The following is a 56,863-nucleotide window of genomic DNA, read 5'->3' on the forward strand; positions in this document are numbered from 1 at the left end:
GTGGTGAAGTTGAAGTCGTCCACCGTGTAGCTGCCCGAGCGAAGCTCCTCGCTGGGCTGCCAATCGCGGATGACTTCCAGGTCTTCGCTGATCGCGCGGTCGGCCGCGAAGTAGTCGATGGTCGCGTAGCCGGGCATCGGCTCGTGCGCTGCGATGTCGTCGGCCAGCACCAGCGTGTGCTGGCCCTTCTCGTGCTTGAAGAAGTAGTAGATGCCTTCCAGCTCCATCAGCCGGCTCACGAAGGCGAAGTCGCTCTCGTTGTACTGCACGCAGTACTCCCACTGCCGGTAGCTGCCGCTGAGTTTCTTCTCGAACGCAAAACCGTAGTCGCCGAACACCTCTTCCAGAATGTCCACCACCGTCTTGTTCTGGAAGATCTTGTTGTCGCTCGATCGCGTGAGGTACCACAGCCACGGCCGCACGGTGGCCCGGTACACGGTGTGGCGCACGGTATCGCCTTCGCGCCCCACCATCGAGAAGCGAATCACCTGCCCGTTCAGGAACCTCGGGGCGCCCATCGTCGCCGTCTGGATCTCCAGCGTCAGCGGCTTGCCCAGCACCGACTTCAGGTCGATCGACGCACTCGGGCTCAGCAGATCGACCTCGAACTCGAACAGCTGCGACAGCGCCTCGCTGCCGCGCATCGAGCGAAACTTCAGCGCCTCATCGCCCAGCGGGGTATGGGCCCGCACGACTCTGGTGGCCATAGACTTTGTCTCCTTCTATTTTTTTCATTCGGCAAACTCGTACTGGAAGTCGTCGCCAGCGGCCGAGAGCCGCACACCGGTCAACTTGCGCGCACTGACCGTGGCGCCGATGACTTCTTCGCTCAGCCGCGGCAGGATGGTGTGCGTGAGGATCGCATCGATCATCCGGCCGCCGGACTCGATGGCGGTACAGCGCCGCGCCACCAGTTCGACGGCGCTGTCGTCGTAGTGCAATGCAATGCCGTGGTTCGCTGTGAGCCGCGCGGCAATGCGGTCAAGCTGAAGGCGGATGATGCGGTGCAATGCATCGGCGTGCAACGGGTAATAAGGCACTACAACCAGCCGTCCGAGCAGCGCGGGCGCGAACACCTTGAGCAGCGGTTCGCGCAACGCGGCGGCCAGCGGCTCGGGGTCGGGGAGCAGCGTGGGGTCTTCGCACAGCTGCATGACCAAGTCGGTGCCGACGTTGGAGGTCATGATGATCACGGTGTTGCGAAAGTCGATGTGCCGGCCTTCGCCGTCTTCCATCCAGCCCTTGTCGAACACCTGGAAAAAGATCTCGTGCACGTCGGTGTGCGCCTTCTCGATCTCGTCGAGCAGCACCACGCTGTAGGGCCGGCGGCGCACGGCCTCGGTGAGCACGCCGCCTTCGCCGTAGCCCACGTAGCCGGGCGGCGCGCCCTTGAGCGTGGAGACGGTGTGCGACTCCTGGAACTCGCTCATGTTGATGGTCACGAGGTTCTGTTCGCCGCCGTACAAGGCCTCTGAAAGCGCCAGCGCGGTTTCGGTCTTGCCGACGCCCGAGGGACCGCACAGCAAGAACACGCCCACGGGCTTGTTGGGGTTGTCCAGCCGTGCACGCGCGGTGCGGATGCGCCGCGAAATGGTCTCCAGCGCATCGGGCTGGGCCACCACGCGGGCCGAGAGGATCTCGCCCAGGCGCAGCACCGACTGCGCATCGTCGCGCACCATGCGGCCAATGGGAATGCCGGTCCAGTCGGCCACCACCGTGGCAATGGCCTGTGCATCGACGGCAGCAAGGATCAGCGGCGATTCGCCCTGCAGCTGCACCAGCTTGTCCTGCGCCTCGTTGAGTTCGGCGCGAATTTCTTCGGGCGTGCGTTCGGGTTCGGCGGGTTCCGCAGATTCGGCAGGGAGTTGCGGTGCTTCACCGACCGGATCGGCGTCCTCTTCGGTTGCAACTTCGGCCTCTGCCTCTGCCTGCACCGGCACCGCCGCGGGCGACAGCAGCTTGCGCAGCGCCACGATGCGCTCGACCAGCGCGCTCTCTTCCAGCCGGCGCTGTTCCAGCAGATCGAGTTCGGCCTGCGCGGCGGCGACCTGGGCTGCGATGTCTTCCACGCGCTGGTGCTCGCCCACGCCGATCGCCGCTTCGCGCCCCGCAATGCCCGACTCGATGCCCAGCACCTCGATGCGCCGTTTCAGGTCTTCCAGCGCGGCCGGCAGCGCATGCTGGCTCAGCGCGACGCGCGCGCATGCCGTGTCGAGCAGGCTCACCGCCTTGTCGGGCAACTGGCGCGCGGGAATGTAGCGGTGCGACAGGCTCACGGCCGCTTCGAGCGCGGCATCGAGGATCAGCACGCCGTGGTGCTTTTCGAGCTCGGCCGAGATGCCGCGCAGCATGATCACCGCCTTGGGCTCGGTGGGCTCGTGCACCTGGATGGTCTGGAAGCGCCGCGTGAGCGCCGGGTCTTTCTCGATGTACTTCTTGTACTCCGACCAGGTGGTCGCGCCGATGGTGCGCAAGCGCCCGCGTGCGAGCGCGGGTTTGAGCAGGTTGGCCGCATCGCCGGTGCCGGCCGTGCCGCCCGCGCCCACCAGCGTGTGCACCTCGTCGACGAACAGCACGATGGGCTTGGGGCTCTTCTCGACCTCGTCGATCACCTGGCGCAGGCGCTGTTCGAACTCGCCCTTCACGCCCGCGCCGGCCTGCAGCAGCGTGGGGTCCAGCACCCACAGCGACACGTCCTTGAGCGACGGCGGCACGTCGCCCGAGGCCAGCCGCGAAGCGAGCCCCTCGACCACCGCCGTCTTGCCCACGCCGGCCTCGCCGGTGAGCAGCGGGTTGTTCTGGCGGCGGCGCATCAGGATGTCGATGATCTGGCGGATCTCGTCGTCGCGGCCGAACACCGGATCGAGTTCGCCGGCGCGCGCCTTGGCGGTGAGGTCGCTCGCGTACTTGGCAAGCGCCGAGCCGCCGGCGGCGGGCGCATCGCCCTGGTGTGCGACGGCCGGCCCGCTGCCCGCGCCTGCGCCGGTGTCGGCATCGAAGTCGTCTTCGGGCGAGCCTTCGGTCCACGCGGCCAGCTGGGCCACCAGCACGTCGGGCACGATCTTGTCGAACTCGCGCGAGATGCCCGAGAGCACCTGGCGCAGCCCCGGCGTCTTGATGATGCCCGCCAGCAGGTAGGCGCCGCGGATCGAGGTGGCCTCGAAGCGCAGGCTCGCATACACCCACGCGCGTTCGACGGCGTTGTCGACGTGCTCGGAGATGTCGCTGATCGAGGTGGCGCCGTGCGGCAGCCGGTCGAGCGCGCGCACCAGGTCCTGCTCGACCGCGTCGAGGTTGAGCCCGGCGCGCTTGATGATGCGCAGCATGTCGCTGTCCTGCAGCTGCAGGATCTGATGCAGCCAGTGCACCAGCTCGACATAGGCGTTGCCGCGCAGCTTGGCGAAGGCGGTGGCGGTTTCCAATGCCTTGTAGAGCATCGGATTGAGTTTGGAGAAAAGAGAGACGCGGCGGATGTCGGTCATAAGGCCATGGAAGATGCGGATGCGGCGGACATGCCTGCCGCATCGGTCGCGTTACGGGAAAACAATGCTTCGGGTTGGAACACCATGTCGCCGGCGTCGGTGTCCGAGAGCCGCGTGCCGACCCAGCTGCCCCAGCCCAGGCGCTGGTCGCTGCCCAGCTGCATGCCGCGGGCCTCTTCTTTCTTGAGCACGAGCCGCAGCTCCCAGGCGAATTCGATGCCGACGTACTGGCGCACCCAATCGACCACCTGCTGCAGCCGGCGCGAGCCCGGCAGCAGATCGCGGAACTCCTGCTGCGAGAGCGGGCCCAGCTCCAGGCGGAACTTGCTTTGCGCATCGCGCACCGCCAGGCCGATGGTGGCGCCGCCGCCCAGCCGGTGGTTGCGGCCGAAGCGGCCCAGGCGGCTGACCTCGCGCTCGTCGATCATCACCCAGTCGCTCACGAACTCCACGATCTGCACCGGCACGTCGAAGTAGAGCCTGAGGATCTGGATCAGCCCCTCGGGGTTGCGCGTCTGGCGCACCAGGTGGCCGGCCATGAAGGTGCGCGCATGGTCGGCGATGCGGTCGCGTCCCTTCAGGCCCGGCTGCCCCATGTTCACCAGGCTCGCGACGTAGTCGACGAAACGGTGGCCGTCGGGGCGGTCCAGGCTGTTGACCGACTGCGCGTCGGCCCACGCCCGGTAGAACAGCAGGATCAGCCGGTGATGGAACAGGTCGGCAAACGCGCTGATGGTGTCGTCGTTGTGGTGGCGCTTGCGCTCGCGTGCGTACTCGGTCAGGTGCAGCGGCAGCGGCCCGTTGGGGCCGAACAGCCCGAAACCCAGGATCGAAATGCGCGGCGGCCCGTCGCCGTCGACGTCCACGCCCGACACGTTCGAGGGCGCGAAGGCCATCGAGGGCTCTTGCCCAAGGCGCAGCGGCTCGTCCACCGGCCGCGGCGCACGGCCCAGCAGCGGGTGGTTGCCCTGCGCATCGAGGCGGCGCAGCAGCATGAAGAGATCGTGCTCGTAGGGATGCTCGACCAGCCCGGCCCACAGCGTGGGGTCGGCCTGCGGCATGCCTCGGGCGGGCACGGGCGGCGCGAACGCCGCAGACTGGGTCGGCGCCTCGGCGGCCTCGGCCTCCGTCGGCGCGAACACCTGCGCGCCCTCGCCTTCCCCGTCACCCGGCGCGGCCTGCTCCATCCCGTGGGAGACGCCGGTGTCGTTCATACGGCCGGGCGGCGTCCGACCCGTGGGGTCCATCGCGCGATTTCGCCGCGCTGCAGGCTGGAGAGCGCGAACTCGGTGAAGGCGTTGAGCGACACATGCCGGCTGAAGAACTGCTCCAGCACCGCGCCGAAAAGATAGGGGCTCGACCCCGAGAACGCGACCTCGTCGATCTTCAGCGCAATCTCCACGCCGCGGCCGAAGACGATGGGCCCGGGCTCGGGCAGGCGGCGGAACACCGGCGCCAGCGCCATCGAACGCACGCCCTGGATCTGCCGGCGCACCGACGGGTCGGCCAGGTTGCCGTACAGGTCGAGCATTTCGCGCAGCGCGGCCGCGCCCTGCTCGGCGTCGATGTCGGTGAGGCTCAGGTAGTTGAGGCCCAGGTGGCTGATGAGCCGCCAGGTGAGCGCGCCTTCGGCCAGCGCCGGGTACGGCCGCGACGGGCCGCGCAGGATGCGGATGGCGCGCACCGGCGCCGACACGCGCAGCGTGAAATCGGATTCGAGCCCCGTGGGCAGCAAAAGCGGCAGGTCGCGGTTGGTGCACAGCGCATCGAGCGTGATGTGCCGCATGCTGTGCGGAAAGGGCGCATCGTGCTGGTCGACCAGCGACACATACACCTCGCTGCCGGTGTAACTGGTGCGGGTGCCCTGCGCGCGCGCGCGGTCGGACACCAGGCGCGGTTCGCGCCGCAGCGAGAAGTAGGCGCCGAAGTCGCCGTCGTCGGCCGCGAAAGAGCCGAGGAAGGGGCGGAACTCACGCTCCTCCGAGCCGTTGGCCATGTGGCCGGTGACGCGCTCGACGGTGAAGATCTCGAAGTCGCGCGGTCGCGTGCGGTCGATCACCGCGTGGTGCTCGTGCTGGCCGGGCCCGACAGGAATGCGGTCGCTGCGGCGCGGCACGAGGTTGATGATGGGCGTGCAGAACAACGAGAAGTGCTTGGCATCGACCAGCCGCTCCAGGTCGGCGTCGGCGCGGTCCAGCAGGATCACGATCTCCATCGTGCTGCCGCTCATGGCCGCCGCCGCGGCGCGCAGGTTCTTCACGCTGAAGAAGAAGTAGCGCTCGGGAAACGCAAAGTACTCGTGCAGCAGCCGGTAGCCCTGGAACGAGCGTGCGTCGTAGGGCAGCAGCGCCTGGTCGGGGTCGAAGCCCTCGTGGCGGATGACCTCGTCGCCCAGCGGCACGATGCGCGCGGTGGAACCCGGCCCGCTGCGGCAGACCACGCCCACGCTGTGGTGCGCCACCAGTTCGAGCACGCGCAGCGCATGCAGCTCGGCGCCCGACAGGAAGAACTCGAGCCGGTCCAGCGGCATCTCCGAGAACCTGGCACCGCCCACCGCTTCCAGCTTGATGGTGATCGCGCTCTTGGCCTGGCGCGCCACCTGCGGCATGGCATGCCCGATTTCCGCGGGCACCGGTCCGATGGCGGCATCGGCGATCTTCAGCGGCCACAGCGTGACCGCGTGGCCGGTGCGGAACTCGCAGGCCGTCTGCTCGCCCTTGATCATGCGGCCGCGCAGGATGGTGTGGCGCGGCAGTTCGTAGCCCGCCTTCAGCGAGCCTTCGTTGAGGTTGCCGTCGATCTGCACCACGGCCATGGCCGGCAGCGGCGCAAGGAAGTTGGGGTACACCACCTCCAGCAGGCGCTGCGAGAAGCGCGGAAACTCCGCGTCCATCTTGAGCTGCACGCGCGCGGTGAGAAAGCTGAAGCCTTCGAGCAGGCGCTCCACATAGGGGTCGCTGACCTCGATGCCGCGCATGCCCAGGCGGCCCGCGATCTTGGGGTAGCGCTGCGCGAACTCGGCCCCGAGCTCGTGCATGTAGGTGAGTTCGCGGTTGTAGTAGTCCAGCAGGCGCGCGTCCATCAGAGCCCTCCCGTGGGCCGCAGGACCATGTGGCCGCTTTCCAGGTCCAGCTCGGAACGCAGGATGAATTCGATGGGGTACGGGACCGACCACAGCGTGCCGCGGATCTCGAGCGCGAGCAGGTTGTGGTGTTCCAGGTCGTTCACCTCGGTCACGCAGCGCACGTCGATGCTGTCCTTCATGATGCGCGGCTCGAAGTCGATGATCGCGGCGCGGATGGCGGCCTCGACGTCCGCGAAGTCGACCTCCGACATGCGCCCGCCGGCCCAGCCGCGCACACCGTAGTTCACGACAGAGCGCCGCGCGCGCGGCATGGTGTTGATGTCGTGGTCGGCGCCGAAATTGGTGGTGTTGAGCAGCCACTGCAGATCGCGCAGCACCGAGTCGCGCAGGAGCTTGCCGCTCATGAGGAAGGAGCCCGCGCGCTCCTTGCGGGTCTGCGGCTGCTTGTCGGTCAGGCGGTCGAGCAGCACGGGCTGCAGGCGGTCGCGGGCGACGCTCTCCTGCTGGTCGCCGTCGACATCCTTGGCCGGGCGGCTGACAGGCAGCGCGGTGCTCACGAGGCGGCGTCCTCCGCGAACTCGACCAGCCGCACATCGAGCAGCGAATGGTCGCCGGCTTCGCTGATCAGCGTGCGCTGGCCCACGCCTGCGTACTGCTCTTCGCCCGCCAGCGGCAGCCAGTCGGTGCGGCGGCCCAGCGTGGTTTCGTCGTCCAGCCCGTCGAGCTGGCCCGGGTAGCGCACCGGCACCAGGCCGTTGAGCCCGCGGCCGTCGTGCAGCACGATCTCGGCCGGCGTCCACAGCAGGTCGACCAGGTGCTGCGGGCGTTGGAATTTCAGACGGCGCACCGCATGCAGCGGCAGCCAGGCATAGCCCGAAGGCGTGAGCAGCTCCAGCACGGCGCCGATGCGCACATCGCCGTCGCAGAGCCAGGCGAATTCAGCGGTTTCCACCGGTTCGCCGTCCAGGGCCTCCGCGGCGCGGGAATCGGAGCGGTCCACGCAACTGAGCGTGCCCTGCAATGCAGGCGCGGCCTGGCGCGCGGTTTCCCGCAGCTCGGCGGCTTCGGCCGCCTTGTCGGGCGGCAGCGCGACGGCGGCGATCAGGCCGTCGACCCAATCGGCGGGGCCGGCCACGATGGCGGGCGCGGGTCCGCCGTTCCAGAATTCGGTTCGGAGTTTTTCGGCCCGGAGCGCCATCGCACAGGTGGCACTGGCCGGCGCAAAGGAAGGATCGATCTTGGCGGCCAGCTTGAGCTGGTCTTCAGCACGCTGCCATTCGCCGCGCAAGGCGAGGAAGTGGCACAGCGCGAGCCGCAGGCCCGCGTTCTGCGGACTGGCGCGGATCTGCCGCTGTATCCATTCGGTGTGCTCGGCCACGGACCGCTCGCCCAACACTGCAAACCCATTGCCCATGGCACTTCCCCGTTGACTCGCACACGACGAGACGTCGTTTGGTGGTGATCCTCCGCCGAAGGGCAGGCCGCCGGCCGGCGCGCGAACTGCTCGCGCGTCCGGCCCGGGCTGCCCCCGGCATGACGACAGGAAGTCAGACTTCCTTGTTTTCCTTGATGTTCCAGGCCAGCACGGTCTCGGCGCCCTTGCCGCCCTTTTCCGTCTGTTCCCAGTACTGCTGCTTGACCTTGGCGGCCTGGAAGGCGTACTGCACGAACACCGCATCGCTGCCCTGCTCGGCCGTGTACTGCACCGAGGTGACCAGCACTTCCTCGAGCGTGACGCGGGTGTATTCGATCTGGCCGCCGCCGGCCTTGCAGACCGACACTTCGATCTTGGACAGGTGCTTGCCGCTGGCGCAGTTCTTCAGCACGGCAGGCGCCGCCTTGTCGATGCGCGCGAGCACTTGCAGGTCGTTGAAGCTGGCCTTGCCCACGCCGCCGCCACCGCCGCTGACCATGTTGCCCGGCTGCGTCGCGCCCCAGGCGAACGACTTGATATCCGTCCACTCCTTGTGGTTCGAGTCCTTGGATTCGCCGTTCGCGCCCTCGACGCGCATGAACATGTCTACTGCCATGAGTAACCCCCAAAGTTATATGTGCCCGACTACGGGACACCGTTGAATTAGCTGCTGTCCTTCTTGTTGGATGGCAGCTTCGAAACCAGCCGCAACGACACCGTCAGCCCTTCGAGCTGATAGTGCGGCCGGAGGAAAAACTTGGCGGCGTAGTAGCCGGGGTTGTCCTCGATGGACTCCACCTGGACTTCCGCTGCCGCCAGCGGCTTCATTGCCTTGGTGTCTTGCGACGACGTGCCGGGGCTGCCGTCCACGTAATTCATGATCCAGTCGTTGAGCCAGCGCTCCATGTCCTCGCGCTCGCGGAACGAACCGATCTTGTCCCGCACGATGCACTTGAGGTAATGCGCAAAGCGGCAGCATGCGAACAGGTACGGCAGGCGCGCCGCCAGGTTGGCGTTGGCCGTGGCATCGGCGTCGTAGTACTCGGCCGGCTGCTGCAGCGACTGCGCGCCGATGAAGGCCGCGAAGTCGGAGTTCTTGCGGTGCACCAGCGGCATGAAGCCGTTCTTGGCGAGCTCGGCCTCGCGGCGGTCGCTGATGGCGATTTCGGTGGGGCACTTCATGTCCACGCCGCCGTCGTCGGTCGGGAAGGTGTGGGTGGGCAGGTTCTCCACCGCGCCGCCCGATTCCACGCCGCGGATCGAGGTGCACCAGCCGTACTGCTTGAACGAGCGGTTGATGTTCACGCCCATCGCATAGGCCGAGTTGGCCCAGGTGTAGCGGGTGTGCGCGGCCGAATCGGTTTCTTCCTCGAACTCGAACTCGTCGACCGGGTTGGTGCGTGCACCGTAGGGCAGGCGCGCGAGGAAGCGCGGCATGGCCAGGCCGATGTAGCGCGCGTCTTCCGATTCGCGCAGCGACCGCCAGGCGGTGTGCTCGGTGTTCTGGAAGATCTTGGTCAGGTCGCGCGGGTTCGACAGCTCCTGCCATGAGTCCATCTGCATCACGGTGGGCGAGGCGCCTGCGATGAAGGGGCAGTGCGCGGCGGCCGCGATCTTGGCCATTTCGCCGAGCATCTCGACGTCGGGCGGGCTGTGGTCGAAGTGGAAGTCGCCGATCAGCGCGCCGAAGGGCTCGCCGCCGAACTGGCCGTACTCGGCTTCGTAGATCTTCTTGAACAGCGGGCTCTGGTCCCAGCCGATGCCCTTGTGGCGCTTGAGCGAGCGCGCCACTTCGCGCTTGGACGCGCACATCACGCGGATCTTGAGCTGCTCGTCGGTCTCGGTGTTGTTCACCAGGTAGTGCAGGCCGCGCCATGCGCCTTCGAGCTGCTGGAACTCCTCGTGGTGCAGGATCTGGTTGATCTGCTCGGAGAGCTTGCGATCGATCTCCGTGATGATGCTCTGCACAGTGCGATAGGCATCGTTGGAGATGGTGACCGTGTTTTCCAGCGCCTGCACGGCGAGCGTCTTGACGGCGTTCTGCACCGCCTCGCGCGCCTGGTCGGTCTTGGGTTTGAACTCGCGCTGCAGGAGGTCGGAGAACTCGTTGGGCTCAAGCGCCTCGACCGTGGTGGTCTGCGCGCGCGCTGTCTGTTTGGGTGCGGTGCTCATGATGGAGATCCTGTCGGCTTGCGTTGCTGCTGGCGCTTACTCGGAAGGGGTGCCGGGGTTGCCGGCCTTTTCGTTCGCCGCTTCCACCGCCTTGGCCACCGCGGGGTTCGGGGCCGAGGCCAGCGACTTGAGCAGCGCCGGGTTCTGCAGTGCCTGCGTGATCAGCTGCTCCGCGCCGTTCTTGCCGTCCATGTAGGACAGCAGGTTCGACAGCTCGGTGCGGGCCGCCAGCAGTTGCTTGAGCGAGTCCACCTGGCTGGCGATGCGCGCGGGCGAGAAGTCGTCCATGGTGTCGAAGGTGATGTCCACGTTCATCTGGCCTTCGCCGGTGAGCGTGTTGGGCACCTGGAACGCCACGCGCGGCTTGATGGCCTTCATGCGGTCGTCGAAGTTGTCGATGTCCACTTCCATGAATTCGCGGTCGACCAGGTCGGGCATCGGATCGACCTGCTTGCCCGCGAGGTCGGCGATGACGCCCATCACGAAGGGCAGCTGGATCTTGCGTTCGCTGCCGTAGATCTCGACGTCGTACTCGATCTGCACGCGGGGCGCACGGTTGCGCGCGATGAACTTCTGACCACTGTTTCTGACACGGTTGTCTGCCATAAGCTTCCTCTTGAAACTGAATGCGTGAGTCGGACCTGACTGCCTGCAAGCCTGCGTACTCGGCGGCCAGCGCCGCTACTGCGACGAGGCGCCGCCGCCCACCGGTCGCCCGGCCAGGCTTTCTATCTTCTGCAATCCCTCCGGCACGAGCTCTTCGATGATCTGGAAGAAATTGAGGTCCAGCAATCTTTGCGCTCGTCGGATCAACATGGGCGCCGGATGACTGGGCTCCGCGCGCTCCAGGTACTCGCAAGCTTTTTCCAACAACACTTGCACATCATCACGGCTCGATATTTCAAACTCTTTAATACTCGGCGGACGTAGGCCTGCGCCGCCAGTTGCGGCACCAGCGCCAGCGCTGTGCACGGCCGTGGCAGGCGGTTGCGACGTGCCGTTTCCGGCCGCTCCCGCACCCGCGGCACCCGCATCGGTTGCGGCCTTCGGGCTCGCGGTGTCGGCCTCGGCCGGCTGCTCGGGCAGCATGTGGACCACGGTGCGCATCGACCGCTCGAGCCGCGAAAAATCGGGCGCCCAGCTCTGGCCCAGCGCCCGCTCGGAGGTCTCGCGGATGCGCTGCAACAGCTCGAGCGCAGCGCGCAAGGCCACCACCGGCGGCGTCGCTTTTTCATGCGCGCGGCGCGCCACTTCACGCAGCCGGCCGATGCCGCCCGGGTAATCGATCTGATCGGCCTTGCTCGAATCGAGCAGGGCCTCGACCTGCCTGAGGCTCACCGACGTGCCGCCGTCGTCGAGCAGGCGGGCATCGCGCACGCTGCGTCCGAGCCCTTCGGCCTCGGCCAGCGCGGCCAGTGCGTTCATGCGCGGCAGCGGGTCTTCGAAGCCGTCATCGACGACCTGCGGATGCACGCCGTCCCAGAATTTTTGCAATACCGCATCGACCAGCCGGAGACCGTCGACATAACCGGGCAGGCCGCGCGTTTCGGTCCAGGCCAGGGTCAGGGGCACCAGCACCCGCAGGTCGCGCGTGCGTTCGCACAACTGCCTGGCGATGCGCTCCACGCGCGCCCAGTCGGGAGGCTCGGCCGGAATGATGGTGGAGCCGAACTGCTGCTCCCGCTTTCCGGTCGTCGCCTGTTGCAACGCCATGAAATCGGGGTCGTATTCCAGGTCTTCTCCGCACGGAAGCGGGCCGTCCACAGGCGACTGCAATAGATCGATTTCACTCGGCGACAACCGGCTCTCCCTTTTTTGTTAACCAACATCAACAATGGTTATCTTGAGGGGAACAGGAGTTGCGGTCAACAGCAACAGAATGCAACACGCGGGCAATGAAGCCCAAAGGACTACATCTTCCTGAAACGCGACACCAATTGATTACAGCAACCCACGCCCGCCAAGATTGCGCATCAGCGCACTCAGGCCAAAAGTCCACCGCGGTGCCTGGTCGGCGTGAACCACGCGGTTGAACAGCGCGCCGAGTTCCGGTGCGCCGATGCGCACGTGGTCGCCGACGACGTGCGTGAATCCTTGCCCAGGCCCGTGACGGTCTTGTGTAGGCGCGAACATCGTGCCGAGAAACAACATGAAACCGTCCGGGTAGTCATGGTGGATGCCCACCGCCTGCGACACGATGTCCAGCGGATCGCGGCTGATCCTGGCAAGCGAGCTGGAGCCTTCGAGCGTGAAGCCTTCGGGCCCCGTCACCTGCAGCGCCACCGTGATGCGGCGCACCTCGGCGATGCCGAAGTGCTCGTCGAACAGGCGGATGAACGGGCCGATGGCGCAGGACGCGTTGTTGTCCTTGGCCTTGCCCAGCAGCAAGGCGCTGCGGCCTTCGAAGTCGCGCAGGTTGACGTCGTTGCCGAGCGCCGCGCCCAGCGTCTGGCCGCGGCTGTTGACGGCCAGCACCACCTCGGGCTCCGGGTTGTTCCAGACCGAACCCGAATGGATGCCCACGTCGGCGCCGGTGCCCACGGCGGCGAGCACCGGAGCCTTGGTGAAGATCTCGGCGTCGGGGCCGATGCCCACCTCGAGGTATTGCGACCACATGCCCTGTTCGAGCAGCACCTCCTTGACCTTCGCGGCCTCAGGGGAGCCGGGCACGATGTTCGCGAGGTTGTCGCCCAGCACATCGCCGATGGCCGCGCGCGCGGCCTCGGCCCTGGAGGCGTCGCCGCGCGCCTGCTCTTCGATCACGCGTTCGAGCAGGCTGGCCACGAAGGTGACGCCGCTGGCCTTGATGACCTGCAGGTCGCAGGGTGCGAGCAGCCAGGGCTGGCTGTTGTCGCGCGCGGTCTCGTCGCTGTTGGCCAGCACCGCATCGAGCGCGGCGATGCGCGGCGCCTTGCCGCCCCGCAGCGCGGCATGCACGGCCTCTGACGGCGAGCCCTGCGCTTCGAGCAGGTCGCTCATGGTGGGCGCGAGCGTCGACAGGTCGTGCAGACCGCCTTCGTGCACGGCCACCAGCACCGGCCCCACGCCGGGTTGCCAGATGCGGCCGACCAGGGTGGCGCGCGCGGCGTCGGCGGGAAGGCTGGTCGAGGGCGAGAGGTTCAGGGCCATGGTGCGGTGTGTCTCCGTTTGAATGTGTTCGATGCGGCGCGGCCATGGCGAGCAAGGCGCGCGACGCAGCATCGTAGCCCCGGCGGTGCGCACGCACAGGCAGTGCGCCCGGACACTCGGCGCGGCCTCGCCCGGCTCAGCGGCCTGCGCCGTGCGCCTTCGCCGCGCGGACACGCGCCACCTGCGCGGGCAGGTCGGTCCATGCCGGCTCCTGCGGCGCGAAGCGCGCGCGCATGTAGCCGGCCAGCTCGGCGATCTGCCGGTCGTCCAGGGCCTCGCGGAACGCCGGCATGAAGCCGATGTCGCGGTTCGCCGGCTCGCGCACGCCGTCGAGGATGGTGCGCAGCAGGTTGTCGGGACGCGCGCTCGTGAGGTTGCTGTTGAGCGCAAGCGGCGTGTTCACGCCCAGCAGCGTGGGGCCGTTGCCGTCGTGGTGGCAGGAGGCGCAGGCGCTGTCGAACATGCGTTGCGCAGGGCCGAGCAGCTGGCCTTGGGTGCGTGCCGCGTTGTCGATGGCCTGCTGCGCGAGCGCCTGCGGCTCGGCGGCCGGCGCGGGATTGAACGAGCCCAGGTAGGTGGCCATCGCGCGCACATCGGCATCGGACACCTCGCCCAGTTCGCGCACCACCTCGGCCATCGGGCCGCCGGCGATGCCATGGCGCTGCGTGTGGCCGTGGCGCAGGTACCGGTAGAGCTCTTCGGCATCCCATGGCACGGCGGACTTCGACAGATGCGTGAGCGCCGGCGCCTCCCAGCCGTCGATCATCGCGCCCGAAAGGAATGCGCTGCCGCCCTGCTCCGCGCCCAGCGCATTGCGCGGCGTGTGGCAGGCGCCGCAGTGGCCCAGGCCGTTGACCAGGTAGGCGCCGCGGTTCCATTCGGCGCTTTGCGTCGCCACGGGTTGCAGCGGTGCCGGGTCGTGGAAGAGCGCGTTCCAACCGGCCATCAGCGGACGCATGCTGAACGGGAACTTGAGCTCCGACTTCGGCGTTTCCGCGCGCACCGCAGGCATCGACATGAAGTACGCATACAGCGCCTGCAGGTCGTCGTCGCTGGTCTTGGCGAAAGCGGTGTACGGGAACGCGGGGTACAGGTAATGGCCGTCGCGCGAGACGCCTTCGCGCATCGCGCGCTGGAACGCGCTGAAGGACCAGCGGCCGAGCCCGGTGTCGGCATCGGGCGTGAGGTTGGTGGTGTAGAGCGTGCCGAAGGGCGTGTCCATCGCACGCCCACCCGCGTTGGGCGCGCCGCCGGGCGCGGTGTGGCACACAGCGCAGTCGCCGAGCGCGGCGAGCACGCGGCCGCGCTCGATGGTGGACTGGCTGTAGACCGGGGCGGTAAGCGAGACGGGGGCGATGGACGAGCGCCAGCCGAGCAGCCCGGCGACGAGTCCGATGCCGCCGATGAAGAGGGCGGCGCCTGTGGCCCACACACCTTTTCTTTGGGGCCAGATGGCTCCCGCATTGCTCCTTCCCCCTCTGGGGGAAGGCTGGGATGGGGGCACAGCGGCGTCACCATTCGACCGCCGCATGCCCCCACCCCCGCCCTCTCCCAAAGGGGGAGGGAGCAAACCCCGATTCAACTCCGCCAGCACCGTCTCCGGCGTAAACGGCGGCGCCCTGAACCTCACCCCCGTCGCATCGAAGATCGCATTCGCAATCGCCGCCGTCCCCGGCACCGACGACGACTCGCCCGCACCCAGCGAGGGCTCGCCCGGCCGCGGCATGTGCATCACCTCGATCACCGGCACGTCGCGGAAATTGATGATCGGGTAGCCGCCCCACTCGCGGCTCGCCACCACGCCGGTCGGCCGCACACCCGGCAACTGCGCGCCGCCCGGCGGCGTGCCCTGCTGCGGCGCGAACTTCACCTCTTCCATCAGCGCGCGGCTGGTGGTCTGGATCACGTTGCCGTGCACCTGATGCTCGACGCCCGCGGGATTGACCATCAACCCCGCGTCGTGCCCCACCACCACGCGGCGCACATGCACCTCGCCGGTCTTGCGGTTGACTTCCACATCGGCCACCCACGCGGCCCATGCGGCGCCGTAGCCCGGCCACTTGCTGTGGATGTAGCGCGCGTACGCAAAGCCCTGGCCGAAGAGGATGTCGCCGCCCTCGCCCAACCCGCCGTCCGCGTTTTCCTGCGGCCCGGTGCGCATGCGCCAGCCGGCCTTCTGCGCAGTGGCCTGCACCAGTTCGACCGCGCGCGGATCGTTCAGATGGCGCAACCGGAACTGCACCGGATCGACGCCCGCCGCCGTCGCCAGCTCGTCGATGTACGACTCGTGCGCGAACGAACTCGGCAGCGCCGACACGCCGCGCAGCCACGAGGCGCGCACGATCGGCGCCATGTCGTTGACCTTCACGCGCAGGTTGTCGCAGCTGTAGGGCGGGCGCGCGGTGCGGTCGCCCATCTCGTAGGCCTGCGCCACCGGCTCGATGGTGCGGGTGAGCAGCAGTGCGAGCGTGGGCGCACCGTTCGACGGATAGGAAGTCACGAAGTCGTAGGCGGCGATGCGGCCATCGGCCATCAGCCCGCCGTCGACTTCCATCAGCTGCGCAGCGCCCTTGGGCTCCCACGCATGCTCCTGCTCGCGCGTGAGCTGCACGCGCACCGGCATGCCCACGGCGCGTGCGAGCAGCGCCGCATCGGCGGCCACGTCGTCGGCGCCGTTGCGGCCGTAGCAGCCCGCGGCTTCCATGCGGACCACATCGACCTGCACGTCGTCCACGGCCATGAGCTTTGCCAAGTCGGCGCGCAGCACGTGCGGGTTCTGCGAGCCCGCCCACACGCGCAGTTGCATGCCGCTGCCGTCCGCCGGCTGCCAGTCGGCGAGCGCACACGACGGACCGATGGAGGCATGCATCTGGTACGGCCAGACGTAGGTGCGCTGCATCGGTTGCGCGGCGGAAGCGATCGCGGCGTCAACGTCCCCCTCATCGACCAGCAGCCGCTGCGTCGAAGGGTTGTCGCGCAGCGCCTGCGCGACATCGGAAAGATCGGGCATGCCGGGCCACGGCTTCCAGGTGACGCGCAGTTCGCGCAGCGCCTGCTCGGCGTGCTCTTCGCGCTCGGCCACGATGCCGACGAAATCGCGGACCACAACCACGGCGCGGATGCCGGGGATGTGCGCGATGGACGATTCATCGACTGAGTCGAGCGTGTTGCCGATGAACTCGCCGTGGTCCGCGCCCGCATACGGCGGACGCACGACGCGCCCGTGCAACATGCCGGGCACGCGCATGTCGTGCACGAACACGAGGTCGCCCGCGAGCTTGGCGGGAATGTCGACGCGCGCCTGCCGCGTGCCGACGATGCGGTAGTCGGCCGGGTCCTTCAGTTGCGCGGCGGTGTCGAGCCGCAGCACCGTGCGTTGATGGGCGACGAGGTCCGCATAGTTGACTTGGCGATCCGGCGCCTCGGCGACGCGCACGACGCCGTTGCGCACCTGCAGCGCATCGACCGCCACGCCCAGGCGTTCGGCCGCGCGCGCCAGCAGCCAAGCGCGCGCCTGTGCGGCGGCAAGGCGCAACGGCTGCGCATGGATCTGGATCGACGCGCTCGCAATCGTCGCGCCCTGGTTCGGCGCGCGCGCGGTGTCGCCCAGCATCATGCGCACGCAGGGCATGCCCAGGTCGAGTTCTTCGGCCACGATCTGCGCGAGCGCGGTCTGGATGCCGGTGCCCAGGTCGACGTGGCCGTTGAGCGCGGAGGCGCTGCCGTCGTCCCACACCGCGAGCAGGATCTCGTCGCCTTCGATGGGGTTGCCGGCGATCAGCGCCGGCTGGCCCTTGGCAGGCGGCGGTGCGGGCGGCGCATCGCGCACCACGAGGAGCACGCCGTCGGCGGCAAGGAACTCCGCGCGGGTCTGCGGCAGGTCGGCGCGGCGTGTCATGCGGCTTTGTCTTCGTGCGATGCGCTCATGCGCGCGGCCGCGCGCTGCACGGCGTCGAGGATTTCAATGTGCGTGCCGCAGCGGCACAGGTTGCCCGACAGCTCGCTGCGGATGCGCGCCTCGCTCGCCCGCGGATCGCGCGCGAGCAGCGCCGCGGCCTGCATCACCATCCCGTTGAGGCAGTAGCCGCACTGCGCGGCCTGTGCGTCCTCGAACGCCGCCTGCACGGGATGCCATCTCCCGCGCATGCCCAAGCCCTCGAGCGTGGTGACAGCGCGCCCCGCCACGCCATGCGCGGGAATCACGCAGGCCCTCGCCGCCACGCCATCCACATGCACCGTGCAGGCACCGCACTGCCCCAGCCCGCAGCCGTACTTGGGCCCGTTGAGCCCGAGGTCGTTGCGCAGGAAGTGCAGCAACGACGCCTCGCGCGGCACGCCCGCGAGCGAACAGGCCCGGCCGTTGACCTGCAGGTGCGGTGGCTCAGCGCCGCAACTGTCCGTCACGGGTGTACATCTCCAGGTCCACGAAGGTCGAGCCGTTGTGGTTCTTGGCGCTGTAGTCGATGGGGAAATCGCCGAAGCGCGTGTTGCCGATGCCCTCGAGCCCGGCGATGAAGCTGTCGCGCGTGAGCGTCTTGCCCGCGCGGCGCAGGCCCTCGACCATCACGCGCGCGACGATGTAGCCCTCCAGCGTGGTGTAGCTGTCGATCTTTTCGCCGAATTCGGCGCGGTCGCGCTGGTAGTCGGCCACGATGGGCACGCGCTGCGCGGTCGGCGGCGGCACGATGCTGGCCGTGACCAGGCCCGCGAGCTTGCCGTCCAGCCGCTTGGCGGAACCAGCGGCATCGGTGATGCCCACCGACAGCGTGTACAGCGGCGCGCCCGCACCGCTCGCGCGGTAGTCGCGGATGAAGGTCTCGACCATGCGGCCGGCCATGATCATCACGACCGCGCCGGGCTTGGCCGCCGAGATTTCGGCGGAGACCTGCTTGGCGTCTTCGGCGGTGATGGCCAGCGGCAGCGTCTTGACCACCTGCACCTTGTATTCGGCCGCCAGCTGCTCGCAGGTGGCGAGGTTCGACTTGCCGAAGGGGCTGTCCTGGTACACCACCGCGATCGACGAGAAGCCGATGGTCGAGAGGTGGCTGATGATCTTGCGCAGCTCCAGGTCGTAGCCCGCGCGCACGTGAAAGAGGTAGCGGTTGACCTTGGTGCGAAACGAGGTGGTGCCCACCAGCGGCGCGAACATCGGCACGCCCGCCTTCTCCGCGAGCGGCATTGCGGCCGCGAGGTTGCCGGTGGCGACGAAGCCGGTGAGCGCGAAGACCTTGTCCTCGTCGATCAGCTTGGCGGTGTTGACGGCCGTCTTGGCGGGGTCGTAGGCATCGTCGTAGGAGACGAGTTCGATCTTGCGGCCGTTGACGCCGCCCGACTTGTTGACGCGGTCGAAGTACAGCTTGATGCCCGCGCGATAGTCGACGCCGAAGTCCTTGGCCGGCCCGCTGAACACGGCCGACTGGCCGATGCGGATGGCGGTGTCGGTCACGCCGTTTTCCGCGCGTGCCGAACGCAGCAGGCCCGGGCCCAGCGCCAGGGCCGCGCCGCCCGCCACCAGGGCGCGCCTTGAAATCGAAAGCTTCATGCGTCTTCTACTTTGGAGTTGTTGTTGTGTGTGGGTGTGGGGAGGCCGCGCGTTCAGGCGCCCTGGATGTCCGCCGACTGGATGCGCTTGACGCCCTTGGCCGTCATCTGCTTCCAGGCCGCGGCCAGCGAGCCGTTCAGGTCGATGCCGCGCGTGGCGTCTTCGATCACATAGGCTTCGAAGCCGGCCTTGCGCGCGTCCATCGCGGTCCAGGCCACACAGAAGTCGGTGGCCAGGCCGGTGACGAACACGGTCTTGATGCCACGCGCCTTCAGATACCCGGCCAGGCCCGTGGCCGTCTTGTGGTCGGCTTCCTCGAACGCGGAGTAGCTGTCCATGTCTTTATGGAAGCCCTTGCGGATGATGAGCTGTGCGGTCGGCACCTTCAGGTCCTTGCCGAGCGCGGCGTCGTCGGTGCCCTGCACGCAGTGGTCGGGCCACAGCACCTGCGTGCCGTAGTTGAGCTTGGTGGTCTCGAAAGGCTTCTTGCCCGAGTAGGTGCTCGCGAAGGACGCGTGGCCCGCCGTGTGCCAGTCCTGCGTGACCACGATGTTCTCGAACGCGGAGGCGAGGCCGTTGATGACCGGAATCACTTCGTTGCCGCCCTTCACCGCGAGCGTGCCGCCGTCGAGAAAGCAGTTCTGCACATCGACCACGATCAGCGCGGCCTTGCTCCCGGGCTTGATCTTGCCGGCGGCGAAGGCCGGGAAGCCAAAGCTGCCGAGGCCACTCATGAGCCCGAGGGCAGCGGCGGACTTCAATACGGTTCTGCGATGCATGGTGTGGACTCCGGTGAGGTTGAGAGAATCGATCAGACGCTGAGATAGGCGCGGCGCACTTCCTCGTTGGCCGCCAGTTCGGCCATCGTGGCGTGATAGCGGATCTGGCCCTTCTCCAGCACATAGGCCCGGTCGGACACCAGTTCGGCGAAGTGCATGTTCTGCTCGGACAGCAGGATGCTCACGCCCTGCGCCTTGAGCTCCAGGATCATGTGGGCCATCTGCTCGACGATGACCGGCGCCACGCCTTCGGAGGGTTCGTCCAGCAGCACCAGGTACGGGTTGCCCATCAGCGTGCGAGCCACGGTGAGCATCTGCTGCTCGCCGCCGCTCATGCGGCCGCCGGGGCGGTTGGGCATTTCGCCGAGGTTGGGGAACAGCTTGAACAGGCGCTCGGGCGTCCACACCGGCGCCGGGGTGCCGTCGGCCCATTGGCGCGCGGGCTGCTTGCCGACTTCGAGGTTCTCCATCACCGTGAGGTCGGTGAACACGCGGCGGTCTTCGGGCACGAAGCCCAGGCCCAGCCGCCCCGCATGGTGCGGCTCGCTCTTCGAGATGTCGTGGCCCAGGAAGTGCACCGCGCCGCGGCGCTTGGCCAGCATGCCGATCAGCGCCTTCAGCGTGGTCGACTTGCCCGCGCCGTTGCGGCCCATGAGCGCGACGACTTCGCCGCGCCGCACTTCCAGGTCGACGTCATAAAGAATCTGCGCGGCGCCGTACCAGGCGCACAGCGACTTGGCTTGCAACAGAGGTTCGTGCGTGCTCATCCGTTCACTCCCAGCGCTGCGGCTTTTTCCGCGATCTTCTCGAATGTCTTGCCGCTGCCGAAGTACACCTCCTGCACTTTCGGATGGTCGCGGATTTCCAGCGGCCTGCCCTGCGCGATGAGGCGTCCGCGCGCGAGCACGATCATGCGGTCGGCATACGCGAACACCACGTCCATGCTGTGCTCGGTGAAGAGCACGGCCATGCCGCGCTGGATGACGAGGTCCTTGGTCAGCGCCATGAGCGAGTTGCGCTCCTGGGGCGCCATGCCGGCGGTGGGCTCGTCCATCAGGAGCAGCTTGGGCGAATTGGCCATCGCGATGGCGAGCTCGACGCGCTTCACGTCGCCGTACGCCAGCACGCTGCAGGGCCGGTCGGCCTGCGACTTCATGCCGACCTGGTCGAGCAATGCGAGCGCTTCGTCGCGCTTGTGGTCGGCCGCGCGGCGCCACATCGAGAACAGCTTGCCATCGTGCGAGAGCAGGGCCATCTGCACGTTCTCGACCACCGTGAGCGAGGCAAAGGTTTCGGCGATCTGGAAGGTGCGGCCCACGCCCTTGCGCCAGATCTCGCGCGGCTTGCGGCCCACGAGCTCGTGGCCGTCGAGCGTGATGGAACCCTGGTCGGCCTTGAGCTGGCCGTTGACCATGTTGAAGGTGGTGGACTTGCCCGCGCCGTTGGGGCCGATGAGCGCGAGCAGCTCGCCGGCGGGCAGCTCGAAGCTGATGCCGTCCACGGCCTTTACACCGCCGAAAGACTTGCCGAGGTTGTCGACTTTGAGGAGGCTCATGCCTTCACCTCCTTGAGCTTGGCATCTGCTTCAGCGGTTTCATTCTTCGGTGCGCGCCAGCGGTCGGCCAGTTGCTTGATGGAGCCCGCGATGCCCTGCGGGAACAGAAGCACCAGGATGAGGATGATGGCGCCGAGCATCGCGCGCCAGTAGTCGGTGTTGCGTGCCACGGTGTCGTGCAGCCAGGTGAAGGTGACGGCGCCGACCACCGGCCCGGCCAGGGTCTGGATGCCGCCCAGCAGCACCATCACCAGGCCGTCGACCGACTTGCCCACCGACAGGCTCTCGGGCGAGATGCTGCCCTTGGAGAACGCATAGAGCGAGCCGGCCAGGCCTGCCACCGTGCCGGCGATGACGAAGGCCATCCACTGCATGCGCTTGACGTCGATGCCGATGGCGTCGGCGCGCAGCACCGAGTCGCGGCCCGCGCGCAGCGCATAGCCGAAGGGCGAGAACAGCACGCGGCGCAGCCACCACACGCCCGCGCCCACGAGCACCAGCGTGAGCCAGTAGTAGGCCTGCTTGTTCGACAGCCACTCGGAAGGCCACACGCCCGTCAGGCCGTTGCTGCCGCCGGTGAAGCTGTCCCACTGGTAGGTGATGGCCCAGGTGATCTGCGCGAAAGCCAAGGTGAGCATCGCAAGGTACACACCCGAGAGCCGCACCGCGAACCAGCCGTACACCAGCGCGCCGAGCGCGGCCACGGCAGGCGCGACGACCAGCGCGACTTCCATCGGCAGGTGCAGCGAGCGCACCAGCAGCGCCGCGCCGTAGGCACCCAGGCCGAAGTACGCGGCATGGCCGAAGGAGTGCATGCCGGCGGGGCCCATGATGAAGTGCAGGCTGGTGGCGAACAGCGCGGCGATCAGCAGGTCGATCATCAGCACCATCGTGTAGGGCGAGTTCACGGTGAGCAGCGGCAGCACCGCGAGCATCAGCCCCAGCACCGCGGCCGCGACCAGGTAGGCATTGCTGGCCGGGCGCAGCGGTTCTTCCTGCATGCCCACGTAGCGGCTGGGCGCCTGCGGCCGGCCCATCAGGCCCCACGGGCGCCACACCAGCACGATGGCCATCACCAGAAAGTCGACCATCAGCGTGAGCTTGGAAAAGGACACGTCGACACCGAAGATCTGCACCACGCCAAGCCAGATGCACACCGCCTTGATCTCGGCGATGAGAAGCGCCGCCACGTAGGCGCCCGGCAGCGAGCCCATGCCGCCGACCACCACCACCACGAAGGCTGCGCCGATGGTGTTGAGGTCCATTTCCAGCGTGGCAGGTTCGCGCGGCAGTTGCAATGCGCCACCCAGGCCGGCGAGCAGGGCGCCGAGCGCGAACACGGCGGTGAAGAGCCATGCCTGGTTCACGCCCAGGGCGCTGACCATCTCGCGGTCTTGCGTGGCGGCCCGCACCAGCGTGCCGAAGCGCGTGCGGGTGAGCAGCAGCCACACCAGGCCCAGCACCAGCGGGCCGACGACGATCAGGAACAGGTCGTAGGACGGAAACTGCCGGCCGAGGATTTCGACCGAGCCCTTGAGGCCCGGCGCGCGCGGGCCGAGCAGCTCGTCAGGCCCCCAGAGCCACAGCACCGCATCCTTGATGACCAGCACCAATGCGAAGGTGGCCAGCAGCTGGAACAGCTCGGGCGCCTTGTAGATGCGGCGCAGCAGCAGCACCTCGATCAGCGCGCCCAGCACGCCGACCGCCAGCGCCGCGATCAGCAGCGCAGGCCAGAAGCCCAGGCTCGAACCCAGCTTGTCGACGAGCGTGTACGCGACATAGATGCCGACCATGAAAAACGATCCATGGGCGAAGTTGACGATGCGCGTCACGCCGAAGATCAACGACAAGCCGGCCGCCACGAGGAAAAGCGAGGACGCACCGGCCAACCCGTTGAGCAACTGAACAACGAAGCCTGAAAAGCTCATTCAAAAATCCTTGGTGGACGCGGTATTCATTCGCGAGGGCCGCCGCGCGCGGCCGCCCGAAGCGGCCGGCCCGCCCCCGGTAGGGGGTTGGCGAAGCGACACGAAGTGCGCGCAGCCTGGGGGCGAGCAACGGTCAGTCTGCGGGGCGCATCCTCTTCACTTCTTCGTCGGTGGGCTGGAACTTGGCACCGTCGAGGTAGACGTAGTCGACCATCACGCCCTTGCCGTTGTCGTTCTTGGTCTTGCCCACGTACGCACCCATGGTGGACTGGTTGTCCTGCGCGCGGTAGCTGATCTTGCCGAAGGGCGTATCGACCTGCAGGCCCTTGAAGGCGGCGGCGAGCTTCTCGGTGTCGGTGCTGCCGGCCTTCTTGATGCCGGCCGCGATCGAGTGGATGGCGCTGTAGCCGACCACCGAACCCAGGCGCGGATAGTCCTTGAACTTGGCCTGGTAGGCATCGAGGAAGGCCTTGTGCTCGGGCGTCTTGACGCCGTTCCACGGATAGCCGGTCACGATCCAGCCGTTGGGCGCCTCGTCCTTCAGCGGGTCGAGGTACTCGGGCTCGCCGGTCAGCACGCTCACCACTTCACGGTCCTTGAAGAGGCCGCGCGTGTTGCCTTCGCGCACGAACTTGGAGAGGTCGGCGCCGAAGAGCACGTTGAAGATCGCGTCGGGCTTGGCATCGGCCAGCGCCTGGACCACGCTGCCGGAGTCGACCTTGCCCAGCGGCGGGGCCTGCTCGGCGACGAACTCGACATCGGGCTGCGCGGCCTTCAGCAGGGTCTTGAAGGTGGCGACCGACGACTGGCCGTATTCGTAGTTGGGGTACACGATCGCCCAGCGCTTCTTCTTGAGCTTGGCGGCCTCGGGCACCAGCATCGCGACCTGCATGTAGGTCGAGGGGCGCAGGCGGTAGGTGTACTTGTTGCCGTTGCTCCAGACGATCTTGTCGGTGAGCGGCTCGGCAGCCAGGTAGAAGAACTTCTTTTGCTTGGCGAAGTCGGTGAGCGCCAGGCCGGTGTTCGACAGGAAGGCGCCGGCCAGCACGTCGATCTTCTCGCGCGAGATGAGCTCTTCGGCCACGCGCACCGCATCGCCGGGGTTGGCGTTGTCGTCGCGGCTGATGAGCTCGATCTTCCGGCCGTTGACCCCGCCCTTGGCGTTGATCTCGTCGACCGCGAGCTCCATGCCCTTCTTGTAGGGCTCCAGGAAGGCGGGCTGCGCCTTGTAGCTGTTGATTTCGCCGATCTTGATCACACCCTGCGCATGCGCGGGGACGAGGGCTGCAGTGGCCAGCGTGACGACGGAAGCGGCGCAGAAGACATGGCGTAGTGGAATCATCGGGAAGCTCCTTGGGGTTCGAACGGAAAACACGGATTGGGTGATGGTGCGAAGGGCGGTCAGCGAAGACCGTCTTCCCCCTTGATGTCGCCGGCCTGGAGGCCGCCGACGCGCGGCAGCGGACGGCCGCTGTCGGTGACGGCCACGGCGACCACGATTTCGTTGGCGCGCGGCGCATCGGACACACGGGCCTCGATGGCGTCGAAGTGGCTGCGCACGAAGGCGGCATCTTTATGGCCGAGCGGCACGTCGATGGCGGTGCCCAGCGTGCCCTGCTTCTTGGCCGAAGGCACGAGCGCCGCACCTTTCTCGACCGCCACGCGCAGCGGCGCGCCGAGCTTGGGGTGCAGGATGGCGGCCGCATGTTCGAGCTCGCCGCGCTCGCCGACGATGGCGGCCTTGCCGTAGCTCTGCGCCTGGCCGGGCTCGATGCCTAGCGCCTTGACGGCCTTCTGGCCGAGCAGGGCGCCGAGTTCTTCGCCGATGGCGATGAGTTCGTCGAGGTTCTCGCTGTAACGGCCGGCGTAGGGGTTCTCGATCACGGCGATGGCGACGGCGCGGCGCGTGGGCGGGGTCACGTCCTTACCCATTTCCTTGCGGACCTCATCGACCTGGATGACGAGCTTGCGGATGTTGGCGGTCATGTTGTGCTTGTTCCTTGTCTTGTCTCTGTGTGCGTGGGATCAGCGCAGGCCGTCCCACTTGCTGATGTCTTTCGCGAGCAGGCCGCCGACGCGGGCGTGCACGCGGTAGCCGGTGCTCATCGCGAGGATGAAGACGATCTCGTCGGCCGCCGGTGCGCCGGGCACGCGCACCTCGATGGCGTCGAACTGGCCGCGCACGTAGCTCGCGTTGATGTTGGTGAGCGGCACGTCGAGCGAGGCGCCGGGCGGCCCAACCTTCTTGGTCGAGGGCACGATGGAAAGTGCGTTGGCGGGCTGGCCGCTTTTTTCTTCGGCCACGCCCTGGGTGTAGGCGACGCGGCTGCCCTTCCAGCCCAGCAGTTCGCGCATGGCGTAGCCGCCGGGCACATGCCAGAGCGCACCATGCTCCAGCTCGCCGTCGGCACCCACGATGGCGCCCTTGCCGTAGGTGGCGATCTGCTCCAGCGGCACGTCCATGGCGGCGTGCAGCTTGTGCGCCATGTCCACGCCCACGGGGTCCAGCAGCGCCATCATCGGCAGGATGTCGGGCTCGTAGCGGCCCGCGAAGGGATTGGTCAGCACCGCGCCGATGGCACCGCGCACCAACGGGGTGTCGGCACGCGGACCGAACTCGTGGTGGATGTGCTCGACATGGGTGAAGACGCGACGGATATCGATCATGAAAAAGAACCTTGCTTTTCGTTAAGCAAATACTGAACCAACCGACTTCGGCTGCACGCTTGGCAGCGACTTCGAGCATAAGGGCGCAACAAGTCGCCACTGCCCCTGGCAAACGATGAGAACGGCCCACACGAGCCCGCCTTTTTGCAGGACCTTGGCGCATATCGCGCCCGTATCGAGTGCACTTTTTACCTGCGACGGTGCGAGCGGCGGCACGTCCACGGTGACCAGGGCCTCGCCCAGGTCGCTGTCGTCCTTGCATTCGCTGGCGATGCGCCGCTGGATCAGTGCGTCGTCGACATCGACGGCGTTGGCGATCACGGTGGCTGCGGCGTCGGCCTGCGCGGCGGTGGCGGCCAGCACCGTCACGCTGTCGGCGATGCCCAGCGAAAAGCTGCGTCCGCGCCAGCCGCTGGTGGCGACGCCGCGCACCGGCTGCGCCGCATGGAGCTCGAATTGACCATCGGTGGTGAGCAGATCGCCACTGTCGCCGTGGCTGCGCCAGTCGAAGCGCGCGATGTCGGCGAACACACCCACGCGCGCCGACTGGCCGGGGGCGAGATGCAGCGCGATGTCGCCGCCGTTGTTGATCCAGGCGCGCTCGATGCCGGGGCGGTCGTAGAACGCGACCAGCTCCTGCGCCACCGAGCCGGCCACGGCCGCCATCGGCGTGATGAACATCGGCGAGAACGCAGCGCAGGCGTCCCACATGCGCTGGCCAACCACGCCGCGCGGGCGAAGCTTGTCGGTCACCGGCAGGCGCAGCAGCGGCAGCTCGCGCACCAGTTCGTCGAGCACATGGACAAAGCGCGCCCAGGCCGCGTCGTGCGCGGCCGCGACGGCATAGGGGTCGCCGTGCGCCTCGGCCACGATGTCGATCGGGCCGTGGTTGAAGTGCCAGCGATTGCTGTCGAGCGCACTGCGTTGGGCGGACATGGTTCGTTCAGCCCAGCATCGGGGCGTGGCCGAGCGGCCACGGGTTGGCGTCGTCCATCACGAGCCATTGGCGCGCGAGCGGCGCGCCGTCGTCCTGCCACGCACCGCGCGCGAGCGCCTGCTCGAGCGAAAAGATGTGTTCCATGTGGCCGCCGAGCGCCTCGTAGTCGTCGCGGCACATGCTGAACTCGATGGGCGCCACGATGGCCGGCGTGGGCACGGTGCCGAAGCTGTTGTCGGGCATGCGCATGACGTCGGCCATCACGGTGATGCCGCCGCCAGGCCACACATAGGCAGGCGCGCCGCCGCAGGTGACATTGACCAGCGCGCGCTTGATGGCGCGCGTCAGCAGCACCGGGTTTTCGGTGACGCCGGCGCGCAGGCTGCCGCCCGCGCCGCCGAGGAACAGCACGGTGCACAGCGACGGCTCGCAGTTCTCGCCGATGCGATCGACGATGCGCTTCACTTCGGCGGGCATCTGCTGCTCGACGGGTTTCAGTGCCTCGTCGAGCACGTACCACTGCGCGTGCTCGCCGGTGGTCGAGGTCATGAGCAATCGCAGGCCCGGGCGCGCGACGCCCTCTTCCCAGCCTTCGATGATCGCGAGCGGATCGGCGATGTCGGTGCCGCCCCAGCCGTTGCCCGGGTTCGCCACCTGAAAGTAGCGTCCCGGCGTGGATTTGCGCCCCAGCATCTGGATGCCCGAGGGCGCCATGTCCAGGCACCGGCCGGCCTGGTGTTCGGTGAGCACGCCGGTGATGTGGTCGTCGACCACCACCACTTCGTCGGCCACGCCCGCGAACTGGCGCGCGAAGATGCCCACAGCCGCCGAGCCGCAGCCCACGCGCATGCGCTGCTCTTCGACGCCGTTGACGATGGGCGCCTTGCCGGCCTGGATCACGAGGGTGGAGCCGCCGTCGATGGTGCACTCCACCGCCTTCTTGTTGCCCAGCAGCTGCATGAGTTCGGCTGTCATACGGCCCTCCTTCTTGCTGCCGCCGGTGAGGTGGTGCACGCCGCCGAGCGACAGCATCTGCGAGCCGTACTCGGCCGTGGTGACGTGGCCGACGACCTCGCCGCGGTAGCGCACGTTGGCCTGCTCGGAGCCGAGGAAGCGGTCGGTGTCGATCTTCACCTTGAAGCTGCAGTAGCTGAAGATGCCTTCGGTGACGACGGTGACCATGTCCACGCCCTGGGCCTTCGAGGCCACGATGAACGGCGCCGGCTTGTAGTCGGGGTAGGTGGTGGACGAGCCCACGCCGGTGACGAAGACTTCGTCGGCGTGCAGCAGGTCGCCGTTCCAGTCGGGGCCGCCGGCTTCGATCACTTCGCTCTTTTCGGCGGCCGGCCGGTCGAAGGGCACCAGCGCGGGCGCCTCGCTTGCAATGGCGCGGCGCAGCAGGACCACGGGGTCGACGCGCACCAGCACGCCCTCGCGATTGGCATAGCGGTCGCAGGCGCCGGTGCGGCCGTCGGAGATCTGGCACAGCACCGGGCAGGCGTTGCACTCGACCTTGGCGGTGCTCATCTTCTCGCTGCGCGGCGGGGCCTTGCCGAAGGCGTGGCCCGCGGCGGCGGATTGCATCGGCATGTCCATGCCGGGCAATCCGTCTGTCTTGGTGTGTTCGGTCATCGGGGCGATCTCGTGGGCGATGTCGGGTGAAGTGAACGGGGCAATCCGGTTCGGTGGGGTTTGCAACAAACGTGCCGCAAGCCCCGCTTGTGCGCCGCCTGCCGTTTGTGTAGCATTCCCTACACTTTCATGTTGCGTTCACTACATTCGTGGTCAATGTAGCAAACAGGCCCGATGCTTGCAATGGTGTTTTCTCGCGGTGGTCATCGGGGTTTTTACGACCAACGACAATGGAGGGTTGCCAGCCCGCCGACGCCTGCCGCCCCAAAGGCGTGCATATCGGCTCAGCCACCTTTCCCTGTCTTCAACCAACTCTTGAGTTCCGTATGAGTGCATTCAGCGAAGAACGCGTCCTGAGCGTCCACCACTGGACCGACCGCCTGTTCACCTTCACCACCACGCGCGACCCGGCGCTGCGCTTCTCGAACGGTCATTTCACGATGATCGGCCTGAAGGTCAACAACAAGCCCCTGCTGCGCGCCTACAGCATCGTGAGCCCCAACTACGAAGAGCACCTCGAGTTCCTGAGCATCAAGGTCGAAGACGGCCCGCTCACCTCGAAGCTGCAGCACATCCAGGTGGGCGACACCATCATCGTGGGCCGCAAGCCCACCGGCACGCTGCTCATCGACTACACGCTGCCCGCCAAGCGCCTCTACCTGTTCGGCACCGGCACCGGCCTCGCACCGTTCATGAGCATCATCCGCGACCCGGAGACGTACGAGAAGTTCGAGCAGGTCATCCTGGTGCACGGCGTGCGCCAGGTCGACGAGCTGGCCTATCACGACCTGGTCACCGACCACCTGCCCAAGCACGAGATCCTGGGCGAGATGATCGAAAAGCAGTTGCTCTACTACCCGACCGTCACGCGCGAGGAGTTCCGCAACCAGGGCCGCATCACCGACCTGATCGAGAGCAACAAGCTCACCGACGACCTGGGCCTGCCCCCGCTGAACGTCGAGGAAGACCGCGTCATGCTGTGCGGCAGCCCGGGCCTCTTGGTGGACCTGAAGCACATCCTGGAGAAGCGCGGCTTCAAGGAAGGCAACACGAGCACGCCCGGCGACTTCGTCGTCGAACGCGCCTTCGCGGAAAAGTAAGCAGGGACGCCGCGCGCACGATGGCCGACAGCCGCCCCGCCACGAAGGCAAGCAAGGCAACAACCAGGCCCCAGCGCCGCACCGGCGTGCGCGAAGCCGCAGCGCAGGCCACGCGCGACAGCATCCTGAAGTCGGCGACCAAGGTGTTCGCCAGGTACGGCTACGACGGCGGCAGCGTGGAGAAGATCTCCAAGGCCGCCAAGTCGTACGACCGGATGATCTATTACTACTTCGGCAGCAAGGAAGGCCTCTTCATTGCGGTGCTCGAAGGCATCTACCAGCGCATGGACGATGCCGAGGCGGCCATCGCGCTCGACGCGAGCCGCCCTGTGCAGGCGCTCACCGAAGTGATCCGCTTCGTGCTGGGCTACTACCGCAAGAACCCCGAGTTCGTCACGCTGCTGAACACCGAGAACCTGCACAAGGGCCGGCACATCTCCAAGTCGCTGCGGGCGCGCGAGTACTCCTCGCGGGCGGTGGCGATCATTGCGGAAATCCTGGCCAGCGGCTGCGCACAGTGCCTGTTCCGCAAGGACCTGGTGGCCCGCGACATCTACCTGCTGATCGCCTCCACCGGCTATTTCTATACCTCCAACCGGCACACGCTCACCGCCTTCCTCGGCGAGCCGCTGGAGTCGCCGGAGGCGATCACGCACTGGGAAAACTTCGTGATCGAAACCGTGCTGCGCACCGTGCGCGCAGACACGCCGCAAGACAGCCCCCCACCCCACGACGAGGACAACACCAAATGGCAGAAATCGCAGCCGGCGCAAGGTCGGGCAAGGTCGTCATCAAGAACATAGGGCTGCTGCTCTCGGGCGACATCGACAAGCCCATCCTGGACGCCGACACCATCGTGGTGAACGACGGCCTGATCGTCGCGGTCGGCAAGGAAAAGGACTGCGACCTCGAAGGCGCCCAGACCGTCATCGACGCGAAGAAAACCTGCGTCGCGCCAGGCCTCATCGACAGCCACGTGCACCCGGTGTTCGGCGACTGGACCCCGCGCCAGGGCCAGATCGGCTGGATCGATTCGACCATGCACGGCGGCGTGACGACCATGATTTCCGCGGGCGAAGTGCACCTGCCGGGGCGCCCCAAGGACATCGTCGGCCTGAAGGCATTGGCCATCACCGCGCAGCGCGCCTTCGACAACTTCCGCCCCGGTGGCGTGAAGGTGCTGGCCGGCGCGCCGGTCATCGAGAAGGGCATGGTCGAGAGCGATTTCAAGGAGCTCGCCGAAGCCGGCGTGGGCCTCCTGGGCGAAGTGGGCCTCGGCTCGGTCAAGGCCGGCTACGAGGCCAAGGAAATGGTGGCCTGGGCGCGCAAGTACGGCATCCAGAGCACGATCCATACGGGCGGCCCGTCGATCCCGGGCTCGGGCCTGATCGACAAGGACGTGGTGCTGGAGGCCGACGCCGACATCATCGGCCACATCAACGGCGGCCACACCTCGCTGCCCGAGGCGCATGTGTGCGAGCTGTGCGAGAAGAGCACGCGCGCCATCGAGATCGTGCACAACGGCAACGAAAAAGTCGCCATTGCCGCGGCCAAGGCGGCGCTTGAACTCAAGTGCCCGCACCGCGTGATCCTGGGCACCGACGGGCCCGCAGGCTCGGGCGTGCAGCCCCTGGGCATCCTGCGCATGGTGGCGATGCTCTCGTCCATCGCGAACATCCCGGCCGAGCTGGTGTTCTGCTTTGCGACGGGCAACACGGCAAAGATCCGCAAGCTCAACTGCGGTCTGATCGAGGTGGGCCGCGACGCCGACTTCGTCTTCATGGACCGCGCCCAGCATTCACCCGCGCCGGGCCTGCTCGAAAGCGTGCAGCTGGGCGACATCCCGGGCGTGGGCATGGTGATGATCGACGGCATCGTGCGCTGCGGCCGCAGCCGCAACACGCCGCCTGCGACCGAGATTCCGGTGGTGGTGTCGGGCGCACACTGAGCAGCGCGCTTTTCTTTCTCCTTCCCCCTCTGGGGGAAGGTCGGGATGGTGGCATGCAGAGCGCCCGATGGATGCGCAGCGTGCCCCACCCCTGCCCTCCCCCGGGAGGGGAGGGAGCAAGACAGTTACTTCGCTCTAAACACCAGGTAGCGCGCCGACAGAAAGTTCACCACCAGCCCCGCGCAGCTGCCCAACGCCACGCCGGCAGCCGGCGCCCATGCGCCGCTGGCCCAGTGCAGCACCAGCACATACGCGCCATAGTTGACGACCGCGCCGCCCAGCATCGTCACCAGGTACCCCAGGTACTCGCGCAGCACCGACGCATCGGAGGCGCGTCGATCGGCAAAGGTGTAGCGCCGGTTCAGCGCCCAGGTGGCCGTGGCGGCCGCCAGGAAAGACACGACCCGCGCGCCGTACCAACCCAGGAGCGGCGCCAGCAGGTACAGCACCGCCACATCGACCACGAAGCCCGCCGCGCCGACCGCGGCGAACGACAGGAACTCGCGCCCCAGCTTCATTTCCCGGCGCAGTGGCGCACGCCCGGTATCGCCAGGTAGCGCAGCCGCTTGGCCTCGCGCCGGCCGAGCCTGATGGCGTGCATCACCACGCCGCAGACCATCGACAGCATCGCGCCCAGCATGCAGCCGGTTGCCAGCACCGCCGTGGGGAGCCGGGGCACCAGGCCGGTGTGCAGGTAGGTCAGCAGCAGCGGAAAGACCAGCGCGATCGCAGCCGCCGCAAGCAGCGCCGCAATGATCGAGAAGAACTGCAGCGGCCGCTCGCTCACGAAGAGCTTGCAGATGGTCTTGAGGATGCGCCAGCCGTCGCGGTAGGTCGACAGCTTGCTGTGCGACCCCTCCGGGCGCGTGCTGTAGGCGGTGGTTTCCTCGGCCCAGGGCATGCGCAGTTCGAGCGCGTGCACGGTGAGCTCGGTCTCGATCTCGAAGCCGCGCGACAGCGCCGGGAACGACTTGGCGTAGCGCCGCGAGAACACCCGGTAGCCCGAGAGCATGTCGGTGAGGCCGCCGCCGAACAGCTGCACCACCGCGCCGGTGAGCATGCGGTTGCCCAGGCGATGGCCGGCGCGGTAGGTGAGCGCGTTCTGGCCGTCGTCCACGCGGTTGCCCACCACCATGTCCAGGTTGCCGTCGACCAGCCGCTGGATCAGGCGCGGCGCCGCGGCGGTGTCGTAGGTGGCGTCGCCGTCGACCATCACGTAGATGTCGGCCTCCACGTCGGCGAACATGCGCCGCACCACATTGCCCTTGCCGGGCGCGGCCACGTGCGTGACGATGGCGCCGGCCGCGCGGGCGACCGCCGCCGTGTCGTCGGTCGAGTTGTTGTCGAACACGTGGATCTCTGCGCCGGCCGGCAGGGACGCGCGGAATCCCTCGACCACCTGCGTGATCGCCAGCGCTTCGTTGAAGCACGGAATGACCGCCGCGATGCGCGGTGCGGCGCTTCGGCGCTGGGTGTCGTCGGCGTGGGTCATGGCGATGAAGAGGACGTCGGAAGGATGCGGTAGGCCCGGCTGCCGTCCTGGTCGTACAGCAGGGCGAAGTGCTTGTCGAAATCGGGGCGAGTGGTGAGCGTAGGCACGAGGTTGCCCGGCATGACGATGGCGGTGAAGCCCAATCCGCCAAGCTTGCGCGCCATCTCGGCCGGCGGCAGCAGCAGAAAGTCGGCATAGCGCCAGGGGCCGAGCGTGTCGCCCCATATCGGGTTGGGGCCGTAGTAGATCGCCTCGTTCAGCGCGATCTGGTAGACGCGGCCGGTCGGGTTCTGGCGCAGCTGGTTCATCACCGCGTAGCCCGGCACATGCTGGCGCAGAAACGCCTCGCGGCTCTCCGCCGTGGGCGAAATCATCGCGACCTTGCCCGCGGTCTGCCGCACCGACACCGCCGCGAGCACGGCCAGCAGCAGCACCACGACCCAGTCGCCCATGCGGGCCGAGCTGCGCCGGTTGGTGAGCTCAGGCACGCCTTCGCCGGTGTCAGGCTTCATGCCGAACAGGCGGCGCACGCCTGCGACGATCCAGCCGAACAGCACCTGCCATCCGACGGCCGCCGTCAGGGCCAGGAGCGGGAACGAGGCCGTCAGATACCGCGGATAGCGCGAGGTCACGACCCACACGACCACCGAGTAGAGGCAGAACCAGCCCGCGGCGCGCACCGCGGCCGAGCGCTTCCACAGCACGCCGAAGGGCGCGAGAAACACCGACCAGATCAGCGCGTTGGGCATCTCGGCGTGGTCGCGCACGTCGGCCAGCTGCTGCACGTAGTCGGCCGGCGTCCACTCGGTGAAACCGAACACGCGCGCGCCGATCGGGTTGAAGGGGTCGCCGGTCATGACGGCGTTGCGCGCATACCAGTAGATGCACGGAATCAGGAAGCACAGCATCGCCAGCGCCCAGGCCTTGGGCCGGCGCTCGTGCCACACCACGAACAGCGCCACCAGCGGCATGAAGATCAGCGCCTGGTACTTGGAGCCCGCGGCCACGCCGAGACAGAAGGCGGCCAGGCCCAGCCAGCGAATGCCGCTGTGCACCGGCTGCGATTCGCGCCACCACCACAGCGACACGCAGGCCGTGAGCACGAAGAGCGCCACGCCCATGTCGATCAGCGCGTTCGAATAGTCGCCGAGCCCCAGCCAGATGGCCGCGCCGATGCAGGCGGTGAGCCGGTTGGCGTGCAGCATGCCGAGGCGGTAGATCATCACCACCGACAGCCCGCCCGCCAGCGCATTCAAAAAGTGCGGCAGCACGTCGTCGCCCACCTGCAGGGCGGCGGCATACAGCAGGTTGTAGTTGTACGGAAACCAGGGGTAGCGCAGCCATTCGTGGATGCCCAGCGTGCCCTGCTGCGCGACTTCGCGCGCGTAGGGCAGGTGGTACATCAGCTCGTCGAAGGCGGCGGGCGGCGCGAGCGGCGCGATGAGCGCGGGCAAGGCGACCAACGCCAGCGCGACCATCGCGACGCGGTCGAAGTAGGTCCACGGTGCGGCGGCGGCGCCGGCGTACAAGGTACGCCGTTCGCGGAGCCAGCCCGGCAATTGCAAGCCGGCCACGACCACACCCGCCGCCACCAGCGCCAGCGTGGCGCCGGGCTTGAACACACCGAAGATGGCCAGCGCCTGGAATGCGCAGATGTAAAGCCCGACGCCGAGCGCGACCGCCACCGCGGCTTCGAGCCAGGCGTCGCGGCGCGGCGGCGGCGCCAAGCGAGCCAGCACCCCGCGCCCCCACCCCCAGCAGCCGATCACGAAAACCACCAGTGCCGCGTAGTGCGCGGCTGCAAACATCAGCTTCTGAATAACAACTCCCGGGGCCGGGCGGCCGAGCCGGCCGGCAGGTTCAAAGGACGTTCAAAGATTGGGCGCCAGCAGACGTTCCAGATCGGACTCGCTCTCCTTGCGCCGCGCGGCCTGGTCCTGCAACTGGTCGTGCCCGATCTTGCCGACGTTGAAGTAGGTCGCATCGGGGTGGCTCAGGTAGAAGCCACTGACGCTGGCGGCGGGCATCATAGCGAGGCTTTCCGTCAGGGTCATGCCGATGTCCGCGCAGGCCAGAAGGTCGAACATGGGCCGCTTCACACTGTGGTCGGGGCAGGCCGGGTAGCCGGGCGCGGGGCGGATGCCGCGGTACTTCTCGCCGATCATGTCCTCGTTGCTGAGGCCCTCGTCGGGTGCGTAGCCCCAGAGGTCGGTGCGCGCGCGGTGGTGCAGCGATTCGGCAAAGGCTTCGGCCAGCCGGTCGGCCAGGGCCTTGAGCATGATGGCCGAGTAGTCGTCCAGGTCGTCGATGAAGTACTTCTCTTTTTTCTCGACGCCCAGTCCCGCGGTGACGGCGAACACGCCCACGTAGTCCTTCAGGCCGCTGTCTTTTGGCGCGACGAAGTCGGCGAGGCACCGGCTGGGGCGCATCACGCCGTCGATCGCCTGCTTTTCGGTCTGCTGGCGCATGCCGTACCAGGTGAGCGCGACTTCGCTGCGCGTCTCGTCGGTGTAGAGCTCGATGTCGTCGTCGTTCACCGTGTTGGCGGGCCAGAAACCGACGATGCCGCTCGCGCTGAGCCAGCGGCCCTCGATCAGGCGCTTGAGCATGCGCTGGCCGTCGGCGTACACGCGCACGGCCTCGGTGCCGACGACTTCATCCTTCAGGATCGCAGGGAACGGGCCGGCCAGGTCCCAGGTCTGGAAGAACGGGCCCCAGTCGATGTACTTGGCGAGCTCGGTGAGGTCGAAGTTCTTGAACACGCGGCGGCCGATGAACTTGGGGCAAGGCGGCACGTAGTTCGACCAGTCGATGGGCGTCTTGTTGGCGCGCGCCTTGGCCAGCGGCCACATCGGCACCTGCTTCTTGTTGGCGTGCTGCTGGCGCACCTTGTCGTAGTCGGCGTTGATCTCGTCGATGTACGCGGTGGCCTGATCGGACAGCAGCGACTGCGCCACGCTCACGCTGCGCGACGCATCGGGCACGTAGACCACCGGCCCTTCGTAGTGCGGCGCGATCTTCACGGCCGTGTGCACGCGGCTGGTGGTGGCGCCGCCGATCATGAGCGGGATCTTCTTGATGCGGAAATGGTCGTCGCGCTGCATCTCGCCGGCCACGTACTGCATTTCTTCCAGGCTCGGCGTGATGAGGCCCGAGAGGCCCACGATGTCCGCGCCCTCGACCTTGGCCCGCGCCAGGATCTCGTGGCACGGGACCATCACGCCCATGTTCACCACCTCGAAGTTGTTGCACTGGAGCACGACGGTGACGATGTTCTTGCCGATGTCGTGCACGTCGCCCTTCACGGTGGCGATGATGATCTTGCCCTTGGTGCGCACATCGCGGCCGGCGGCCTCGTCGCGCAGCTTTTCTTCCTCGATGTAGGGCAGCAGGTGGGCCACGGCCGACTTCATCACGCGCGCCGACTTCACCACCTGCGGCAGGAACATCTTGCCGGCGCCGAACAGGTCGCCCACGATGTTCATGCCGTCCATGAGCGGGCCTTCGATCACATGCAGCGGACGGCCGCCCGTCGCCAGGATCTGCTGGTAGGCCTCTTCGGTGTCTTCCACGATGAAGTCGGTGATGCCGTGCACCATCGCGTGGGAGAGGCGCTGGTTGACGTGCACCGGCTGCTCGGGCGTGCCGCGCCATTCGAGGCGCTTGCTCTCGTCCTTGGCGCCGCTCTTGGCGGTTTCGGCCACTTCGACGAGGCGCTCGCCGGCATCGGGGCGGCGGTTGAGCACCACGTCTTCCACGCGCTCGCGGAGTTCAGGCTCCAGGTCGTCGTACACGCCGACCATGCCGGCGTTGACGATGCCCATGTCCATGCCCGCCTGGATCGCGTGGTACAGGAACACGGTGTGGATGGCCTCGCGCATCGGGTCGTTGCCGCGGAAGCTGAAGCTCACGTTGCTCACGCCGCCCGACACCTTCGCGCCCGGCAGGTTCTGCTTGATCCAGCGCACCGCGTTGATGAAGTCGACCGCGTAGTTGTCGTGCTCCTCGATGCCGGTGGCAATGGCGAAGATGTTCGGGTCGAAGATGATGTCCTCGGGCGGAAAGCCCACCTCGTCCACCAGCACGCGGTAGGCACGCTCGCAGATTTCGATCTTGCGCGCATAGGTGTCGGCCTGGCCCTTCTCGTCGAAGGCCATGACCACGGCGGCGGCGCCGTAGCGCTTGACCAGCTTGGCCTCGTGCTTGAACTTGTCCACGCCCTCCTTCATGGAGATGGAGTTGACGATGCCCTTGCCCTGGATGCAGCGCAGGCCCGCCTCGATCACGTCCCACTTGGAGCTGTCGACCATCACCGGCACGCGCGCGATGTCGGGCTCGCTGGCAATGAGGTTCAGGAAGCGGACCATCGCGACCTTGCTGTCGAGCATGGCCTCGTCCATGTTGATGTCGATGACCTGGGCGCCGTTTTCCACCTGCTGGCGCGCAACGGCCAGGGCCTCTTCGAACTGGCCGTTCAGGATCATCCGCGCGAAGGCCTTGGAGCCGGTGACGTTGGTGCGCTCGCCGATGTTGACGAACAGCGTGCCCTCGCCGATGGCGACCGGCTCGAGGCCGGACAGCTTCATGGGGGGAACGGAGATCTGGGGGGTCTGGGCCATGGGCTCACCTGCGAAAGGAACAAACAGGCGAGCGTCGTTTTGGAATCCCAAGCCTGACAGCCCGCCTGGCGAACTGCTGCAACGCTCCTTGGGAGGGGGTGGATTTTAAGGTCCTTCGCAACGGTCCGCGGGAAAGCCCTAGTTTGGCCGCGCGGACACCCTCACAGAATGCGGGCGCGCCGTCCATAAAAAATCGAACGTTCGTGTTTTTATCTGAAAACAAAGGAATGACAAAGATGCCGAGACAAAGGAAATCGAGGCTGTTGCGCCTCACCGCCCGCCCGGTGCGCGCCGCACTGCTTTGCTGCTGCATCGCGGGGGCCGCGAGCCTGGGCCAGGCGGCCGTCAGCGACACGCCCACGCAGGTGCAGGCCCGGGTGACCTCCAGCGAAGCGAAGACCAAGAACCCGATCGTGCTGGTGCACGGCCTCTTCGGCTTCGACAACGTGCTGGGTGTCGACTACTTCTATCGCATCCCCGAAAGCCTGGCCGGCGCGGGCGCGAAGGTGTTCGTGGCCCAGGTTTCCGGCGCCAACAGCTCCGAGATCCGCGGCGAGCAGCTGATCCAGGAGCTGAAGAACCTGCGGGCGCTCTCGGGCAATCCGTCGCTCAAGTTCAACCTCATCGGCCATTCGCAGGGCGCGCCCACCGCGCGCTACGTGGCGGCGGTGGAGCCCGGGCTGGTCGCCTCGGTCACCTCCGTGGGCGGGGCCAATGGCGGATCGAAGGTGGCGGACCTCCTGCGCAAGATTCCCGAGGGCAGCGCCGCCGAAGCAGTGGCCGCGAAGGCGCTGAAGCTGGTCACACTGCTCATCGGCGCGCTGTCGGGCAAGGACCCGAGCCAGCTGCCCGAGGTGCCGCTGAACGCGCTCAACTCGCTGACCACGGCCGGCGGCGCGGCCTTCGATGCCAGGTTTCCCCAGGGCCGCCCTGCCCCCGGCTCCTCGTGCGACGTGAAGAGCGGCCCGGCCGAAGTGAACGGCGTGCGCTACTACTCCTGGTCCGGCACGATGCCGCTCACCAATGCGCTCGACGCCAGCGACGTGGCCATGGGCGGCCTGAGCCTGGTCGCCTTTCCGGGCGAGACCAACGACGGCCTGCTGGCCGTGTGCAGCACACGCCTGGGCACGCACCTGGGCGACTACCGCCAGAACCACCTGGACGAGGTCAACCAGCTCTTCGGCCTGACCTATGCGGGGCTGTGGACGCTGTTCGAGAAAAAGCCGGTGCAGCTCTTCCAGGAGCAGGCGGCGCGCCTGAAGAGCGTGGGCCTCTGACGATGCGGTGGGTCCCGTTGTGAGACCGCTGCAGCTCGGCGCGATGGCGTGCGCTGCGGCGCTCGCCATCCTTGCCGGATGGTGGCTGGTGGACGAGCAGACGCCGGCAGACTCCCCGGCCACAGTGGTGGCGACATCGGCCGCCACCGCCCCGGGCGCCGTGGCGCCGGCAGCGCAACCCAACGGGGATGCCCGCCCCGCGCCCGACGCCATGCTGAACCCGTCGCTCATCCTCATCTTCGAGAGCGCGCTCGCCGAGGCGCAGGCCACCGGCAAGGTCGCCTTCATGGCGGTGGCGCCCGGCCTGCTGGCCAAGCGCCTGCCCGCCGAGCTGGTTTCCCGCGCGATGGGCCTGCTGGAGCGTTATGTCGACATGCAGGAAACCATGCAGGCCCTGCCGCCCCCCGACACCGGCGACGCCGCCTCGCTGCACAAGACCATCGAAGCCCGTGCCGCCGTGAGGCGCACGTACTTCACGCCCGAGGAGATCGAAGGCCTCTTCGGCGACGAGATCCGCCAGGACCTCCTGATGGCCGACAAGATGGCGCTGGCCCGCAACACCGGCCTCACGCCCGAGCAACGCGAGGCGGCCGCGCAGCGCAGCGAGGAAGCCCTGCTCACGCCCGAGCAGCGCGAACAGCGGCGCGGCTTCACGGCCCAGGTCGATGTGCAGCGCCAGACCGACGCGATGGACGCGCGCGGTGCCAGCCCGCAGGAGCGCTTTGCCGAGCGGAGCGCCACGTACGGTTACGACACCGCACGCCAGCTGGAGGCGCTCGACCAGGAGAACAAGGATTGGAGCAGCCGCCTCGACCAGTACGCCAACGCGCCCCCGGAACAGCAGGCGCATCTGCGCGAGATGCTGTTCAACGAACGCGAGCGCCTGCGCCTGGCCGGCGCGCTGGCGCTGCGGGCGTCCCGGGCTACGCCGTCTGGGCAGGCCCCATCGCCGAGCGGGGCAGGCCAAACACCCGGTCGAAGCCCCAGTTGAAGACGAAGGTGTAGACCAGGAAGAACACCACCAGGCCCAGGTCCATCACCAGCGCCTGCCAGAGCGACACGCCCAGCCCCCAGGCGAGCATGGGCACCAGGAACGCGATCAGCCCGCCCTCGAAGCCGATGGCGTGGGCGATGCGGCGGCGCACGCTGCGTCCGCGCACGGCCTGGCGCGATTCCCAGCGCTCGAACAGCGCGTTGAAAACCAGGTTCCAGATCACGGCGATGACCGAAGCAGCCACGGCCAGCATGCCCGAATGGCCGAGCCCCGCGTCCGTCATCAGGGCCAGGCCGGCGCTGGCGCACACGATGGCGATCCCTTCGTAAAGGGAGATGTAGACGACACGACGCTGGAGCCCTTGCATGACTTTTCCTCTGAGAACTTGAATGCGATGGCTGGACTTTATTTGCTATTTACTGATATAAAAAGTCATCTTGTTTCAATTAAATTGATAAGTCGGACGCCATGGCTTTCTCCAGCGACAACGTCGAGGTGTTCCTGGCCGTGATCGACCACGGTTCCTTCTCGGCCGCCGCGCGGGCGCTGCGCAAGGTGCCGTCGGCCGTGAGCATGGCGATCGCGAGCCTGGAGGCCGAGCTCGACCTGCCCCTGTTCGACCGCAAGGGCCGCGAGCCCCAGCCCACCGCCGCTGCCCGTTCGCTGGAGCCGCAGGCGCGCATGCTCGCGGCGCAGCTCAAGCAGCTGCAGGTGCAGGCGCTCGCGCTCACCCAGGGGCTGGAAAACCGCCTGACGCTCGCCATCGCGCCCGAATTGCTGGCCGCCCCCTGGAGTGGGCCGCTGGCCGAACTAGCGCAGGAATACCCGCTGCTGCAGGTCGAGGTGCTGGCCGCGCCGCAGGCCGATGCGCTGGCGCTGCTGCACAGCGGCCGCGCGCAGCTGGCGCTGGTGTTCGAGCGCCCGAGCCTGGACGGCCGCGAAGGTTTTCAGGAAGTGGGCAGCGACACCATGGTGGCCGTGATGGCGCCCGACCATCCGGCCTTGCTTGCGGCGGCCGGCGAGCGGCTGCGGGAAGAGCACCTCACCAACACCCGCCAGATCGTCGTCGCCGGGCGCGACCTGGCGACCAGCGATCCGCGCTTCGTGTTCGCGCGCCACGTCTGGCGCACCGACAACGCGCTGGCCGCGCTGAGCCTGATCACCGCAGGCCTGGGCTGGGGCTGGCTGCCGCGCAACTTCGCGCGGCCGCATGTGGCGGCAGGGGCGCTGGTCGAGATTCCCTTCGAGAACCTCAGCAACGGGCTCGACCTGTGGGTCGATGTGGTGTGGTCGAGGGAACGCCCGCTGGGCTTGGGCGCGCAGCGCTTCGTGGCGCTGATTGCGCGGGATCGGCAGGCGGCGGCGTTGCGCTGAACTCCAGACGCGTGATCACTCCCCTGCTTCTCGCAACGTCAACTCCAGCTCCCGCTGCAACTCTTCGCGCTCGGGCAAATAGAGCTGGTACTTCTGGACGAAAAGCTGGCTGTTGAGGTTGTAGGTCGCGTACTCGACCAGCAGTTCGTCCTTGTGGCGGCTCAATATGATGCCGATCGGCGGGTTGTCGCCTTCGGCGTTCTCTTCATTGGCAAAGTAGCCCAGGTAGAGATTCATCTGGCCGATGTCGTGGTGTTGCACGTCACCCAGCTTCAGGTCGATGAGAACAAAGCAGCGCAGGATGCGGTGATAGAAGACCAGATCGACCTTGTAGTGGCTGTTGTTCAGCGTGATGCGGTATTGCCGGCCAACATAGGTAAACCCTTTTCCCAGCTCCAGCAAGAACTGCTGCAGGTGATCACACAGCAGGGTCTCGAGTTGGGTTTCCGACACCTGTCCCGGTTCTGGAATCTTGAGGAATTCGAAAACGTAGGGCTCCCGCAGCAGATCGACGGGCTGCTCGACCACCTGCCCCTCGCTGGCGAGCTTCAGGATTCCGGCCTTGTCACGGCTCGCGGCCAGGCGCAGAAACAGCGCACTGTCTTTCTGCCGGACCAACTCACGTACCGACCAGCGCTCATTGACGCTTTGCTGCTCGTAGAAACCGCGCTCCAGCGGATCGTCGATCTTGAGCAGTTCCACGACGTGCGACCAGCTCAATTGGTGCGACAGCGTCGCACCTTTCGGGTACAGCAGGTAGAACTGGCGGATACGGATCAGGTTGCTCCGGCTGAAGCCCTTGCCGTGGCGCAGCTTGAGATCGCGCGCCAGTTGCTCGATCAGCGCCTTGCCGTACTCGGCGCGCGCCTGCCCGGCCTGTTCGAATTCGACGATATGCCGGCCGACCTGCCAGTAGGCTGCCAGCAACTCCTGGTTGGCTGCTCGCAGCGCCTGGACGCGGCCGCGGGTGAAGGTATCGCCGATTTGCGTGAGCAGCTGGCCGTAGTCGTCACGTTCACTTAGCTTCATGCGAAACCCGTCTTTTCGAGGTGGCGCCCGACTTGGGCAGAGGAATGCGCAAGTATCCCAACGGCGAGCGCTCCGATGCCGGAAGAAATGACGATTTCTCCCAAGAACAAGAGGCAACCGATGCCATCGGCGAGTCCGCCTGCCACGAATGCCGCTGCGCAGATGACCCCGTGAAAACGAAGGCGGCCTGCGGGCTCGCTCAGGCGGCTTCGCTGTAGAAGCCGGCCGTGTTGTTCAGCAAACGCCCCCGCACCGGCGCTACGGCCTTGCCGATCGCCGCGATGTGGTCCGGCGTCGTGCCGCAGCAGCCGCCCACGATGTTCACCAGCCCCTCGGCCGCGAACTCGTGCAGCAGGCGCGAGGTGACATCGGGCGTCTCGTCGAAGCCGGTGTCGCTCATCGGGTTGGGCAGGCCCGCATTGGGATAGCAGCTGATGAAGGTGTCGCCCGCCACGCGCGCCAGCTCCTGGATGTAGGGGCGCATCAGCGCCGCGCCCAGCGCGCAATTGAGGCCGATGGCCAGCGGTTGCGCGTGGCGCACGCTGTGCCAGAAGGCGGTGACGGTCTGGCCGCTCAGGATGCGGCCCGAGGCGTCGGTCACCGTGCCGCTGATGATCAGCGGCAGGCGCTCGCCGCTGTTGTCGAAGTACTCGTCCACCGCGAACAGCGCCGCCTTGGCGTTGAGCGTGTCGAAGATGGTCTCGACCAGGATCACGTCGGCGCCGCCTTCGACCAGCGCTTCGGTCTGCTCGTAGTAGGCCGCGCGCAGCGATTCGAAATCGACGTTGCGTGCGCCCGGATCGTTCACATCGGGGCTGATGCTCGCGGTCTTGGGCGTCGGGCCGAGGGCGCCGGCCACGAAGCGGGGCTTGTCCGGGGTGCTGAACTTGTCGCAGGCCGCGCGCGCGATGCGGGCGGATTCCAGGTTCATCTCGCGCGCCAGGTGCGCCATCTTGTAGTCCTCCTGCGCGATGGTGGTCGCGCCGAAGGTGTTGGTCTCGATGAGGTCGGCGCCGGCCGCGAGGTAGCCCTCGTGGATGTCGCGGATCACATCGGGGCGGGTGAGCGAGAGCAGCTCGTTGTTGCCCTTCACGTCGCGCTCGAAGTCCTTGAAGCGCTCACCGCGGTACTGCTCCTCGGTGAGCTTGAAGCGCTGGATCATCGTGCCCATGGCGCCGTCGAGGATGGCGATGCGCTTTTCGAGGATGCCGGCCAATGCCTGGCCGCGGGTATAGATGACGGGCTTCATAACCTGCGATTGTAGAAAAGCAGGCTTGCCCTGCCGCCCGTCAGTGCTTTGCCTGGCCTTCGACGAAGGCCAGCACCGCCTCGATCATCCGCCGCACGTGCGGCTGCACGCCTGCTGCCACCTCGGGCAGGTAGTCGAAGGGCAGCGTTTCCTGCATGTAGCTCGACTGCGTCATCTCCAGCTGCACTGCATGCACGCCGCCGGCCGGGTTGCCGTACTGGCGCGTGATGTGACCGCCCTTGAAACGCCCGTTGAGCACACCGGTATAGCCCGGCGCGGATTCAGCGATGCCCAGCAGCGTGGCGGCCAGCGCCGGATCGCAACTCGTGCCGTTGCCGGTGCCCAGGTTCAGGTCGGGCAGCTTGCCTTCGAAGAAGCGCGGCAGCACCGAGCGGATCGAATGCGCGTCCCAGAGGGCGATGGTGCCGTGGGCAGCCTTCAGGCGGTCGAGCTCGGCCTGCAGCTGGCGGTGGTACGGCTGCCAGATGGCATCGCGTCGCTCGGCGACTTCCGCGTCGTCCGGCAGGTCGTCGCTCGATGCGTAGATCGGCGTGTCGTCGAAGGTGTCGACCGGGCACAGGCCGGTGACGCTCTGGCCCGGGTAGAGGCTGGCGCCATCCGGCGGACGGTTCAGGTCGATCACGTAGCGCGAGTGCGTGGCCACGAGCACCGAGGCGCCGAGTTCGTCGGCGAAGTCGTAGAGCCGCTCGAGGTGCCAGTCGGTGTCGGGCACGTGGCGCGCTTCGTCGGTGAAGCGGGCGGCGAGCGCGGGCGGCACATGGGTGCCGACGTGCGGCATCGAGATCAGCAGAGGGCGTGTGCCCTGGCGGAAGCGGAACGCCGGTTCGGCGGTGGTGAAGGCCATGGTGGTTTCAGTCCTGGAGGAGTTGGGTGCGCGCCGCGACGAAGGCGGACGCGGCTTCGTTGTGCAGCGCGTGGCGCCCGGCCGAGACGCGCTCGCGGCCGGCGACCCAGACGCTGTCGATGGCGGAGGTGCGGTGGCTCGCGAAGACGTGGGCCGAGAGCATCTCGGGCGCGTGCAGCCCCTGCAGCGCGACATGCGCGGCATCGAGCACGACGAAGTCGGCCTGCTGCCCCACAGCGAGCCCGCCGACCGCGCGGCCCGCCGCCTGCGCCCCGCCCTGCACCGCTTCGAGCGTGAGCGCGGTCGCAACGTGCGGCTGCGCCGCGCTCGCGCCGACGTTGCGCTGGCGTTTGGCCAAACGCTGGCTGTATTCGAGCATCAGCAGTTCTTCGGCCGCGTTGACGCTGGCGTGGCTGTCGGAGCCCACGCCCCATGTGCCGCCGTGGCTGCGCCATTTGGAGAAATCGAAGATGCCGTCGCCCAGGTTGGCTTCGGTCGTCGGGCACAGGCCCGCCACCGCGCCGCTCTTGGCGGCGTACTCGTATTCCGCGTCGTTCATGTGCGTCGCGTGGACGAGGCACCAGCGCGCATCGACCGGCGCGTGGTCGAGCAGCCACTCGACCGGCCGCAGCCCACTCCACTCGACGCAATCGTCGACTTCCTTGGTCTGCTCGGCGATGTGGATGTGAATGGGTGCAGTGCGGTCGATGGCTTCGAGCCCCGCGACCGCATCGCGCAGCGCCTCGGGCGGCACGGCGCGCAGCGAATGCGGCGCCATGCCCAGGCGCGCGCCCTGCGCATCGCAAGCCGGCTTGAGCGCTTCGAGCAAACGCAGCATCGACTCGGTCGATCGCACGAAGCGGCGCTGGCCTTCGTTGGGCGGCTGGTCGCCGAAGCCGCTGGTCTGGTAGAGCACCGGCAGCAGCGTGAAGCCGATGCCGGTCTTCTGTGCAGCGCGCAGCAGCGCGAGGCTCAGCGTCGCGTCGTCGGCATAGGGGCGGCCGTCGGCGTCGTGGTGCACGTACTGGAACTCGCACACGCTCGTGTAGCCCGCTTCGAGCATCTCGGCGTAGAGCCAGGTCGCGATGGCTTCCATGTGCTGCGGGCCGAGGCGCGCGGCAAAGCGGTACATCAGCGTGCGCCAGCTCCAGAAGCTGTCCTGCTGTTCCGCGCGGTGTTCGGTGAGGCCTGCGAAGGCGCGCTGGAAGGCGTGCGAGTGCAGGTTGGGCATGCCGGGGATCACCGGGCCGGTCGCCACTTGCGTTCCGGACGCCGGTTGCGCGGCGGGCTGCACTTGCGTGAGCTGGCCGGCGTCGTTCCACGCGAGCAGCACATTCTTCGACCAGCCGGCGGGAAGCAGCGCATCGGCTGCGAAGAGGGTGCGCGTCATGCGGCGTTCTCCACGGCAATGCGGCCTTGACGCACCACGGTGCGCAGCGGACGTTGACCGAACCAGTACGCGAGCTCGGCCGCATCGCGCACGTTCCACAAGACGAAGTTGGCGGGCATGCCCACGGCGATCGCGCCGTGCGTCGATTGAAGGCCCAGCGCGCGCGCCGCATGCACGGTGACACCGGCCAGCGCCTCGGGCACCGTCAGGCGGAACAGCGTGCACGCCATGTTGACCATCAGCAGCAGGCTCAGCGTCGGCGAGGTGCCGGGGTTGTGGTCGGTGGATACGGCCATCGGCACGCCCGCGGCGCGCAGCGCTTCGATGGGCGGCAGGTGCGTGTCGCGCAGCGTGTAGTACGCGCCGGGCAGCAGCACGGCCACGGTGCCCGACTGGCGCATCGCTTCGATGCCGTCGGCCGACAGGTGTTCGATGTGGTCGCACGAGAGCGCGCCGTAGCGCGCGGCGAGCGCGGCGCCGCCCATGTCGGAGAGTTGCTCGGCATGCAGCTTGACCGGCAGGCCCAAAGCCTTGGCGGCCTGGAAGACCTGCTCGGTTTCTTCGAGCGAGAAGGCGATGCGCTCGCAGAACACATCCACCGCATCGACCAGCCCTTCGGCCGCGAGGGCGGGCAGCATCTCGCGGCACACGAGGTCGATGTAGTCGCCGCTGCGGCCTGTGTATTCCGGTGGCAGTGCATGCGCGCCGAGGAAGGTGGTGCGCACGGTGACGCCATAGGCTTCGCCGAGGCGCCGCGCCACACGCAATTGCTTGCGCTCGTGTTCCAGCGAAAGGCCGTAGCCCGACTTGATCTCGATGGCGCAGACGCCGTCGGCCAGCAGCTGTTCGAGGCGCAGCGCGGCCTGCGCGAAGAGCGTGTCTTCATCGGCCTCGCGCGTGGCGCGCACCGACGAGACGATGCCGCCGCCGGCCTTTGCCACTTCTTCGTAGGTAGCGCCTGCAAGCCGCATCGCAAACTCGTTGGCGCGCTGGCCGCCGTAGACCAGGTGCGTGTGGCAATCGACGAGGCCGGGCGTGACGAGCGCATCGCCGCCGTCGTGTGCGGTGAGCCCCGCGAACTCGGCAGGCAATGCGCTGCGTGCGCCGACCCAGCGGATCTCGCCTTGCGCGACCACGATGCCGGCTTCGGTGCCGGCGTCGGTCGCAAGGCGCAGGCCGGTCCAGAGGCCGTCGGCCGAGGGGAATTCGCTTGCAGGTTTCATCGTCTTTTTCTTTCTGCAGATCAGGCCGGCACGATGCGCACCGCCACCAGCCGCGCGTCTTCGCTCTCGGGCATCGCCTGCCATGTCCGCGGCGCGTCAGCCCAATGCAGGCCTTCGCCCTCGCGGCATGTTTCGTCATTCAACCGCCATGCGCCGCGCAATGCCAGCAGCACGCCGTGCGGTGCGGGCTCGATGGCCGCTGCGTGGCCCAGCACCCGCACATCGGCGCGCCACTGTCCGTGCCGCGTCATCACATTGAAATCGTTCGATGCGCCACCCAGCAGCGTGCAATCGATCGCATCGTCGCCGCTGAACGCGAACGGCCGATGAGGCATGTCGAGCCGGTGCTCGATGCGCCCGTCGTGCGTGAAGAGCCGCACCCCGTCGCCTTCGAGCAGCATGATGCTGCGGGCTATGCCGGGGAACACCGAGAACGGGCCTGCCGCCGCGATGGTGGCGATGCTCACGCGCCAGCCGAAGCTGTCGAGCGCGGCGCCCTGCGGCCAGCTCGCGATTTCCTGGGTGGTGCCGCCGCCGTTTTTCCAGGGCATGACCGACAGAGAGGCGCGCGAGAAGCGAGTTACCTTGCTCATGACCGCCCGTCTTGCTCCTTCCCCTTCCGGGGGAAGGTTGGGATGGGGGCAGCGCCCAACGAGCGCCATGTTGGGGTCGAGGCCGTCGTGCCCCCACCCCTGCCCTCCCCCAGCGGGGGAGGGAGAAATACGTGAAGCACGCTCATCGCATCAACCCGCCTTGCCGCAGCTTCTGCTCGAAGTGCCGCAGCACCAGCGTCATCGTGCCCGTCAGCACGAAGTACACCAGCGCAATCGCCAGGTACACCTCCAGCGAGCGATACGACACGCTGATGATCTTCTGCCCCTCGTGCATCACGTCGTGAATCGTCAGCAGCGACACCAGCGCCGAGTTCTTGATGAGCGCGATGAACTCGTTGCCCAGCGGCGGAATCATGCGCACCACCGCCTGCGGCAGCACGATCTGGCGCATCGCCACGCCGGGCGTCATGCCCAATGACTGCGCCGCCATCGTCTGCCCCTTGTCGATCGACTGGATCGCGCCGCGCACGATCTCTGAGACGTAGGCGCCCGAGTACACGCCAAGCCCCAACACGCCGCACAGGAAGGCCGGCAGCAGGATGCCGAAGTGCGGCAGACCGAAGAACAGAATGAACAGCTGCACCAGCAGCGGCGTGCCGCGAATCGCCGCCACATAGGCGGTGCACACGCCGTAGATCCACCGTCGCTTCGGGTTCAGCCGGCCGATGCCGACAATGAGGCCGAGCACGCAACCGAGCGCGAGTGCGCAGGCGGTGATCTCCACCGTGACGAGCGCACCGCGCAGCAGGTCGGGCCAGCCTTGCCAGACCGGCGAGAAATCGAGATCCATCGCGCGCTTACTTGGCGTTGGCGCTGAACCACTTCTTCACGATCTGGTCGTAAGTGCCGTCGGCCTTCAGCTTCTCGATGGCCCCGTTCACCGCCTTGGTGAGTTCAGGCGTGTCCTTGCGGATGGCCATGCCGTATTCCTCGGTGGTGATCTGCTCGGGCAGCACCTTCAGGCCGCCGCGCGTGCGCACGTACTGATAAGCGGCGGGCTTGCCGGTGACGGCGGCGTCGGCTCGGCCGATGTCCACGAGGTTGAACATCTCCTGGTTCTTCTCGACTTCCATCAGCTGCACCTGCGGGTACTTCTCCTTCGTGAAGGAGACCGACTTGGTGCCCACCTGCACGCTGACCTTCTTGCCGTTGATGTCGGCCGGCGTCTTGATCGTCGTGTTGCCTTCTTTGACCATCACGACCAGGCCGCCCGCGTAGTACGGCACGGTGAAGTCGACGACCTTTTTGCGCTCGTCGGTGATGTAGATGGCCGAGACGGCCATGTCGAAACGCCTGGAGATCAGGCCCGGCACAAGCCCCTTGAAGTCGATGTCGATCCACTCGATCTTGCGGCCCAGCGTCTTGCCGATGGCCTCGACCAGTTCCACGTCGAAGCCGGTGCGCTTGCCGTTCTCCACGAACTCCATCGGCGGAAAGGTGGCGTCGGTGGCCACGCGCAGCGGCTCGCCTTGCGCGTGTGCGGCGCCGGCAAGACCGAAGAGAGCGGCTGCGGCAACAGTGAGAAGAGTGCGGCGGGTGTTCATGAGGCGGGGCTTTCGTGGGTTTGAAAAAGGTAGATGCAGCAACTGGCTGCTACTGCAGCGCGCGAGAGATGCGGGCCGCCGTGACGACCGTCATGTGGAGCAATGCAGCTTCCATGCCCTCGACGCGCGTGAGCGGCGCCATGAGCGTGATCGCGCCGCGCAGCCGCCGGCTCGAAGCCAGCACCGGTGCGCTCGCGCCCCAGACGCCGGCATCGACCTCGCCCTGCGTGACGGCATGGCCGGCCTCGCGGATCGCGTCGAGTTCAGCGACGCGTTCGGCGCGGCGCTCGGGACTTTCGCCCAGGCCGTCGAGCAAGGCATCGCGCTGGTCGAGCGGCATGTGCGCCAGCAGGCACTTGGCGCTGGCGCCGTCGCTGGCCGGGACGCTGCGGCCCCGGTCGAAGGAGCAGCGCAGCGAATGTTCGCTGTCGATCATCTCCAGGCACACCACGCGGTCGTTCACCGCGGTGACCAGCGCCACGCTCTCGTGGCTCTGCTGCACCAGCGCGCGCATGTCGGCGCGGGCGGCCATGACCAGGTCGGAGTTGCCGTCGAAGCCGCTAGCCAGCTGCACGCTCACCGGGCCTGGTGAGTAGCGGCCCTCCGACTCCATCACGAAACCCCAGCGGCGCAGCGTGGCGATCTGGCGGTACAGCGTGCTCTTGACCAGGCCGGTGGCCTGCACCAGCTCGGCGGCCGTCATCGCGACCTTGCTCTGCGCCAGCACCGACAGCACGAACAGCGCGCGGTCGTTGTGGGCGGGGGCATCGGTCGGGGGCGTCATCGAAGGCAGTATCTTGCTCGCCGTTCTCACTTCCAAGCCCCGATTCCCACCGGGTGGGAATGGGCCGGATTTTTACTTCTACCTTTGTCTTACCGGTTTGCGCGGGGCCAGGGGCCCGCTCAGCGCACCATCGGCAGCTTCAGGCCCTGCTTCTTCGCGGTGGCGACGGCGATGTCGTAGCCCGCATCCGCATGGCGCATGACGCCGGTGGCCGGGTCGTTCCACAGCACGCGCTCGATGCGCTTGGCGGCCGCATCGGTACCGTCGCACACGATCACCACGCCCGAGTGCTGCGAGTAGCCCATGCCCACGCCGCCGCCGTGGTGCAGGCTGACCCAGGTGGCGCCGCCCGCGGTGTTGAGCAACGCGTTCAGCAGCGGCCAGTCGCTCACCGCATCGGTGCCGTCCTTCATCGCTTCGGTCTCGCGGTTCGGGCTGGCGACCGAGCCGGTGTCCAGGTGGTCGCGGCCGATGACGATGGGCGCCTTCAGTTCGCCGTTCTTCACCATCTCGTTGAAGGCAAGCCCCGCGATGTGGCGCTCGCCCAGGCCCAGCCAGCAGATGCGCGCGGGCAGGCCCTGGAAGGCGATGCGCTCGCGCGCCATGTCGAGCCAGCGGTGGGTGTGCGTGTTCTCGGGGAACAGCTCCTTGATCTTGGCGTCGGTCTTGTAGATGTCTTCGGGGTCGCCCGAGAGCGCCACCCAGCGGAACGGACCCTTGCCTTCGCAGAAGAGCGGGCGGATGTAGGCGGGCACGAAACCGGGGAAATCGAACGCGTTCTTCACGCCCTCGTCGAACGCCACCTGGCGGATGTTGTTGCCGTAGTCGACGGTCGGGATGCCCATGGCCTGGAAGTCGAGCATGGCCTGCACATGCCCGGCGCAAGACTTCGCGGCCGCCTTCGTGAGCGCGTCGTGCTGCGAAGCGTCCTTCATTGCGGCCTGCCATTGCGGCACGGTCCAGCCCGAGGGCAGGTAGCCGTTGATGAGGTCGTGCGCCGAAGTCTGGTCGGTCACGAGGTCGGGCTTGATACCGCCGGCCTTCGCGCGCTTCACCAGCTCGGGGAGGATGTCGGCCGCGTTGCCCAGCAGCGCGATCGACACGGCTTCCTTCGCATCCGTGTGCTGCTTGATGAGTTCGAAGGCATGGTCGATGTCGCGCGCCTGCTTGTCGACATAGCGCGTGCGCAGGCGAAAGTCGATGCTCGACTGCTGGCACTCGATGTTGAGCGACACCGCGCCCGCCAGCGTGGCCGCGAGCGGCTGCGCGCCGCCCATGCCGCCGAGGCCGGCGGTGAGGATCCACTTGCCTGCCCAGCTGTTGTTGTAGTGCTGGCGGCCGGCTTCGACAAAGGTCTCGAAGGTGCCCTGCACGATGCCCTGGCTGCCGATGTAGATCCAGCTGCCCGCCGTCATCTGGCCGTACATGAAGAGGCCCAGGCGGTCGAGCTCGTTGAAGTGCTCCCAGTTGGCCCACTTCGGCACGAGGTTCGAGTTGGCGAGCAGCACGCGCGGCGCGTTCTCGTGGGTCTTGAACACGCCGACCGGCTTGCCCGACTGGATGAGCAGCGTCTCGTCGTCGTTCAGTTCCTTCAGCGACGCGAGGATCTGGTCGTAGCAGGCCCAGTTGCGTGCGGCACGGCCGATGCCGCCGTACACCACGAGGTCCTGCGGGCGCTCGGCCACCTCGGCGTCGAGGTTGTTCTGGAGCATGCGAAACGGTGCTTCGGTGAGCCAGCTCTTGCAGTTGAGCGTGCTGCCGCGTGGCGCGCGGATCACGCGGGTCGGGTCATGGCGCGGGTCGGCGAGGTCGGCGGCGTTCAGTGCGAGTTTTTCGGGAGCGTTCATGGCGTGGTTCTCCTATCGGGCGATGTTCAAGAGTGACTGGGCAGGATGTTCAGCAGCGCGGCCGGCAGGTCGGCCTTCAGCGCCCACTGGCGCATGGCTTCGATGTCCGGGGCGAGGTAGCGGTCGCGTTCGAGAAAGGCGACGTTCTGGCGGATGGCCGCGAATTCGGCTTCGACCATCGGCGAGCTCTTGAGCCCGCGCTTGAGTTCGATGCCTTGCGCGGCGGCCATGGCTTCGATGCCGACCACCACCGCGGTGTTGTTGACCATGTCGCCCAAACGGCGCGCGGCGAAGGTGGCCATCGACACATGGTCTTCCTGGTTGGCCGAGGTGGGCAGGCTGTCGACGCTGGCCGGATGCGCAAGCGATTTGTTTTCCGATGCGAGCGCGGCCGCGGTGACCTGCGCAATCATGAAGCCGGAGTTCAGGCCCCCATCGCGCACCAGGAACGGCGGCAGGCCCGAGAGGCCGGTGTCCAGCAGCAACGCGATGCGGCGCTCGGCGATCGCGCCGACTTCACTCACCGCCAGCGCAATGATGTCGGCCGCGAAGGCGACCGGCTCGGCGTGGAAGTTGCCGCCCGAGATCACTTCACCCGTGTCGCAGAACACGAGCGGGTTGTCCGATGCGGCGTTGGCTTCGATGACCAGCACGCGCGATGCATGCGCGAGGTTGTCGAGGCAGGCGCCCATCACCTGTGGGATGCACCGCACCGAGTACGGGTCCTGCACGCGGCCGCAGTCGGCGTGCGAGGGGACGATCTCGCTGCCTTCGAGCAGGGTGCGCACCGCGCCCGCGACGGCCATCTGGCCGGGCTGGCCGCGTGCGGCGTGGATGCGCGCATCGAAGGGCTTGATCGAGCCCTGGATCGCTTCGAGCGACAGCGCGCCCGACATCAGCGCCGAGGCGAACACGTCTTCCGCGCCGAAGAGGCCGGCGAGTGCCAAGGCGGTCGACACCTGCGTGCCGTTGAGCAGCGCGAGGCCTTCCTTCGGGCCCAGCACGAAGGGTTCGAGGCCGATGCTGCGCATCGCCTCGGCGCCACCGACGACCTTGCCGTCAGCCAGCGTCGCCTCGCCTTCACCGATCAGCACGCAAGCCATGTGCGCGAGCGGCGCGAGGTCGCCCGAGGCGCCGACCGAGCCCTTGCAAGGAATGCTCGGCGTGACGCCCGCATTGAACAAGGCCAGCAGCGCATCGACCAGCGCGGGCCGCACGCCCGAGTGCCCGCGCGCCAGGCTCACCGCCTTGGTCGCGAGGATCATGCGCACCACCGGCGCAGCCAGCGGCTCGCCCGTGCCCACGCTGTGCGAGAGCACGAGGTTGCGCTGCAGCTCGGCCAGGTGGTCGTTGCCGATGCGCGTGCTCGCGAGCTTGCCGAAGCCGGTGTTGATGCCGTAGACCACCTGGTCGTTCTCGACGATGTGGCGCACCGCGGCCTCGGCCTTCTTCATGCCGTCGAGTACCGACGGATCGAGCACAAGCCGGACGCCACCGGCCTGGATGCGGCGCAGCATCGCAAGGTCGACCTTGCCGGGCGTGAGGGTCAGGGTGGTGTCGGAGGAAGCTTGGTGATTGCTTGGCATGTGAACCTGTCTATACAAGTAGTTGCGAGAGATAACGATCGGTCTGTGCGACGAAAAAAATCAGCCGAAGCTCGGGTTGCCGTCGGCTTTGAAGCGGCTGCCCAGGCTGTAGCGAGACGCGGGATGCAGGCATCGCACCCAGGTCACGGGCGTGTTGCGCGTCCAGGTGCGGCGCGTGAGCAGGAGGCAGGGGTCGGTGACTTCCATGGCGAGCCGCTCGGCCTGGTCGGCGTTGGGCAGCACGGCATCGACGACGTGTTCGATCTGGTCGAAGGGCACGTTGCGCACCAGGTACTCGCTGGGCGGCATCAGGGTGAAGTCCTGCTCGAGGTAGTCGGGCACGACCTGCGGGTTGACATAGCGCTCTTCGAGCTGCACCGGCGTGTCGTTCTCCAGGTGCAGGCAGGCGCTGTGGAACACCGAGTCGCCGGCGCGCAGGTCGAGCCAAGCGGCCACGTCGGGCGAGGCGGCGAGGCGTTCGACCGCGAGCATCTCGCAGCGGTAGTCGTGGCCGCGCTGGCGGATTTCGCTGGCGATGTTGGCGATCTGCAGCAGCGTCGATTGCGGCTTGTTCTCCGCCACGAAGCTGCCGACGCCGGCCACGCGCACGATGCGCCCCTGCTCCACCAGTTCGCGCAGCGCGCGGTTCACCGTCATGCGCGCCATGCCGAACTGCGCGACCAGCTCGTGCTCAGACGGCAGCCGGTGGCCGGGCGGCCAGGTGCCGTCCTGGATCTTGCGGGAAATGTGGTCCTTGACTTGCGCGTAGAGCGCAAGGGTCGGCAGGTCGCGTTTCATCGGGTGGTCAGTGCTCGGCCGCGGCCATGGACTCGGCCCGGATTTCCTCGGTCAGGCGCGCCTTGATGTCCATGAACTCGGGCGAGGTCTTGATCGTGTAGCTGCGCGGATGCGGAAAGTCCACCGCGATCTCGGTCTTGATACGCCCCGGCCGCGCGCTGAACACTGCCACGCGGTTGGCCATGAAGATCGCCTCGTCGATGTCGTGCGTGACGAAGAGCACCGTCTTCTGCGCCGACTCCCAGATGCCCAGCAAGAGCTCCTGCATCAGCACGCGCGTCTGGTTGTCGAGGGCGCCGAAGGGCTCGTCGAGCAGCAGCATCTTGGGGTCGTTGGCGAGCGCGCGCGCAATCGCGGTGCGTTGCTGCATGCCGCCCGACAGCTGCTTGGGAAAGTGATGCTCGAAGCCGCGCAGGCCCACCTTGGCGATGAAGAACTCGCTGCGCTCCTTCTGGTCGGCCTCGCTCATGCCGCGCTCGCGCAGGCCGAAGCGGATGTTCTGCGCCACGGTGAGCCACGGAAAGAGCGTGTAGCTCTGGAACACCACCCCGCGGTCGGCGCCCGGGCCGTCGATGCGCTCGCCATCGAGCATCACCTGGCCGGTGGTCGGAAAGTCCAGGCCCGCCACGATGCGCAGCAGCGTCGACTTGCCGCAGCCCGAGGGGCCGAGGATGGTGACGAAGTCGTTCTCCTTCACCTCGAAGTCGATGGGCAGCAGCGCCTGCGTGCTCTGGCCCTTGGTGCCGGTGAAGACGCGCGAGACGCCCTGGATGGAAAGCTGGTTCTTTGCGGTCGTCATCACAGTGCGGCCCATGCGAACAGACGGCGGTTGAGCGCCTTGAAAGCGAAGTCGGACAGGAGCCCGATGACGCCGATCACGATGATCCCGAAGATGATCTGCCCGGTGTTCAGCAGCGCCTGGCTGTCGGTGATCATGTGGCCGATGCCCGAGGACGAGCCGATCAGCTCCGCGACGATCACGTAGGTCCATGCCCAGCCGAGCACAAGGCGCAGCGTTTCGGCGATGCCCGGCGCAGCGCCCGGAATGAGCACGCGCGCGACGATGCCGCGGCTGCTGGCGCCCAGTGTGTAGGCGGCTTCGACCAGGTCGCGCCGCGCGCCGCCCACGGTGACGGCCACCATCAGCACGATCTGGAAGAACGAGCCGATGAAGATCACCAGCAGCTTCTGCATTTCGCCCAAGCCCGCCCACAGGATGAGCAGCGGAATGAAGGCCGAGGCCGGCAGGTAGCGGCAGAACGAGACAAAAGGCTCGAAGAAGGCTTCGACGGTTTTCCAGGTGCCCATCGCGATGCCCAGCGGCACCGCGAACACCGCCGCCAGCAGGAAGCCGCCGAACACGCGCCACACGGTCATGCCGATGTCGACGATGAAGCCGTACTCGGTGAAGAGCAGCCAGCCCTCCTTGACCATGGTCGGCGGGCTCGCAAGGAAGGTCGGCGACACGAAGCCGCCGAGCGTGGCGAGCGACCACGCGAGCACGAACACGACGAAGAAGCCGAGCCCCAGCAGCACGCGCGCACGCGCACCGATGGGTTCGAGCGGTGCGAACGCGCGGCGCCGCACCGGAGCCGCGGGCGGGGGTGAACCGGCGACCGCCGATGCCGCACGCGGCGGCACCTGCTGCGGCAGCGCCTTACTTGACGAAGCTTGCATCGAAGGTGGCTGCGTAGTCTTCAGGCGCCTTGCGGATCACGCCGGCTTCCAGAAGGATGGCGGTGGCTTCCTTCATGAACGTGGTGAGCTCGCCCGCAAAGAACTTCTGGTTGGCCGCCTTGTCCTGCCAGCGCAGGTACGCCGACGACTTGGCGAACTGTTCGCCGCTCTGCTTGACGGCCGAGCCCATGAGTTCGTTCGACTTGGCCGGGTCGGCCTTGATCATGTCCAGCGCATCGAAGTACGACTTGGTGAGCGCGGCGGCGGCCTTGGGGTTGGCCTTGAGCCAGGTGGGCGCGCAGCCGACGGTGTCCATCACCATCGGGTAGTCGAGCGTGGTGGCCAGGATCTTGCCGGCGGCCGGGTTGGCGCGCACGGTCGACAGGTACGGCTCGTAGGTCATGGCGGCGTCGTTCTGGCCGGCCACGAAGGCTTGCGCGGCGGGCTGCGGCTCCAGGGAGACCAGCTTCACGTCCTTCAGCGTCATGCCGTTCTTGCTCAGCATCCAGGCCAGGCCGAAGTACGGCGCGGTGCCGGGGGCGCTCACGCCGATGCTCTTGCCCTTGAGGTCGGCAAAGGTCTTGACGTCGTTGCGCACCGCGATGCCGTCGGCGCCGTAGGACTTGTCCATCTGGAAGATCTGCACGATCGGCACGCCGTTGGCGTTCCAGGCGACGTGCGTTTCCACGGTGGTGGCCGCGCACTGGATGGCACCGGAGGCCAAGGCCAGGTGGCGGTCCTTCTGCGGGATCATCTTCAGTTCGACGTCCAGGCCGTTCTTCTTGAAGATGCCCGCCTTGTCGGCCAGCGAGAGCGGCGCGAAGCCGGTCCAGCCGGACATGCCGAGCGCGATCTTCGTGTCCTGGGCGGCGGCCGTTCCGGCCATGCCCGCTGCACATGCACCTGCTGCCAGCAGCGAAGCGACTTTCACAACTACCGTCTTGACCATGGGTACTCCTGGTTCCGTTTTCTAGAAATGGCTCGGCGGTGCGCCCGGGTCTGGGCCGCGCACGCCTCGCATTGTTGCCAAGCGCCCCAACTTGTATATACAGGATAACCCGAGAGGGCTTTTTCGGTGCATTTCTTCAGGAAGATGCACCAGATTGCTGTCTAGACAAGAAAGGCGGCGGG

Annotated in this window: 49 protein-coding genes and 1 riboswitch; of the genes, 6 read left to right on the forward strand and 43 right to left on the reverse strand. The window is 67.5% G+C overall.

Annotation, left to right across the window (positions count from 1 at the left end; translation table 11 throughout):
• The 23 genes from ABIC90_RS25385 to ABIC90_RS25495 all read right to left on the reverse strand — a co-directional run.
• A partial coding sequence (locus ABIC90_RS25385) for a type VI secretion system Vgr family protein (protein ID WP_354359151.1) occupies positions 1-707 on the reverse strand: 707 nt, incomplete at its 3' end.
• A 24-nt stretch (positions 708-731) separates the two neighbouring features.
• Complete coding sequence (tssH, locus tag ABIC90_RS25390) at positions 732-3,482, reverse strand: type VI secretion system ATPase TssH (RefSeq protein ID WP_354359153.1); 2,751 nt, start codon at positions 3,480-3,482, stop codon at positions 732-734.
• Positions 3,479-4,696 (reverse strand): type VI secretion system baseplate subunit TssG, encoded by a 1,218-nt coding sequence (gene tssG / locus ABIC90_RS25395; protein WP_354359155.1) that lies wholly within the window; start codon positions 4,694-4,696, stop codon positions 3,479-3,481. The genes tssH and tssG overlap by 4 nt, the downstream gene beginning before the upstream one ends.
• Positions 4,693-6,564: a type VI secretion system baseplate subunit TssF gene (tssF, locus tag ABIC90_RS25400; protein WP_354359157.1), complete on the reverse strand. Its 1,872-nt coding sequence runs from the start codon at positions 6,562-6,564 to the stop codon at positions 4,693-4,695. Before tssF ends, tssG begins: the two co-directional genes overlap by 4 nt.
• The gene (gene tssE, locus ABIC90_RS25405) at positions 6,564-7,124 is read right to left on the reverse strand and encodes a type VI secretion system baseplate subunit TssE (protein WP_354359159.1); all 561 of its coding nucleotides are present in this window, start codon (positions 7,122-7,124) and stop codon (positions 6,564-6,566) included. The genes tssF and tssE overlap by 1 nt, the downstream gene beginning before the upstream one ends.
• A complete protein-coding gene (locus tag ABIC90_RS25410; RefSeq protein WP_354359161.1) occupies positions 7,121-7,945 on the reverse strand; it encodes a type VI secretion system accessory protein TagJ in 825 nt (274 codons plus the stop codon). Before ABIC90_RS25410 ends, tssE begins: the two co-directional genes overlap by 4 nt.
• A gap of 169 nt (positions 7,946-8,114) precedes the next feature.
• Complete coding sequence (locus ABIC90_RS25415; protein ID WP_354356144.1) at positions 8,115-8,597, reverse strand: Hcp family type VI secretion system effector; 483 nt, start codon at positions 8,595-8,597, stop codon at positions 8,115-8,117.
• Positions 8,598-8,644: 47 nt separating this feature from the next.
• Positions 8,645-10,153, reverse strand: coding sequence for a type VI secretion system contractile sheath large subunit (tssC, locus tag ABIC90_RS25420; protein ID WP_354359163.1), 1,509 nt, complete (start codon positions 10,151-10,153; stop codon positions 8,645-8,647).
• Between the two features lie 36 nt (positions 10,154-10,189).
• On the reverse strand, positions 10,190-10,759 hold the full coding sequence (tssB, locus tag ABIC90_RS25425; protein WP_354359165.1) for a type VI secretion system contractile sheath small subunit: 570 nt from the start codon (positions 10,757-10,759) through the stop codon (positions 10,190-10,192).
• Positions 10,760-10,834: 75 nt separating this feature from the next.
• Positions 10,835-11,953, reverse strand: coding sequence for a type VI secretion system protein TssA (tssA, locus tag ABIC90_RS25430; RefSeq protein WP_354359167.1), 1,119 nt, complete (start codon positions 11,951-11,953; stop codon positions 10,835-10,837).
• 141 nt (positions 11,954-12,094) lie between these two features.
• Positions 12,095-13,282 carry a fumarylacetoacetate hydrolase family protein gene (locus ABIC90_RS25435; RefSeq protein WP_354359169.1) on the reverse strand — a complete coding sequence of 396 codons (1,188 nt, stop codon included), beginning with the start codon at positions 13,280-13,282 and terminating at the stop codon, positions 12,095-12,097.
• A gap of 136 nt (positions 13,283-13,418) precedes the next feature.
• Positions 13,419-17,180 (reverse strand): molybdopterin cofactor-binding domain-containing protein, encoded by a 3,762-nt coding sequence (locus ABIC90_RS25440; RefSeq protein WP_354359171.1) that lies wholly within the window; start codon positions 17,178-17,180, stop codon positions 13,419-13,421.
• Positions 17,177-17,686, reverse strand: coding sequence for a (2Fe-2S)-binding protein (locus ABIC90_RS25445; protein WP_354359173.1), 510 nt, complete (start codon positions 17,684-17,686; stop codon positions 17,177-17,179). Before ABIC90_RS25445 ends, ABIC90_RS25440 begins: the two co-directional genes overlap by 4 nt.
• On the reverse strand, positions 17,664-18,824 hold the full coding sequence (locus tag ABIC90_RS25450; RefSeq protein WP_354359175.1) for an ABC transporter substrate-binding protein: 1,161 nt from the start codon (positions 18,822-18,824) through the stop codon (positions 17,664-17,666). The genes ABIC90_RS25445 and ABIC90_RS25450 overlap by 23 nt, the downstream gene beginning before the upstream one ends.
• A 53-nt stretch (positions 18,825-18,877) precedes the next feature.
• Positions 18,878-19,603, reverse strand: coding sequence for a bifunctional nicotinamidase/pyrazinamidase (gene pncA, locus ABIC90_RS25455; RefSeq protein WP_354359177.1), 726 nt, complete (start codon positions 19,601-19,603; stop codon positions 18,878-18,880).
• 32 nt (positions 19,604-19,635) lie between these two features.
• Positions 19,636-20,370, reverse strand: coding sequence for an ABC transporter ATP-binding protein (locus tag ABIC90_RS25460; protein ID WP_354359179.1), 735 nt, complete (start codon positions 20,368-20,370; stop codon positions 19,636-19,638).
• Positions 20,367-21,158 carry an ABC transporter ATP-binding protein gene (locus tag ABIC90_RS25465; RefSeq protein ID WP_354359181.1) on the reverse strand — a complete coding sequence of 264 codons (792 nt, stop codon included), beginning with the start codon at positions 21,156-21,158 and terminating at the stop codon, positions 20,367-20,369. The genes ABIC90_RS25460 and ABIC90_RS25465 overlap by 4 nt, the downstream gene beginning before the upstream one ends.
• Entirely contained in the window at positions 21,155-23,086 is a 1,932-nt protein-coding gene (locus tag ABIC90_RS25470) for an ABC transporter permease (protein WP_354359183.1), read from the reverse strand. Before ABIC90_RS25470 ends, ABIC90_RS25465 begins: the two co-directional genes overlap by 4 nt.
• 133 nt (positions 23,087-23,219) lie before the next feature.
• Positions 23,220-24,428, reverse strand: a complete 1,209-nt coding sequence (locus ABIC90_RS25475; protein ID WP_354359185.1) for an ABC transporter substrate-binding protein — start codon at positions 24,426-24,428, stop codon at positions 23,220-23,222.
• 59 nt (positions 24,429-24,487) lie between these two features.
• Positions 24,488-25,072, reverse strand: coding sequence for an amino acid synthesis family protein (locus ABIC90_RS25480; RefSeq protein ID WP_354359187.1), 585 nt, complete (start codon positions 25,070-25,072; stop codon positions 24,488-24,490).
• Positions 25,073-25,111: 39 nt separating this feature from the next.
• Positions 25,112-25,753 carry an amino acid synthesis family protein gene (locus tag ABIC90_RS25485; RefSeq protein ID WP_354359189.1) on the reverse strand — a complete coding sequence of 214 codons (642 nt, stop codon included), beginning with the start codon at positions 25,751-25,753 and terminating at the stop codon, positions 25,112-25,114.
• A gap of 21 nt (positions 25,754-25,774) precedes the next feature.
• Positions 25,775-26,689 (reverse strand): UPF0280 family protein, encoded by a 915-nt coding sequence (locus ABIC90_RS25490; protein WP_354359191.1) that lies wholly within the window; start codon positions 26,687-26,689, stop codon positions 25,775-25,777.
• A gap of 7 nt (positions 26,690-26,696) precedes the next feature.
• The gene (locus ABIC90_RS25495; RefSeq protein WP_354359193.1) at positions 26,697-28,322 is read right to left on the reverse strand and encodes a 6-hydroxynicotinate reductase; all 1,626 of its coding nucleotides are present in this window, start codon (positions 28,320-28,322) and stop codon (positions 26,697-26,699) included.
• A 326-nt stretch (positions 28,323-28,648) separates the two neighbouring features.
• On the opposite strand from ABIC90_RS25495, the gene ABIC90_RS25500 reads away from it, so the two are divergent.
• The 3 genes from ABIC90_RS25500 to ABIC90_RS25510 are packed head-to-tail and all read left to right on the forward strand — an operon-like array spanning position 28,649 to position 31,370.
• Positions 28,649-29,422: a ferredoxin--NADP reductase gene (locus ABIC90_RS25500; RefSeq protein ID WP_206176629.1), complete on the forward strand. Its 774-nt coding sequence runs from the start codon at positions 28,649-28,651 to the stop codon at positions 29,420-29,422.
• Between the two features lie 20 nt (positions 29,423-29,442).
• The gene (locus ABIC90_RS25505; protein ID WP_354359195.1) at positions 29,443-30,225 is read left to right on the forward strand and encodes a TetR family transcriptional regulator; all 783 of its coding nucleotides are present in this window, start codon (positions 29,443-29,445) and stop codon (positions 30,223-30,225) included.
• Complete coding sequence (locus ABIC90_RS25510; protein WP_354359197.1) at positions 30,171-31,370, forward strand: amidohydrolase family protein; 1,200 nt, start codon at positions 30,171-30,173, stop codon at positions 31,368-31,370. Before ABIC90_RS25505 ends, ABIC90_RS25510 begins: the two co-directional genes overlap by 55 nt.
• Before the next feature lie 125 nt (positions 31,371-31,495).
• Here ABIC90_RS25510 and ABIC90_RS25515 read toward each other — a convergent pair whose 3' ends face one another.
• The 4 genes from ABIC90_RS25515 to metH all read right to left on the reverse strand — a co-directional run bounded on the left by ABIC90_RS25515 (position 31,496) and on the right by metH (position 37,481).
• Positions 31,496-31,888 (reverse strand): GtrA family protein, encoded by a 393-nt coding sequence (locus ABIC90_RS25515; RefSeq protein ID WP_354359199.1) that lies wholly within the window; start codon positions 31,886-31,888, stop codon positions 31,496-31,498.
• Positions 31,885-32,862, reverse strand: a complete 978-nt coding sequence (locus ABIC90_RS25520; RefSeq protein WP_354359201.1) for a glycosyltransferase — start codon at positions 32,860-32,862, stop codon at positions 31,885-31,887. The genes ABIC90_RS25515 and ABIC90_RS25520 overlap by 4 nt, the downstream gene beginning before the upstream one ends.
• Positions 32,859-34,670 (reverse strand): ArnT family glycosyltransferase, encoded by a 1,812-nt coding sequence (locus ABIC90_RS25525; RefSeq protein ID WP_354359203.1) that lies wholly within the window; start codon positions 34,668-34,670, stop codon positions 32,859-32,861. Before ABIC90_RS25525 ends, ABIC90_RS25520 begins: the two co-directional genes overlap by 4 nt.
• A 63-nt stretch (positions 34,671-34,733) precedes the next feature.
• Complete coding sequence (gene metH / locus ABIC90_RS25530; protein ID WP_354359205.1) at positions 34,734-37,481, reverse strand: methionine synthase; 2,748 nt, start codon at positions 37,479-37,481, stop codon at positions 34,734-34,736.
• A 22-nt stretch (positions 37,482-37,503) separates the two neighbouring features.
• A riboswitch (S-adenosyl-L-homocysteine riboswitch) is annotated at positions 37,504-37,577 on the reverse strand.
• A 140-nt stretch (positions 37,578-37,717) separates the two neighbouring features.
• Here metH and ABIC90_RS25535 point away from each other — a divergent pair.
• Both ABIC90_RS25535 and ABIC90_RS25540 read left to right on the forward strand, forming a co-directional pair.
• Positions 37,718-38,758, forward strand: coding sequence for a lipase family alpha/beta hydrolase (locus tag ABIC90_RS25535; protein WP_354359207.1), 1,041 nt, complete (start codon positions 37,718-37,720; stop codon positions 38,756-38,758).
• Between the two features lie 19 nt (positions 38,759-38,777).
• The gene (locus ABIC90_RS25540) at positions 38,778-39,749 is read left to right on the forward strand and encodes a lipase secretion chaperone (protein ID WP_354359209.1); all 972 of its coding nucleotides are present in this window, start codon (positions 38,778-38,780) and stop codon (positions 39,747-39,749) included.
• Here ABIC90_RS25540 and ABIC90_RS25545 read toward each other — a convergent pair.
• The gene (locus ABIC90_RS25545) at positions 39,682-40,119 is read right to left on the reverse strand and encodes a PACE efflux transporter (RefSeq protein ID WP_354359211.1); all 438 of its coding nucleotides are present in this window, start codon (positions 40,117-40,119) and stop codon (positions 39,682-39,684) included. The two genes, ABIC90_RS25540 and ABIC90_RS25545, sit on opposite strands and share 68 nt — an antisense overlap.
• Before the next feature lie 101 nt (positions 40,120-40,220).
• On the opposite strand from ABIC90_RS25545, the gene ABIC90_RS25550 reads away from it, so the two are divergent.
• The gene (locus tag ABIC90_RS25550) at positions 40,221-41,126 is read left to right on the forward strand and encodes a LysR family transcriptional regulator (RefSeq protein ID WP_354359213.1); all 906 of its coding nucleotides are present in this window, start codon (positions 40,221-40,223) and stop codon (positions 41,124-41,126) included.
• A 15-nt stretch (positions 41,127-41,141) separates the two neighbouring features.
• Here ABIC90_RS25550 and ABIC90_RS25555 read toward each other — a convergent pair whose 3' ends face one another.
• From ABIC90_RS25555 to ABIC90_RS25625, 15 genes are all read right to left on the reverse strand, one after another.
• Positions 41,142-42,155, reverse strand: a complete 1,014-nt coding sequence (locus tag ABIC90_RS25555; RefSeq protein ID WP_354359215.1) for a PDDEXK nuclease domain-containing protein — start codon at positions 42,153-42,155, stop codon at positions 41,142-41,144.
• A gap of 199 nt (positions 42,156-42,354) precedes the next feature.
• Positions 42,355-43,404 carry a homocysteine S-methyltransferase family protein gene (locus tag ABIC90_RS25560; RefSeq protein WP_354359217.1) on the reverse strand — a complete coding sequence of 350 codons (1,050 nt, stop codon included), beginning with the start codon at positions 43,402-43,404 and terminating at the stop codon, positions 42,355-42,357.
• 40 nt (positions 43,405-43,444) lie between these two features.
• A complete protein-coding gene (hutG, locus tag ABIC90_RS25565) occupies positions 43,445-44,269 on the reverse strand; it encodes an N-formylglutamate deformylase (protein ID WP_354359219.1) in 825 nt (274 codons plus the stop codon).
• A 7-nt stretch (positions 44,270-44,276) separates the two neighbouring features.
• The gene (locus tag ABIC90_RS25570) at positions 44,277-45,659 is read right to left on the reverse strand and encodes a formimidoylglutamate deiminase (protein ID WP_354359221.1); all 1,383 of its coding nucleotides are present in this window, start codon (positions 45,657-45,659) and stop codon (positions 44,277-44,279) included.
• Positions 45,656-46,882 (reverse strand): imidazolonepropionase, encoded by a 1,227-nt coding sequence (gene hutI / locus ABIC90_RS25575; protein WP_354359223.1) that lies wholly within the window; start codon positions 46,880-46,882, stop codon positions 45,656-45,658. Before hutI ends, ABIC90_RS25570 begins: the two co-directional genes overlap by 4 nt.
• A 20-nt stretch (positions 46,883-46,902) precedes the next feature.
• Positions 46,903-47,475 carry a HutD/Ves family protein gene (locus ABIC90_RS25580; RefSeq protein ID WP_354359225.1) on the reverse strand — a complete coding sequence of 191 codons (573 nt, stop codon included), beginning with the start codon at positions 47,473-47,475 and terminating at the stop codon, positions 46,903-46,905.
• Positions 47,476-47,617: 142 nt separating this feature from the next.
• On the reverse strand, positions 47,618-48,286 hold the full coding sequence (locus ABIC90_RS25585; protein WP_042576940.1) for an amino acid ABC transporter permease: 669 nt from the start codon (positions 48,284-48,286) through the stop codon (positions 47,618-47,620).
• 7 nt (positions 48,287-48,293) lie between these two features.
• A complete protein-coding gene (locus tag ABIC90_RS25590) occupies positions 48,294-49,040 on the reverse strand; it encodes a transporter substrate-binding domain-containing protein (protein WP_354359227.1) in 747 nt (248 codons plus the stop codon).
• A gap of 49 nt (positions 49,041-49,089) precedes the next feature.
• On the reverse strand, positions 49,090-49,824 hold the full coding sequence (locus ABIC90_RS25595) for an IclR family transcriptional regulator (RefSeq protein ID WP_354359229.1): 735 nt from the start codon (positions 49,822-49,824) through the stop codon (positions 49,090-49,092).
• Positions 49,825-49,943: 119 nt separating this feature from the next.
• Positions 49,944-51,671 carry a urocanate hydratase gene (hutU, locus tag ABIC90_RS25600; protein WP_354359231.1) on the reverse strand — a complete coding sequence of 576 codons (1,728 nt, stop codon included), beginning with the start codon at positions 51,669-51,671 and terminating at the stop codon, positions 49,944-49,946.
• Between the two features lie 26 nt (positions 51,672-51,697).
• A complete protein-coding gene (hutH, locus tag ABIC90_RS25605) occupies positions 51,698-53,257 on the reverse strand; it encodes a histidine ammonia-lyase (protein WP_354359233.1) in 1,560 nt (519 codons plus the stop codon).
• Positions 53,258-53,317: 60 nt separating this feature from the next.
• The gene (gene hutC / locus ABIC90_RS25610; RefSeq protein WP_354359235.1) at positions 53,318-54,055 is read right to left on the reverse strand and encodes a histidine utilization repressor; all 738 of its coding nucleotides are present in this window, start codon (positions 54,053-54,055) and stop codon (positions 53,318-53,320) included.
• Positions 54,056-54,062: 7 nt separating this feature from the next.
• Positions 54,063-54,869 carry an ABC transporter ATP-binding protein gene (locus tag ABIC90_RS25615; protein WP_354359237.1) on the reverse strand — a complete coding sequence of 269 codons (807 nt, stop codon included), beginning with the start codon at positions 54,867-54,869 and terminating at the stop codon, positions 54,063-54,065.
• Positions 54,854-55,732, reverse strand: coding sequence for an ABC transporter permease (locus ABIC90_RS25620; RefSeq protein ID WP_354359239.1), 879 nt, complete (start codon positions 55,730-55,732; stop codon positions 54,854-54,856). Before ABIC90_RS25620 ends, ABIC90_RS25615 begins: the two co-directional genes overlap by 16 nt.
• Positions 55,713-56,681: an ABC transporter substrate-binding protein gene (locus tag ABIC90_RS25625; RefSeq protein WP_354359241.1), complete on the reverse strand. Its 969-nt coding sequence runs from the start codon at positions 56,679-56,681 to the stop codon at positions 55,713-55,715. The genes ABIC90_RS25620 and ABIC90_RS25625 overlap by 20 nt, the downstream gene beginning before the upstream one ends.
• Positions 56,682-56,863 lie beyond the last annotated feature (182 nt).

The sequence above is a fragment of the Variovorax boronicumulans genome (genome assembly GCF_040544675.1).
Classification (GTDB): Bacteria; Pseudomonadota; Gammaproteobacteria; order Burkholderiales; family Burkholderiaceae_C; genus Variovorax; species Variovorax boronicumulans_D.

What these genes read in the sequence shown, in the direction of transcription:
- tssH (WP_354359153.1), bottom strand. Translation starts at nt 3,482, where the DNA reads ATGACCGACATCCGCCGCGTCTCTCTTTTCTCCAAACTCAATCCGATG.
- tssG (WP_354359155.1), bottom strand. Translation starts at nt 4,696, where the DNA reads ATGAACGACACCGGCGTCTCCCACGGGATGGAGCAGGCCGCGCCGGGT.
- tssF (WP_354359157.1), bottom strand. Translation starts at nt 6,564, where the DNA reads ATGGACGCGCGCCTGCTGGACTACTACAACCGCGAACTCACCTACATG.
- ABIC90_RS25415 (WP_354356144.1), bottom strand. Translation starts at nt 8,597, where the DNA reads ATGGCAGTAGACATGTTCATGCGCGTCGAGGGCGCGAACGGCGAATCC.
- tssC (WP_354359163.1), bottom strand. Translation starts at nt 10,153, where the DNA reads ATGAGCACCGCACCCAAACAGACAGCGCGCGCGCAGACCACCACGGTC.
- tssB (WP_354359165.1), bottom strand. Translation starts at nt 10,759, where the DNA reads ATGGCAGACAACCGTGTCAGAAACAGTGGTCAGAAGTTCATCGCGCGC.
- ABIC90_RS25435 (WP_354359169.1), bottom strand. Translation starts at nt 13,282, where the DNA reads ATGGCCCTGAACCTCTCGCCCTCGACCAGCCTTCCCGCCGACGCCGCG.
- ABIC90_RS25440 (WP_354359171.1), bottom strand. Translation starts at nt 17,180, where the DNA reads ATGACACGCCGCGCCGACCTGCCGCAGACCCGCGCGGAGTTCCTTGCC.
- ABIC90_RS25450 (WP_354359175.1), bottom strand. Translation starts at nt 18,824, where the DNA reads ATGAAGCTTTCGATTTCAAGGCGCGCCCTGGTGGCGGGCGGCGCGGCC.
- pncA (WP_354359177.1), bottom strand. Translation starts at nt 19,603, where the DNA reads ATGCATCGCAGAACCGTATTGAAGTCCGCCGCTGCCCTCGGGCTCATG.
- ABIC90_RS25460 (WP_354359179.1), bottom strand. Translation starts at nt 20,370, where the DNA reads ATGAGCACGCACGAACCTCTGTTGCAAGCCAAGTCGCTGTGCGCCTGG.
- ABIC90_RS25465 (WP_354359181.1), bottom strand. Translation starts at nt 21,158, where the DNA reads ATGAGCCTCCTCAAAGTCGACAACCTCGGCAAGTCTTTCGGCGGTGTA.
- ABIC90_RS25470 (WP_354359183.1), bottom strand. Translation starts at nt 23,086, where the DNA reads ATGAGCTTTTCAGGCTTCGTTGTTCAGTTGCTCAACGGGTTGGCCGGT.
- ABIC90_RS25475 (WP_354359185.1), bottom strand. Translation starts at nt 24,428, where the DNA reads ATGATTCCACTACGCCATGTCTTCTGCGCCGCTTCCGTCGTCACGCTG.
- ABIC90_RS25480 (WP_354359187.1), bottom strand. Translation starts at nt 25,072, where the DNA reads ATGACCGCCAACATCCGCAAGCTCGTCATCCAGGTCGATGAGGTCCGC.
- ABIC90_RS25485 (WP_354359189.1), bottom strand. Translation starts at nt 25,753, where the DNA reads ATGATCGATATCCGTCGCGTCTTCACCCATGTCGAGCACATCCACCAC.
- ABIC90_RS25490 (WP_354359191.1), bottom strand. Translation starts at nt 26,689, where the DNA reads ATGTCCGCCCAACGCAGTGCGCTCGACAGCAATCGCTGGCACTTCAAC.
- ABIC90_RS25495 (WP_354359193.1), bottom strand. Translation starts at nt 28,322, where the DNA reads ATGACCGAACACACCAAGACAGACGGATTGCCCGGCATGGACATGCCG.
- ABIC90_RS25500 (WP_206176629.1), top strand. Translation starts at nt 28,649, where the DNA reads ATGAGTGCATTCAGCGAAGAACGCGTCCTGAGCGTCCACCACTGGACC.
- ABIC90_RS25505 (WP_354359195.1), top strand. Translation starts at nt 29,443, where the DNA reads ATGGCCGACAGCCGCCCCGCCACGAAGGCAAGCAAGGCAACAACCAGG.
- ABIC90_RS25510 (WP_354359197.1), top strand. Translation starts at nt 30,171, where the DNA reads ATGGCAGAAATCGCAGCCGGCGCAAGGTCGGGCAAGGTCGTCATCAAG.
- ABIC90_RS25515 (WP_354359199.1), bottom strand. Translation starts at nt 31,888, where the DNA reads ATGAAGCTGGGGCGCGAGTTCCTGTCGTTCGCCGCGGTCGGCGCGGCG.
- ABIC90_RS25520 (WP_354359201.1), bottom strand. Translation starts at nt 32,862, where the DNA reads ATGACCCACGCCGACGACACCCAGCGCCGAAGCGCCGCACCGCGCATC.
- ABIC90_RS25525 (WP_354359203.1), bottom strand. Translation starts at nt 34,670, where the DNA reads ATGTTTGCAGCCGCGCACTACGCGGCACTGGTGGTTTTCGTGATCGGC.
- metH (WP_354359205.1), bottom strand. Translation starts at nt 37,481, where the DNA reads ATGGCCCAGACCCCCCAGATCTCCGTTCCCCCCATGAAGCTGTCCGGC.
- ABIC90_RS25535 (WP_354359207.1), top strand. Translation starts at nt 37,718, where the DNA reads ATGCCGAGACAAAGGAAATCGAGGCTGTTGCGCCTCACCGCCCGCCCG.
- ABIC90_RS25545 (WP_354359211.1), bottom strand. Translation starts at nt 40,119, where the DNA reads ATGCAAGGGCTCCAGCGTCGTGTCGTCTACATCTCCCTTTACGAAGGG.
- ABIC90_RS25550 (WP_354359213.1), top strand. Translation starts at nt 40,221, where the DNA reads ATGGCTTTCTCCAGCGACAACGTCGAGGTGTTCCTGGCCGTGATCGAC.
- ABIC90_RS25555 (WP_354359215.1), bottom strand. Translation starts at nt 42,155, where the DNA reads ATGAAGCTAAGTGAACGTGACGACTACGGCCAGCTGCTCACGCAAATC.
- ABIC90_RS25560 (WP_354359217.1), bottom strand. Translation starts at nt 43,404, where the DNA reads ATGAAGCCCGTCATCTATACCCGCGGCCAGGCATTGGCCGGCATCCTC.
- hutG (WP_354359219.1), bottom strand. Translation starts at nt 44,269, where the DNA reads ATGGCCTTCACCACCGCCGAACCGGCGTTCCGCTTCCGCCAGGGCACA.
- ABIC90_RS25570 (WP_354359221.1), bottom strand. Translation starts at nt 45,659, where the DNA reads ATGACGCGCACCCTCTTCGCAGCCGATGCGCTGCTTCCCGCCGGCTGG.
- hutI (WP_354359223.1), bottom strand. Translation starts at nt 46,882, where the DNA reads ATGAAACCTGCAAGCGAATTCCCCTCGGCCGACGGCCTCTGGACCGGC.
- ABIC90_RS25580 (WP_354359225.1), bottom strand. Translation starts at nt 47,475, where the DNA reads ATGAGCAAGGTAACTCGCTTCTCGCGCGCCTCTCTGTCGGTCATGCCC.
- ABIC90_RS25585 (WP_042576940.1), bottom strand. Translation starts at nt 48,286, where the DNA reads ATGGATCTCGATTTCTCGCCGGTCTGGCAAGGCTGGCCCGACCTGCTG.
- ABIC90_RS25590 (WP_354359227.1), bottom strand. Translation starts at nt 49,040, where the DNA reads ATGAACACCCGCCGCACTCTTCTCACTGTTGCCGCAGCCGCTCTCTTC.
- ABIC90_RS25595 (WP_354359229.1), bottom strand. Translation starts at nt 49,824, where the DNA reads ATGACGCCCCCGACCGATGCCCCCGCCCACAACGACCGCGCGCTGTTC.
- hutU (WP_354359231.1), bottom strand. Translation starts at nt 51,671, where the DNA reads ATGAACGCTCCCGAAAAACTCGCACTGAACGCCGCCGACCTCGCCGAC.
- hutH (WP_354359233.1), bottom strand. Translation starts at nt 53,257, where the DNA reads ATGCCAAGCAATCACCAAGCTTCCTCCGACACCACCCTGACCCTCACG.
- hutC (WP_354359235.1), bottom strand. Translation starts at nt 54,055, where the DNA reads ATGAAACGCGACCTGCCGACCCTTGCGCTCTACGCGCAAGTCAAGGAC.
- ABIC90_RS25615 (WP_354359237.1), bottom strand. Translation starts at nt 54,869, where the DNA reads ATGGGCCGCACTGTGATGACGACCGCAAAGAACCAGCTTTCCATCCAG.
- ABIC90_RS25620 (WP_354359239.1), bottom strand. Translation starts at nt 55,732, where the DNA reads ATGCAAGCTTCGTCAAGTAAGGCGCTGCCGCAGCAGGTGCCGCCGCGT.
- ABIC90_RS25625 (WP_354359241.1), bottom strand. Translation starts at nt 56,681, where the DNA reads ATGGTCAAGACGGTAGTTGTGAAAGTCGCTTCGCTGCTGGCAGCAGGT.